The following is a 57,671-nucleotide window of genomic DNA, read 5'->3' as shown; positions in this document are numbered from 1 at the left end:
GACTATATGGCTTATCAAAAACTCAGTTACGTTTAGCCGCTGAAGCAATGAAGCCAACTTATCCAACTCTATCCCATTGATTTGCCGCTAGGCAAAGTAAATATTTGCTGCCCATCGAATATTCTTGTTCCCTCACGTCTGACTATTTTCACCATCAGGCTGACGCCACAAATCTCACCTCCCCACCAAACCACTGCTGCTTCAACCCCCGCTGCTTTTCTAGCAGAAGCGTCAGGTAATCGCGCAGTGGATGGGCAACTGGCAGCGCAGCAAGGTGTTTGCGTAGCCTGCGCTGATAAGGAAACTGTTCCGCAGGCACATGCAATGGCGTGGCATTTTGGGTGAGCCATTCGATGGTGGGCAGGAGTAAGTGGGTGGCGTTGCTGTCAAGCGCTAGTGTGACGCCTTTTATATCGAAATCACCAGCGTAGATATGTGTTCGGCGGGTTTTGTGCCAAGCCTCAGCGAGTAAGGCAAAGCCGCCGCCGTAGTGGCTATCGCCGCGGTAGACGACCAGCGGGTTGGCATAGCCGCTTAGTGCTGGTAGTTCCGGCGAGAACTCATAGAAGCTGTCCAGGTTTTCGACCTGAATCAGGGCGCTGAATGCGCTCAGCTTTAGCGTCTGTAAATCCACATCGCGAATAGCTCGTGGTTCGATGGCAAGCCCTGCTATTGGCTGTGGGGGAAAGCTTACGAGTACCCGCCGTGCGCGGGGGCTTTCTCGGGTGGCTTTATCTTCTTCTACGCCCTCTTTTGCCTGGGCGCTACTGGTCAGGCCGCTGAGTGAGCGGCCTAGCGGCGCTATGCGGGCGCTATCTAATACATCGTTTATCTGTGCGAGCAAGGCGGAGTCAAAGCGCAGCGTTTTACTGTTAATTCGCGTGGCCAGGTCAATATCGTGCTGGTGGCACCAGGCGACCACGTCGTTTACCCATTGACCGCGGGGCTTCTCCACCGTGGGCTGGCGGAGCAGTTCGCGGGCCACACCGTTTAGCCCATTGCGGGCGCGGCTGGGTAGGTTCATACGGCCAGCTGTAGTTCAACGTCGTGGATCAGACGCAGGTGATTGAAGGCACTCGCCTGGGTCTCCTGCTGTTTAAGGCGAAACGCGCGCTGGTCGTTGCGCGGCAGGCCCTGGTACTCGGCAATCACCTGGAACAGCCAGATTTCATCGGGCCATTCGAGCGGGCTTTCGTGTAGGTATTTAAGGGCGCTGACCGGCTCCGCCTGGGGCTGGTCAATCACGCTTAAATAGAAGTGTTCAACATCCTGCTTGAGTGCCTGTTGGCGAGCGGCGGCCAGGCTGCTCTCTTGCGCTTGGGCAGGTGCGGCGGCTTCCACCGTTTGCGTGGTGTGGCGCGGCTGAGGCAGTTGATGCAGCAGGTCGGCGAGTACCTGGCACTCCAGATTGCGGTCTAGCGCTGGGGCGGCCGCGGCGTTTAGCGGGGCGGCTTGGTTGACCAGCGCGGGTACCTCGCTGCGCCGGGCATAGTTGCCGGGCACAAAGCCTGGGTGCTCGCGCATAAACGCGGCCATGCCGCTGATCAGGCGGCTGCGCGCCTGCTGCTTGCGAAAGCGCGCCATTAGCTCAATCAAGCGACGCTGCACCTCGCGCAGGCCGGTGTAGTGGTGGCTTAACTGCTGTTGAAGCTGGCTGATCAATAGCTTGCGCAGGCTGCCGTCGCTACCTACCAGCTCTATCAACTCGTCAAAGTTAATCAGTGCCAGGCCATCCAGAAGCCTGGCGATCTGTTTCTGGGCGCGGTCGTTTTCGCGGATTTTATCGTTGAGCTGGCTGACAAAACCAAAGTCGCTATTCAGCCGCTGCCATAAGCTGTCGATGGCATCGGCAAAGCGCCCGTTCAAGTCGTCAACTTCTTGGCGCAGGCGCATTAGCTGCTGTTCCAGCCGCCAGTGCTCGCCCCGGCTGCGCGCCTCGCGGTAGCTGTGTACCAATGAGCGAATCAACTCCAGGGTTTCTGCCACATCAGCGTTTACATGGCGGCGGGTCTCGTCGGCGAGCATTTCGGCGATCAGTTCGCGCACCTTGGGCGAAAGCTTCACACCGCTCTGCTCGTCCGGGCGCCACAGAATGCGCGCTGCCAGCAGCTTGCGTAGCGCGCTATCGCTGAGTGATTCCAGCGGCACTTCATCACGGGTGTAGGCCTGCATCAGCGCTTCAGAATGCTTACCCAATAGCGCCAAGCGCTCAGCGCCTGTTTTGAGCAGACGACTCTCCAGCTCGTTCACAAGAGGGCCTCCTGTGTGCCCTCTTCTCCTTCGGCATCAATCGGCAGGTTCTCTTCATCGCGGATAAAGCGCACCAGGTCCACCAGGTAGTCGATCTTGCCGGTGACCACGAATACCTGACGCTCTGAATGCGGCTGAAGCAGGTAGCCGTGCTCTTTCAGGCGCTTGAAGACCTGCTTTACCTGGGCATCTAGCTGGTCACTTTGCGAGCCAAAAAAGCTGTCGGTGGCCAGGCGTTCCAGGCGCTCGCGCAGGCTTTGGTTGTCTTCACACTTGGCGCTGAATTCGGCCGGTTTGAGCACATCGCCGGGGGCCGCCAGGGTATCGCGGCCCAGCGCTTCTTGAACCAGCTGCAGCCATTCCAGCAGCGGCAGCAGGCTGTTGAGCGTCTCACCCAGTTGGCGCGAGAGCTGATCCCGAGCGCTGTCATTGAGCTGTCGCCAGGCCAGAAAATACACGCTGCCCTCTTCGTTGCTTGCCAGCCGCCGGTTAAGTGGGCGCAGGTAGGTGTCGATCTCCTCGCGGGTTTCTGCGTTGCTCAAGTGGCGATAGCCGGTCTCATCGCTCACCGGGCAGACAAACTCCCCGGCCAGCAATCGCTCAAGCAGTGGGCCATGTTCGATCATACCGTCACCTCCTGCTGACGTTCCTGGAGCCGCTCGGCCAGGCGGCTTAGGCGCGGTTCAATACGTTTTAACACCCGCTTATTGGCGTTAGCGCTATCGCGGTCAATCAGGTAGCGATTGGCAAACAGCAGCAACACGTCGGACTCGGGGTTAGGGAACGCGCCGACGATGTGAATGCGGTTGCTGTCACAGGCGTCGAACAGTTTTTCGACGTTGTGATAGGCCAGCGTGCCAATCTCATCGATGGGCCAATGGATAGCGATTTCTGCATCGCCGCGCAGCAGGCGGGTAAACGCCAGCAGGAACTTGCACAGAATCAGATAGGCCATGCCGTGGCTGGAGGACTCCAGCAGCTGGCGGTCGTTCTTGATCACCAGGTCCGTGCCGCCTTCGTTTAAGTGCAGCTCCAAACGCAGCAGGCTTTCAAAGCTGTACTGCTGGTCGCTGCGCAGCAAGTCGACCACGTCCGCCAGGGTGTTCAGGTAGTCGTCGCTGGGCAGTGTCTGGCCGGATTCGCGCCACTCTTTATAGCGCTGAGCGAACAGCTTCAGCGGCTCCCAGAAGCCCAGCTCATCGATGGTGGACTGAATACGCACTTCGGCTTTGGTGATGCCTTCCAGGCGCAGGTCGTCGGCGACTTCTTCCGAAAGCCGACGGCTCTGGGCGCTGATGCGGCGGTTCAAATCGCGGAATACGGTAAAGAACTTATCCAGGTCGTCGCTCAGGTTGCGGCCTTCCTGAATCAACTGCTGCTGTTGGTCTTCGAGCAGTTTGAGCATGTCGCGCAGTAGCGGCAGCTGTAGGCGCGGGTTGTCGCTTTGCAGCTTGCTGCGCTCGCTCTCTAGCGCTTCGGCAAAGCCGCTGCTGGCGTCCTTGATCAGTTGGCTTTCAACCTCCAGGCAGCCACGGCGCAGCTGTTCGATCAACTGGTGGCGATTGCCCAGCGCCTGGCGGGCGCGCTCAATGCGCTCGTCTACATCGCCAAGCGGTGCCGCCGGGGCCTGGCCGTCGGGCTCAATGGCGAGGCCTTCCAACTGTGTCAGCAGAGGCTTTAAGGCTTCCAGGCTGGCGTGTTCACTCTCGCGCTGCGTTTTAAGCGTACTTACTGTGCTTTGGTGGGTTTTGCGCGCGGCCTGAAAGTCGTTTTTCAAGCGCTCTTTATCGCGCTGAAGCTGCTGTTCAGTTTGCTCCAGCTCGGCCTCTTGGGTGACCAGCTGCGGCTTATGCTGCCCCCACTCCACGCGCATAAAGCGGGTGTATTCGGTAAGTTCATCCTGACGGGCGGCGGTAACGCGGATGCGCTCCTCCTGGCTTGCCAGCCGCGCCTTGGTATCTTTTAGCTTGGCGGGGTCAACGCCCTGTTCGGCCAGTTCCTGGCTGAAGGCCTCTTCCAGCTCCGCCCGTTGGCGCTGGTGTTCTGCGTTGGCGTCGCTTAACTGCTGCTTATACTGGCGCAGCTGAGCATCCAGGCTGTCCAGCTGGCTTTGGCCATCGGCTTTTAGCTCTAACAACTGGCTTTGATGGGTTTCACCCAGCGCGTTAAGGGCTTGCTGTTTTTCTTCACGCAGCTCGGTTTGTGTTTGTTCCAAGCGAGCTAACGCGGTTTGATGGGTGGCGCGACGCTTCTGTTGATGCTTGGCGTGGCGCTCTTGCTGCTGGCGGCGCGCCTCAAGGGCAAACTCAACTTCCTGCTCGGCACGCTTATGGGCCATACGGCCTTGGTCTTGAGCTTCATCGGCTTTTTGGACGCGCTCGTTGTGTTGTTTAAGCGCTTTCTCGGCCGCTTGGCACTCTGCCTGCACGCGCCGTTTGGCGCTATCCGCTTCTTCAATGGCGGCGAGCAGCGTGGCTTCGTCCTGGGCGTAGTCGGGCAAGGCAATGGCCGAGAGATCCAGCGCCAGCCCAAACAGGTCGTCGCTGCCGCCGTCGGCTAGTTGAGGTGCTAAATCGCGCCGCTCCAACAGCTCCGGGGCAATGACTTTGCCTAACTGCTGCTCCCAACCGGGGCGGTGATAGCGCAGAAAATGGCGCAGGCTGCCTTGCTCGGGGTCACGCTGCTGGTAGAGCGCGTAGCTGCGCTGTTCGGCGCGCTCAAGCTGTTGGCGAAGCTGAACCAGTTGCTGCTCGGCGTCGTCCCGGGCGCGGCGGTTGCTTTCAAACTCGCGGCGCAGGCCATCTAGCGTCGCGGCCGATGCGTTACGCTCCTGCTGGGCTTGATCCAGACGCGCCTGGGCAAGCTCAGCATCAGCAGTTTCTTCGGCGGTTTGTGTTGAAAGTGAGAGCTGGGCTTTTAGCTCGGCCAACTGCTCAACGCCCAATTCAAGCTGCGCCTGATACTCGCCTTCCAGGCGCTGACGCTCCTGCTGGTAGCGTTCATTAAGCCGCTGCTCGGCTTCCCACTGCTGTTCACGGCGCAGGGCTTTCTCTTCCACCAGGGCGTCGATCAGTTCCTGGGCTTCGCCGGTCTGGCGGGCCAGCGCCTCGGAAAGTTCGCGCAGGCGCCCATCAAGCCGCGCCTGGCTCTCTTTTACCGCATCCTGCATGACGTTCAGGTGGGCACGCAGCTGATCGCGCTGCTCACGCCATTGGGGCAGCGCATTGATATCGCGCTCCAGGGCGGGCATGTCCGCCTCGAAATAGTGCTCGTACTGGGTTTGCAGATCATTGAGGCGGCGCTGGGTCTGCTGTAAATCGCTGACCACTTCGCTGTGGCGATCGTTGAGTTCGTCCCGCGCCTGGGCGTAATCGCTTTCCCGCTGCTGAAAATCGCGCTGATGGCGGGCAAGCTCGGCGTCCACATCGGCCATGTGCCGCTCGGCCTGCTGGCGGTCATCTTCAAGCTGGGGCTTAAGCTGCCAGAGGGTGGCATCCAAATGGGCAAGCTCTCGATCAATCCCGGCAAGCCGGGCGAGCGACGCCTGCAATGGTTCCAGGCGCATGGATTGGCGCATCTGGGCAATCCATTCACGCGCCTTGGTGTTACGAATCCGCGTGACCGGCAGCTCAACGCCATCCTCTTCGAAAATCGCTGCCAGCATGGTTTTGAGGGTATCCATCTTGCCCTCTTTGGCATGCACCGCCGAGACCAGCTTTTCAATATGGCGAATGCGCCGCTCGGGTTTGACCAGACTGAACTGCGCGGCGATCTGGCGCAGCTTGAGGCCATCGCGGCTATTGCCGTGCAGCTGGGTAAAGTCGTTCTGGATAACCGAGCGGAATTCAGACGTAGCACCGAGCTTGGGCGATACCGGCGTGCCGCTTCGGCGCAGGCCACTGGCCCACTGGGTGTAGTCGAGTGCGGCCACGCCCGCCTCGCTCTCCACCAGATAATCTTCCGGCCGATAGGGCCCACCCACAAAGCGATACTCCACCCCGCCTTCGGCTTTGCGGGTCAGCACCGCTTGGCAGATGTTGCCAGCCTCGCGGCGGTATTCATACACCAAGTAGCTATTGCGATGCGGCAGGTAAAACGCATCAAACTTCATGCGCGTTTTGGGCACCACCTTATTGGGTAGTTCGCCGTAAAACACCGGCACCAGGCGCTGAAGCGTGGTTTTACCCGAAGCATTGGTGCCGCAAATATTGGTGTGGCCGTCCACACTGAGTTCAACCACGCCTTCCAGGTGGCCGTGAATCATCACGATGCGTAGCAGGTGGGCCATGCCGTGTCCTTGATCGATAGAAATTCGAAAGCGACTATCTTGCCAGACACCTGAATGGCTTGTCCTACTCTTCTCACACGTTTAGCGGCGAGCGTTGCTGTGTGCCCAGCAATCCCTCAAAGAAACTTACCGCATTAGCCTCTAATCCTTCTAGGTAGTAGCCGCCCTCCTGTACTACCAGCGTGGGTAGATTCAACCCCGCCATCCGGCGGCCAAGCTCTGCAAACCCTGGAGTGGAGACGGCTACTTTGGCCTGTGGATCGCGCTCGTAAATATCAAACCCCAGCGCCAATACGATCGCGTCAGGCTCAAACAGCCGAATGGCTTGGCAGGCTTCGTCCAAGCGCTCAAAAAATACCGACTCCTTTGATCCATGGGGCATCGGCAAATTGAGGTTATAGCCCAACCCGGCACCCTCGCCGCGTTCGCTCTCAAAGCCGGTGACTGCCGGGTAGAAGTTGGTGGTATCGCCGTGGATCGAGATATACATCACATCGTCACGCGCATAGAAAATCTCCTGAATGCCCTGGCCGTGGTGCATGTCTGGGTCGAGCACGACGATACGCGCAAAGCGCGAGGTAAGATGCTGGGCCGTAATGGCCGCATTGTTGAGGAAGCAGAAGCCACCCGCCGAGTCGATGCCTGCATGATGGCCGGGCGGGCGCGATAGCGCATAGGCAAACCGCTCGCCCGTTAATAACGCCTCGGCACCGGCGACCGCGCTTTGGGCGGACCAGTAGGCGGATTGCCAGGTATCGCGGCCTATTGGCGCGCTGCCGTCTGCCAAGTAGCGCGCGGCCTCCGCCAAAATACCGCGTAGGGCGTTAGGCGAGCGGACGAAGATGTTAGAGATCACCTCTTCGCCCCAGTCTTCTCCCAGAGCGCGCCATCGGGAATAGGCGCTCTCCAGGAAGCGAAGATAAGCCAGCGAGTGCACGGCTCTCAGCGGCGCCACGCCATAATCCACCGGTGGCTGCACATCAAACCCCAGCCGTTTGGCCGCCGCTAGCAGGTGCATAGTGCGCTCAGGCACCTCCTGGGGCGTACGCATTTTCCCCCGCGAGAAGTAGGTCTGCGGATGATGAAGTGCTTGTTCGACGTGGTAAAACGTCTTCATCGTTGACTCTCCTAGCGCCCTGGCTCTCCTGGCTCCCCGACGCCGCGCACCACGAACTTTCGTGCTACACCGATATGGTAATCAATTGCCTCCCGGCAGGCCGCGGGGCTGCCGCTTGCCAGCGCTTCAAGCAGTTTGAAATGGCTGGTGGCAATAGTGTCCGGCGCGTCATGGGTTTTGGTAATCAAGGCGATACACAGGCGCAGCTCGTGGGTTAACCCATCAAATGCCTTTAGCAAACGCTCATTGCCTGCGTAGTGCAGCATTAAGCGATGAAACTGCAGATCTTCCTCGATTCGGCGCGTCTCATCATTGCCAAGAGCGGCTTCACACAATACCTCTACCTGCTGCTCCAGGGCGCGCTGGGCTTCAACGCTATAGCGCTCGGCGAGGTGTTCAATAGCGTGACGTTCAAGGCACAGGCGTAGATCGAAGACATCTTCAAATTCAACGGCGTTCAACGCCCTGACAAAGAAGCCACGGCGTGGTTTGGAGATCAAAAGCCCTCGGCTTTCAAGCAGCCTGGCTGCTTCACGCACCGGGGCGCGGCTCACCCCTAAATCTTTGGAAAGCTGTACTTCCGAAAGGCGTTCACCAGGTAAAAAGTGTTGCTGAATAATCGCTTGGGTCAAATAGTCAGCAACTTGCTCGACCAGGTTCTGATGTTGAATAAAGGCCTTGGGAGCCACGTGTGATAAGGCCATCGACATTACTCATGAAAATTATTGCGTATTTCAGTATGACGCAAAAAAGCATTCTGTCGATGGACGACTGCCGACTGTCGACAGTTTTATAAACCGGTGCTATGGTCAAAAAAGCCACCAATAACCAACACAATCGGGCTTTAGCTCTTAGCTTAAGCAATACGACGCCTCGCTCGCCTAACGATAACGTAAATTTAATTACGTCCTAATAACCGAGGAGCAGGAACAATGAAACACCCTTTGGCTTTGGCAATTTCCGCTGCAGCACTCGCGTTTACGACCACCGCACTAGCCGACGACCCTAAACAGGGCGGCATCGTTAATACCATCGTTCAGCCAGAGCCGCCTGGTTTGGTATTGGGCATGATTCAAAATGCCCCCACCCGGGTCGTGGCCGGTAATATTTATGAAGGCCTGCTGCGCTACACCACCGACTTGGAACCAATCCCCCAATTGGCCGAATCCTGGGATGTCAGCGACGATGGCCGCACTTATACGTTCCACCTGCGCGACAATGTTACCTGGCATGACGGTGAGCCGTTCACCGCTGACGACGTCGTCTTCTCTGCCGATGTTTTCCACCGCGAACTAAACCCCAGTGCGCGGGCTGTTTTGCAGCACGTGGAAAGCATTGAAGCTACCGATGAGCATACGGTGGTGTTTACCCTGGCCGAGCCTTTTGGCCCGTTCCTGCTCTCTTTTGAAGCGGGCACCTTCACCATGGTGCCGGAACACCTTTACGCAGGCACCGACTTCCGCAACAACGAACATAACGACCACCCTATCGGCACAGGCCCGTTTAAGTTTGCCAACTGGGAGCGCGGTACGGTGATTGAGCTGGTTAAAAACGACGACTATTACGAGGAAGGCCTGCCCTACCTTGATGGCGTCAACTGGCACATCATTCCTGACGGCGGTTCACGTGCGGTGGCGTTTGAAAACGGTACGATTGATGTGCTGCCCAGCGGCACAGTTGAAAACTTCGATATTCCGCGCTTATCCGAAATGGATAACGTTTGTGTCACCGAAGAGGGCCATGAGTACTTCAGCCCCTACTCCATGCTCTGGATGAACAACCGCGAAGGCCCCACGGCCGATAAACGCTTCCGCCAGGCGGTGATGTACGCCATGGACCGGGAGTTTGCCCGGAATGTTTTGTGGAATGGTTTAGGCAAGGTGCCTCTGTCGTCGTTCGGCTCTAATGCTCGTTTCCAGGATGACTCGCTGGAACCTTACGACTATAACCCCGAGCGCGCCCGTGAGCTGCTGGAGGAAATGGGTTACGACGGCGAAGAAGTCACTATCCTGCCGCTGCCTTACGGCGAAACCTGGACCCGCTGGGCCGAAGCCGTGCAACAAAACCTGCGTGAAGTAGGCATTAATGTCAGCACGCAAGCCACTGACGTTGGCGGTTGGAACCAGCGCCTGGGGGACTGGGATTACGATCTCGCCTTTACCTACCTGTACCAGTACGGCGATCCGGCACTCGGCATTTCGCGCACCTACCTTTCCGACAATATCGCCAAAGGTTCACCCTGGAATAACGTGGAAGGGTATGAAAATGAGCGCGTTGATGAGCTATTCAACGAAGCCGCTACCGCCTACCCAGACGAAGAACGCGAAGCGCTCTATAAAGAAGTGCAAGAGATCCTGCATGAGGATGTGCCCGTTGGCTGGCTGATGGAACTGGGCTTTCCGACCCTCTACCGCTGTGATGTGAAAGATCTCGTCAACTCTAGCGTAGGGCTGAACGAAGGCTTCAGGGATGCCTGGCTAGACCGCTAAGCCAAGCCCGCCCAGGTAGCGCAAGCTGCCTGGGCGCTCGATTGCTGTCAGGGAAATGCTCATGCTTTATGCCCGCTTAATTATCATGCGGCTTTTCAAAGCCGTGATAGTGCTGTTCTTGATCGTTATTCTTAATTTTCTGCTCATTCAGCTGGCCCCTGGCGACCCCGCTGCCATTCTGGCCGGTGAAGCGGGCGCCGCCGATCAGGAGTTCCTCAACCAGCTGCGCGAGCGCTTCGGGCTCGACCAGCCCATGTACGTTCAGCTGTGGCGCTATGTCTCGGGTATCGCGATGCTCGATTTCGGCTACTCGTATCGGCTTGGCGTGCCGGTTTTTGATCTGATCATGGCGCGGCTACCTGCCACTTTACTGCTCACCGGCACGGCTTTTCTGATCTCGCTGGTATTGGGCATTATCGCGGGCTCGATGGCCGCGGCGCGGGTTAAAAAACCCTCTGGCTCGATCATTATGGCGCTGGCGCTGGTGTTCTACGCCACACCGCTGTTCTGGGTCGCGTTGATGTCGGTGCTGGTGTTTTCCGTCTATCTAGACTGGCTACCGGCCTACGGCTTTTATACGGTGGGCGCTGGCTACACCGGTTTTGCCTTGATTCTGGATGTCGCTAAACATCTGATACTCCCCGCCACGACCCTTGCGCTGTTCTTTATGGCGATCTATACCCGCATGACTCGTACGTCCATGCTGGACGCCGCTCAGCAGGACTACGTTAAAACCGCCCGGGCGAAGGGCTTGAAAACGGGGATTATCCAGCGTCGCCACGTGCTGCGTAATGCGCTGCTGCCCATTATCACTCTGGCAGGCTTGCAGGCGGGGCAAATGGTGGGCGGTGCGATTCTGACGGAAACCGTGTTTGCCTGGCCAGGCATCGGCCGGCTGATGTTCGAGGCGCTTCAACAGCGTGACTACAACCTGCTATTAGGCATTTTCTTCTTCTCGGCCGCCCTGGTCATCGTCTTCAATATTATTACCGACCTGGTGTACCGCTTGGCTGATCCGCGTATCAAGGGGGCCTCATGAGCTTTTTCGCACGCTTTGCGCAGAACCGTGGCGCCCTGGTGGGGCTGATTATCCTGCTGATGATTATCGCTATGGCGATTCTTGCCCCGCTGCTGTTTCCTGAATCGCCCTGGCGCATGGTGCAACGCCCTTTCCTGCCGCCCTTATCTCAGGATGGTTTCCCGCTAGGCACTGATACCATGGGCCGCAACGTGGCCGCAGGCCTGATGCATGGCGCCTGGGTATCGCTGCTGATTGGCCTGGTATCCACCAGCGTGGCGCTGTTGATTGGCGTACCGCTAGGCGCCATTGCAGGCTATTACGGCGGGTTGATTGATGACATTCTAATGCGCTTCACCGAGTTCTTTCAGACCATTCCCAACTTTGCCCTGGCCATTGTGCTGGTCGCCATTATGCAGCCCAGCGTTACCTCTATAGTGCTTGCCATCGCTCTGGTGAGCTGGCCCCCCGTGGCTCGTCTGGTGCGCGCTGAATTTATGTCGCTGCGCCATCGCGAATATGTAGAAGCGGCCCGCCTGGTAGGGCAAACCAACAGCACCATCATATTGCGCCAAATCCTGCCCAATACGCTTTCCCCGATTATTGTGCTGGCATCGCTGATGGTGGCCACCGCCATTTTGCTGGAATCCTCTCTATCGTTTCTTGGGTTGGGCGATCCTAACGTCATGTCCTGGGGTTATATGATTGGGGCGGCGCGCACCGTGATTCGTCAAGCATGGTGGCTAAGCTTCTTCCCCGGCGTGGCCATTCTGCTGACCGTACTGGCGCTTAACCTAGTGGGCGAAGGCTTGGACGATGCCTTAAACCCCAAACTTTCCCGCGAGCGCTAGGAGCTTTTTATGTCTGATACAGCGACACAGACCGTACTAAGTATCCGTCAGCTTAGCGTGGCACTCCCCAAGGGCGCCGACCGGGCTCTCGCGGTTGAAGACGTCAGTTACGACGTTAAGCGCGGCGAAATCATGTGCGTAGTGGGTGAGTCTGGCTCGGGCAAATCCATGGCTGCCAATACGGTCATGGGGCTGCTGCCCAAGGGCGTTCGGCCCGTTCAGGGCGAGGCTATATTCGAGGGGCAGAATCTAATCACCTTGACCGAAAAGCAGCATCGGGCGCTGCGCGGGCTCAAGATCGGCATGATTTTTCAGGAGCCGATGACCGCGCTCAACCCGCTGATGCGCGTTGGGGCGCAAATTGCCGAGGTGTTCGAGGCCCACGGCAAGCTCACGCCTAAACAGCGCCAAGCCCGTGCTCTGGAGCTTTTAATTGAAGTGGGGATTCCCCAGCCCGAGAAAGCCATCCGCGCCTACCCTTTTGAGCTTTCCGGCGGGCAGCGTCAGCGGGTGGTTATTGCCATGGCGCTGGCGCTAGAGCCAGTGCTGTTGATTGCCGATGAGCCAACCACAGCGCTAGATGTCACCACACAGGCGCAGATTCTTGAGCTGATTCGCGATCTGCAACGCCGCCGGGGCATGGCGGTAATGTTTATCACCCACGATTTTGGCGTAGTGGCCGAGATAGCCAACCGTGTTTGCGTGATGCGCCACGGTCAGATTGTCGAAATCGGTGAAGCCAGCGAGGTGCTGGGTAATCCTCAGAACGAGTATACCCAAGCGCTGATTGCCGCAATTCCCAGCAATGCCGTACCGCCCCACCGAGAGGCGAACACCACTGCTCCGCTGCTCGACATCAAACGGCTTAATAAGGTCTTCCGCTCCCGCGGGGGGTGGTTTAAAGCGTCTCGTGAAGTGCGCGCGCTGGATGACGTTTCACTCACCCTGGCCCGGGGTGAAACGGTGGGCATTGTAGGCGAATCCGGCTCGGGTAAATCAACGCTTGGGCGCTGCGTGGTGCGATTGGAACACCCGGATGACGGCGAGCTACTGCTGGATGGTGTTAACCTATCGCAGCTTAAAGGCGATGCCCTGCGCCGTGAACGTCATCGGGTGCAGATGATTTTCCAGGACCCTTACGCCTCGCTTAACCCGCGTACTCGGGTGGGCATGGCGATTGCCCAGGGGCCGATCGCCAACGGTACGCCTAAAGCACAGGCCCTTAAGCAGGCAGGTGAGCTATTAGATATGGTCGGCCTGGGCGCCAGCGCCGTTGAACGCTACCCTCACGAGTTTTCCGGTGGTCAGCGCCAGCGGATAGGCATTGCACGCGCCTTGGCACTCAACCCCGAACTGATCGTTGCCGATGAGGCCGTCTCGGCGCTGGACGTATCGATCCAGGCACAAGTGCTGGAACTGCTTGAAGAACTCAAACAGAGACTGTCGCTATCGCTTTTGTTTATCACCCACGATTTACGTGTCGCCGCGCAGATTTGTGATCGTATCGTAGTGATGCAGCATGGCCGTATTGTTGAGCAGGGAAGCGCCGAGCAGATATTTTTACACCCTCGCGAGGCCTATACTCGCTCGCTGCTGGAGGCGATTCCCGGCCGAGGCGCACCGGTTGCCGCGACCGCGTAGCAGAAAGACCCATTAATTTTTAAGGATGATCAGTGCTAATAAGCCTAGAAACACTGCGCAACATAGTGGGCGCTGCCCATGTGATCACCGGCGATGATGTGACCAATCGCCAGGAAGACTGGATGACCGGTGCGCTTTGCCACGCAGGCGCCATTGTACGCCCCGCCGATACCGACCAGTTGGCGGCCGTCATGCGCGCCTGCTTTGAACTCAAGCAGCCCGTTGTTACTCACGGCGGGCTCACCGGTTTGGTACACGGCGCTGAAACCACCCCTGATGAGCTGGTGATCTCGCTTGAACGCATGACCGCCATTGAGGAGATAGACCGAGTTGGCGGCACGCTGACGGTACAGGCTGGCGCCCCGCTGCAACGGGTACAGGAAGCGGCAAGCGAGGCAGGACTGCAGTTCCCGCTGGACCTTGGCGCACGGGGCAGCTGTACCATCGGCGGCAATATTGCCACCAACGCTGGCGGTGTTCGGGTTATTCGCTACGGCATGATGCGCCAACAGGTGTTGGGTCTTGAAGCCGTAATGGCTGATGGCCGCGTGGTCAGCTCCATGAATCGCATGCTGAAAAACAACGCTGGATTTGATCTTAAGCAGCTGTTTATCGGCAGCGAAGGTACTCTGGGCATTGTGACCCGCGCCGTGTTGCGTTTGCAGCCGCCCATGCCGATTGAGCAAACGGCACTGGTCGCCTGCCCGTCGTTTGATGCCCTTACCGAACTGCTCGGCCATATGGGTAAAACACTGGGCGGCAGCCTCGGTGCCTTTGAAGTCATGTGGCAGAACCACTATCGCCTGCTCACCGAGACAACAGGACGCCACACTCCCCCGATTTCTACTGACCACCCTTTTTACGTGATCATCGAAGGATTAGGCAGTGACGAAGCCCGCCTTGAAGCACAGTTTAGTGAAGCGTTGGAGCAGGCGCTGGAACGTGAACTGATCGTCGATGCCGTGATCGCCCAGTCAGCCACACAGCGCGCTGGCCTTTGGGCTATCCGTGAGGATATTGAAGGATTGGTCAAAGGATTAGCGCCGGTACTGACCTTTGATGTCAGCCTGCCGATTATCGATATGCAGCGCTACACCGATACGCTGGAAGCACAGTTGTTGCAGCGCTGGCCTGACGGCCGCCTGGTCGTGTTTGGCCATTTGGGCGATGGTAATCTGCATATCTCTATCAGCGTCGGTAGCCATGACCCTGACGTGCGCCGCGCCGTCGAAGCGCTGGTGTATGAACCGCTTCAGGCTTTGGGCGGGTCCGTTTCAGCGGAACACGGTATTGGGATTGAAAAACGCGCCTGGCTTAGCACCTGCCGGACCAGCGCTGAAATTGACCTGATGCAGACGCTCAAACAGGCGCTTGACCCCCACTGCCTGCTGAATCGCGGTAAAGTACTTACATAAAGCACTTAAATAAAGTTCTTAGATAAAGTTCTTAAATAAAGCACTTAAATAAAGTTCTTAGATAAAGTTCTTAAATAAAGCACCTCAAGAAAAGTCTTGGCGTAATCATTAGTACTGTTTTTAGAAACTGTTTTTAGGATATCAACATGCCTCGCTACCCCGAGCACCTTACCGGTGAAGGCCCGGTTAACCCCTTTCCGGGTATTAAAGTACTCGAACGTCGCCTTGGCCGAGAGATCCCGCATCAGTTGGGGTCCAACGAAGGCCTGGATATGCCCCACCGGGCGCTGCGCGAGCATTTTGGTGATGCCCTGGCTAAACACGTTTACGGCTACGGCGATGCCGAAGCCCTGGGCGTACGCCAACGGCTGAGCGCGCAGCAGGGCATTCTCCTTGATCATATGCTGGTGGATGCCGGGGCTGACAGCCTGATTGCACTGGCCGTGCGCACGACCTGTGAACCCGGCGCCACGGTCGTGTGTACGGCGGGCACTTACCCCACCTTTGGCTATTTTGCCAAGGGGCAAGGCTGTCGGCTGGTTGAACCTAGCTACCATGAGGCGCCGGGCGTGTTGGCGCCTGACCTGGAAGCATTGGCCACAGCGGCGCATCAGGAAAACGCGCGCCTGGTGTATCTTGCTAATCCGGATAACCCCAGCGGCCATCTGCATAGCGATAGCGCAATTCTCAAACTGCGCGAGGCGCTGCCGGACACCTGCTGGCTACTGTTGGATGAAGCGTATGGGGATTTTCGTGATGATGCGGGGAGCGAGTTTGCGGCCCAAGCACTGCCCGGCGTAATTCGCCTGCGCACGCTCTCAAAAGCCCACGGCTTAGCGGGGCTGCGCATTGGCTATGCGATCGCCGAACCTGCCGTACTTACCATGATGATGAAGGTACGTATTCACTATGCAGTGTCGACACTGACCCTGGCCGCCGCCGAAGTAGTGCTCGACCACCCTGAAGAAGTGAATCAGCACGTCGCTGATGTAAAAGCGCGCCGCGAGCAGTTGGCCGAGCACTTTCGCGCTTTAGGCGCCGATGTGCTGCCGAGTGCCACCAACTTTATCGGCATCCGCCTACCCAGCGCTGACATCGCCGCGACGGTACATCAGCAACTGCTGGCAGAAGGCATTCTGGTTGCACGCCTGGCACACCCAGAACTTGCCAACGTAATACGCATTACCGCCGTGGCGGATGCTCTGACACCTGGGCGGCTGAAGATTCTTGAACAGGCCATTAAACAGCAGGCCTGACCCGCTTAGACCTGCCTAACACCCCGGCTTAAGCCGGGGTCAACCAATGCCTGAACTCCTCCAGCTCACCGCGCACTGCCTGGCGATATAGACGCTGCAGCTGGGCCGTCACGCTGTCTTGGCTAATCGGTTCACTGGCGGGCGGCGCGCCTGCGCGACTACCTATCCGGCGCCCATCAAGCTCTCTAAGTGGGAGTATTTCCGCAGCGGTGCCGGTTAAAAAAGCCTCATCGGCGGTATACAGCTCATCGCGGGTAATTCTGCGTTCACGCACTTCAATACCCAGCATCTGTTGCGCTAGCTGAATCACGCTATCCCGGGTAATTCCCTGCAGGCACGACGTCACCTCGGGCGTGTGCAGTACGCCGTCGCGCAGCAGGAAGACGTTAGCCGCCGAGGCTTCGGCTACATAGCCCTCGGGGTCAAGCATGATGGTTTCATCAAAACCGGCTTTCACGGCGGTATTGAGCGCCAGCATTGAGTTGACGTAGTGGCCGCTGGTCTTGGCGCGGCACAGGCTGATATTGACATGATGGCGTGCCCAGGAAGACGTTAGCGCACGCAGCCCGTGGGTAGCGGCATGGGGCGAAATATATGGGCCTAAATCCCAGGCGGCCACCATCACATGGGTGGTCAGTCCCTGGGCGCGAAGCCCCAGGCCTTCTGCGCCTAAAAACACGGTGGGTTTCAAGTAGGCATTGCTCAAGCCGTTTTTACTCAGGCACTCGCGCTGGGCGGTGATTATTTCCGCTTCGCTAAACGGCAGTGGGACATCCAGCGCATGGGCGCTTTCCGCCAGGCGGCGCGTGTGTTCTGCCACCCGAAAAAGATGCGTACCGGTAGCGCCAGCGTAGGCGCGCACACCTTCAAAACAGCCCATGCCGTAATGTAGGGTATGGGTAAACAAATGCACCTTGGCGTCGCGCCATTCGCTCCATTCACCGTCCTGCCAAATCCAGCCGTCGCGATCATAAAGCGGTGTCATGCATGTTCTCCCATTGTTGGCGCCAGCCATCGATCAGAACCTGCTGGTGCGGCTGCAAGGCCTGATAGCCCCAGGCAGCGATTTCATCATTCTGCGGGTCGGGTACGCCAAGCGCGCTGCCCGCCAGAGTTTGGATAACGGCATGGCCGCATAGCGGAACGTAGCCTTCTGAATAGCCGCCCTCGTGCACAAACACGAGCTTGCCTGCGCAGCAGCGCTCAGCCAGCGCTTTAAGCTGAGCCGTCATGCGTGCGAAAGCGGCGCTGTTGAGCAGCATTTTGCCCAGCGGGTCCTTGGCGCAGGCGTCATAGCCACAGGCCACTACGATCAAATCCGGCGCGAAGGCTTCAAGCGCTGGCAGAATAAGCCTTTCCATCGCGTATTCATAAGCCCCCAGGCCACAGCCGGGAGGCAGTGGCAGGTTGAGGTTGGTACCCACACCGGCCTCTTCGCCCTGCTCCGCAAAGTGCCCGGTTTCCAGCGGATAATTCGCCGCCTGATGCACCGAGACAGTCAACACGTCCGGCTCGGCGTAAAACGCTGCCTGCTGGCCATTGCCGTGATGAACATCCCAGTCAAGAATTGCCACCCGCTTCGCCTGGCCCAGAGCACGCGCGCGCATGACTGCGACAGGAATATTGCCTAACAGACAAAACCCCCGCCCCTGATCTGCTTCCGCGTGATGCCCCGGCGGGCGGCACAGGGCATAGGCATTGTTGACCTGCCCCAGCGCCACGGCTTCTACCGCCGCGATAGCCAGCCCCGCCGAGTGTCGGGCGGCCGCCCAACTGCCCGGCATAAACGGGGCACAGTCGCCGCCGTTACCGCCCTGCGCCTGGTCGCCTGTCTGTAGCGCCTCTAAATAACGCGGGGTGTGAAAACGCAGCAGGTCATCCAGGCTGGCCGCCACCGGTTTGACCACATGGAGTTCGTCGATCAAACCGCTGACTTCCAGAATGTTTTTAAGCCGCCGCTTGCTTTCGGGGCTTTCCGATGCGGCCTGGGGCTGCAAGAACTCGCCGGGGGCAGAAAACACCCCAATCGCGCCCTGGTCATGCCAAAAGCAGCGCTCATGCCAGTAAAAGCCAGTCGTGCTCATGACGCAAAGCCCTGCATAAAGGCAGCCAGGTTGGCGCTGAGATGCTCGGTCGGATAGCCACCTTCCTGAATAATCACCGTGGGCAGCGCCAGCGCCGCCAAACGCTTGCCGACCTCAATAAACGCGTCGGTCTCCACCTTCAGCCCGGCTAGCGGGTCATCCTTATGGGCATCCAGACCTAGCGCGACGACCACGGCTTCGGGCTCATAGCGCTGCAGGTGATCAATCAAGACGGCGAGTGCATCTAGATACACCTCGCCATCGCTGCCCACCGGCAGGGGCAGGTTAACGTTGGCATCGACACCCTCATCGCTGCCCTCTTCATCGGCACCGCCCCAGAAAAATGGATAGAAGTCGCTGGGGTCGGCGTGTAGCGAGCCGGTCCACACATCGCTTCTTGAGTAAAAAATATCCTGGGTACCGTTACCATGGTGGAGATCCACATCAATGATGGCCACTTTGGCATAGCGTTCGCGCAGTACGGTGGCGGCAAGCCCTGCATTGTTTAGTAGACAAAACCCACCGGCACGTTCAGGCCCTGCATGATGGCCCGGCGGGCGACACAGCGCATAGGCGCTGGGCGCGCCATTCAGGACTTCTTCTGCCGCGGCTTCAGCGGTAGCTGCCGAGGCCAGCGCCCCACGAAAGCTGGTCGCGCTGAGCGGGCAGGCCATATCGTGCAAATGCCACCCGGCTTGGCCGATCGGGTGACGTGGGTAGTGATGGCCGCCGCCGCAAGGATGAATATTGGGGGCGACAAACGCTGCGGCATTGGGGAGTTCCTGCCAGCGTGTGTAGATAGTGTCAAGAAACTGCAGATAGCACGGCGTATGGATCTGCTCCAAACGCTTGCGCAGCGTGGGCGAATCGGCCTCTAAAGGTTCGCTCAGCGTAAGTCCCACGCTTGCCAGGCCCTGGGTAAGCAGCTCGGCGCGCACCGGGCCTTCCGGTGAAGGCGCAGGCTGACCGCGCAGCAGAAAGGTCGGCGGCGCGTGGTAGGCCTGATCGGGGTGGTAAAAGCATTTCATAATGAGTTCGCAATCCTTGGCAGCCCGTTAGAGTAAAGAAGGAATCCAGGTGGATAGCGCTGGAAAAGCGGCAAGCAGCACGATCACCACAATAAACGATACGTAAAACGGCAGTGACGCCACAATAGCCCGCTCATAGGGCACTTCGGCTATGCGCGCAGCAGTCATCAGGGTCATGCCGACCGGCGGCGTCACGTTGGAGATATTGAGTACCACAATCATTAGAATGGCGAAGTGCAGTGGGTCAAAACCTAACTGCAGCATGGCAGGTACCAACACCGGAGCAATCACTACCAGCGCGGGCAGCACATCCATTACCGTACCAATTATTAAGAGTAGCAGGCAGACCAGCATCAGCTGCACAAAGGCGACATCGCTAAAGGTAGTAATCATGCTGGCAGCGTCTCGGGCAATCCCCGAGCGGGTGACGAACCAGCCCAGCACGGCGGAGGTCGCGAGTAGAAAAAACACCACGCCGGAGAAGCGCACCGTGGTCACCAGGGCGTCCCATATCTTGCGCCAGGTAAGATTGCGGTAAAACACCACGCCAATCACGATGGCATACACCGCCGCAAAGCCAGAGGCTTCGGTAATTGTGGTGAGTCCCGAAAGAATGCCGCCCAGAATAATCAGCGGCACCACCATCGCCGGTAGCGCGACCAGCAGCGCCATTATCGCGGCCTTAAAGGGGGTGGGCGCCTGTTTAGGGTAGCCGCGTTTCCAGGCCAGGAAAAAGCTCACCCCCAGTAGCGCCAACGCCATCAATAGGCCGGGGATAATACCGCCCGCAAACAGGTCGATCACCGATATATCGCGCAGCAGCGTGGCGTAAACCACCATGACCACACTAGGTGGAATGATCGGCCCAATAATCGATGAGCAGGCGGTAACCGCGGCGGCATACTCAGCGTCGTAGCCCTGTTTCTTCATCTCGGGGATCATGATTTTGCCGATGGCGACGGTATCGGTCACGGCCGCGCCCGTCAGGCCTGCAAAAAACACCGAAACCGAAATATTGACATGGGAAAGCGACCCACGCACCCGACCAAACAGCGCATTGTTAAACGCGATCAGCTTATGGGTTAGCCCGCCCTGGTTCATCAGCTCAGCGGTAAAGATAAAGTACGGCACGGCAATCAGCAGAAAGCCGGAAACGCCGGAGAACATACGGTCAGCAATAATCCCCAGCATGCGCTCGCCACCCAGCGCAAAGCCACCCGCCAGACCCGACATCGCCATGACCACCGCCACCGGCGCCCCAATAAACAACAGCAGTACGAAGACTAAAATTGCAGGGGTCATGAGCGGCTCTCCCCGTCATTGGTTTCAATGAGCTCATCAATCATGTCGCGCTCATCTATAAAGTGCTCCAACAAGGCAAAGCCGTGCACCAGGTGCAAGAGCATAATCACGCCGCTGATAGGCACCACGACGGCGGTGAACTTACTGGGAATGCGAATCTGATCGGAGACCATGTACACCTGGGTCGCGTTGGTGAAGTAACCCCAGCCATACCAGACCAACATCAGCGCAAACAGGCCGATAACGGCCAGACAAAACCCCGCCGCCGTCTGCACCATGATTTTGGGCAAACTACGTACCAGCAGCGTCATTGCCACGTGTTCGCCATAGCGCAGTGAGATGGTCATGGAGAGAAAACCTATCCACGGCAAAAACAGCCGCGCCAGCGAATATGTCCAGCTCAGCGTGCTGCCGGTGAATAGCTTGTAAACAAACGCGGTAAAAGAGATGCCCAGCATGGCGAGAATACAGCCAATGCACAGCACGATCGCCACCTGATTGACGCTATCACTTAGGCGGCGCAACGGGTGTAAAACGCCCATGATGATTCCTCACGCTGGGGCATACCCGCTCCCCAGCGTTTATCCGTCGCTAACCGTTATTGGCCATAAATGCGCATGTCGTCATTCGCCAACTGCTGGCCGACCTGCTCGACTTCATCGAGCAGCCCCTGCACGCGGGCGCTATCCATGCCGAAATCATCAACGATCCATGCCTGCCAAGCCGGGCGGGCAATCTCGGCCATGCGTTCGCGTTCGGCATCGGGCATCAGGTAGCAGGCTTCAAAGCGCTCACAGGATTCAACCCAGCTAGCCGTTGCCAAGGCACCCGACATTCCATGGCTTAGCTGAATCGCTTCGCGGGCAGAGCTGATCAGCGCCTGTTGATGGCTTTCCGGAAGCGTCTGGTACCAGGACTCACTCACCATCCAGGGCGCGCTGTTATACACATGCCCGGTGAGCGTGGTGTAGTCCGTTACGGCATCGAAGTTGAAGGTGGTATTGAGCACAGGCGCGTTGAACTGGCCGTCAGCAAGGCCGGTTTCCAGCGCAGTAATTAGCTCGCCCCAAGGCAACGGCGTTGCGGACGCGCCTAGTGAACGCATGATGGCTACGTGAGCGGGGTTCTCTTCGGTGCGAATATTCAGCCCTTCCAGATCCTCAAGTGTTTCGATCAAATGGACGTTGTTGGTAAACGCAACGAAACCGCCGCCGTCATCAAAGGTTCCCAGATAGCGCATGTTGGCCGCATCGACGGTGCCGGACATGAAGTCGGCAAACCACTCGCTGTCAAAGAAGGTCCATGCCTGGCGCCAGCTGGTAAACAGGAATGGGGCGGTGACCGCTTGATAGTCACCATAAAAAGAGGACATGGCCCCGGCTGACATGATGGTCGATTGAAGCGTGCGGCCAGCCTGCACTTCAGAGCCGTTTTCCACCTCAGAACCCAGCTGCCCACCGCCGAAAATGGTGACTTCCAAATCTCCGTCGGTACGCGCTTCCACGAGGTTTTTGAAGTGCACCAGCGCCGGGTAGATTTCGTTGTTACTCATATCCTCCGGGATCTGGGTGGCAATCACCATTTCATACGATTGGGCCTGAGCGTTGGCACTGGCAATCGCCAACGGAAGTGCTGCCAGAGCAGCAAAGAGAAAAGATTGCTTATCGTTCATAACACACCTCGTTTTGATTATTGGTTGGTCTTCGTTATGAGTGACGTCTTAAGTTATTTTGTAGTGATGGCATGATTGTATTTATTCTCGCCATCTCTGCTTGCCTGCCTGCTTACGTTGTCTTTTTAGCCTGTCTGGCCAGACAGCGATCCCATACCTCAATAGCGGCGGCCAGGTCTTCAAGCGATGCGCCGACCGATTTAAACAGCGTGATGGAGTCATCAGCGGTTCGGCCAGGCTTAGCGCCAGAGAGCACCTCGGCTAACTCAGCCTGAATATCTTCAAAGCGGAAGGCCCCTTCATCAATAGCCTGAAGAATATCGCCCGCTTCGCCCTGGGCACCGGCGTAGGTATCCACAAACACCGCCGCACGGCGCAGGCATTCGGCATCGGTTTCGCGCATTTGCGGCCGGAAGGCGCCAATCAAATCCAGATGCGTGCCGGGGGTTAGCCATGCGCCTTTAATCAGCGGCTGGGTTGAAAGCGTCACGCAGCTGACGATATCGGCTTGCGCTACGGCTACGGCCAAGTCGTCGACCACTTCGGTGGTAAAGCGCGTGGCGTACGCCTGGGCGATCGCTTCTGCCTTGCTGGCGTTACGCCCCCAGATTATTACCCGCTTAATGGGCCTGACGCTGGCGTGGGCTTCGATCACCATGGGCGCCAGCTTGCCCGTGCCTACGACCAGCAGCGTTTCGGCAGACTCTTTGGCTAACGCCTGAGCCGCTAATGCGGAAGCAGCCGCCGTACGCCGCCGCGTGAGCTCACTGCCATCGATACAGGCAAGCGGCTGGCCGTGTTTGCCTTCACTTAGAAGATAAAGCCCTGAAATCGCCGGTACACCATGGTCTGCGTTTTGCGGAAACACATTGACCATTTTGACGCCAATATAGCCAGCGGCTTCCCAGGCGGGCATCAGCAGCATGGTGGCTTCGCCATCGGGCCGGTGCATGGCGTGGTGATGGCGCGGCGGTGACTCAACGCCATTCACAAACGTTGCATGCAGCCGGCTGATCAGCCCTTCCCAAGAGAGGTGGCAAGCCACCTCTTCAGCAGAAACAACCCGCATATCAAGCCTCCGGCAGTGCGGCGACCACCATGATTTCGACTTTCCATTCAGGCTTGGCAAGCTTTGCTTCAAGCGCGGCACGCACGGGTGGGCGTCCTGGCACGACCCAGGCATCCCAGGCAGCGTTCATCTGGTCAAATTCCGCCATGCTGGTGACCCAGACTTGCGCTGAAATAAGGTGCTGCTTGGAAGTACCCGCCTGCTCCAGCAGCTGATCGATACGCGTTAGCACCTGTTCGGTCTGGCCACGCATATCGGCGCTGGCATCGCCCGGCACCTGGCCCGCGAGATACACGGTACCGTTATGAATAGCCACTTGGCTCATACGCGCATTGCTGTCTTGATAGGTAACGCTCATAGAGTTTCTCCAGAAAATAATAGGGTCCATTTGAGACTACGATGTTGCCAGGCAACTCGCTTGCCCCAAACTCCGACAGTTTTGCCCGTAAATCAGGTAAGTCACAAGAAGTGATAAACAAGAGGTAAAAAAAGAACTAAATAAAGAGGAGAAAAGCCTAGCGGTCTGAAGAAGGGGCAATATCAAAGTGGCGGCGATAAGCGCGTGAAAAACTGCCTTGATCACGAAAGCCTACCAGCATCGCGATATGGCCTAGGCTCAAGACACTGTGCCGCGCCAGGGTGCGCGCATGCTCCAAACGCCGCCGCTGCACATAGGCCAAGGGCGTGATGCCGGTCAGTTCGCGAAAGCAGGCATGAAAATGCCCAGGGCTCAGTGCACACAGGGCGGCCAGCTGTTCGACGCGGATATCATCGGCTAGATGCCGATCCAACCAGGCATCAAGGCGCTCCAAATCAAGTCGTTCACTCACACAGCGCGTGCCTAACTGGGCAACCGTTGAGGCGGGCTCATCCTGCAGATACATGGTCAGCGCGCGCAGTAGCAAAATGGCGATTTCATTTTGCAGCCCCGGGCACTGCTCAAGCTGATTTGCAAGCGCGTGGGTCAGCTGGTTTAACGCCGGAGGGATGGTGAAAAAGCGCGGCTTATCAAATAGACGCTCGATGTCATCGCCCTTTTCAAGGCTGACTAACTGGGCAACCGGAATATCCAGCACCAAGGTGCGATTGCTGCCATCGCCTTCATATTCATGATGTCGTGAAGAGGGAATCAAACAGCCACGGCGGGCGGTAACACGCTCCTCCTGCCCTTCCATGGCAAGCTCTGTCACCCCGCTGGTTGCTAGAATCAGCTGATGAAAGTCATGCGAGTGAGCCACATGCTCAGATGCCAGGTTTCGGCTTTGCAGCTCAAAACGGGTCATGGCAATCGCCTTTCTTATTGGAATCTATCTTTGCACTATAAAACGACCCAGAGCGAAAAAGCGAGCCAGCGAAGATGGCGCTAAATGTTTGCTTGGGGTCATTGAGATCGCCTTTACCTAACCGCTAAACCCTACATACCAGATCACGAAAGGCACCGCTGCCAGAAATACGATAGAGATCATGGCAAGCAACCCATCCCGGGTTAAGAGCCCTGCCGCGAAGCAGGCGATGGCGGCCGAAGCTATCGAACCAGAAGTAGGGATGACTTCCATAAACGGCATAAAAGGAGTAACCGCCAAAATAACGGCGAGCGGCAGATACAACCAAGGCGGCTTGACGAAAAACACCCAGCGCGGCTTGAGAAACCGCTCAACGAAATGCACCGGCTTGCGCAGCCAGTTAATCCCTTTGCAGAGCTTGCTGGTCGACAGATTTCTACGTGACATGAAGCCTGGTAGCCAGAGGCAGTCTCGGCCTAGGATCATCTGTGCGACGAGGATAAACTCGATGGCCGCAACAATCGCAGTGATGCCCGGTATCGAACTTGCCGGAGACGTCGAAATAAGAGCAAACATTAGCATTAGTGATGCAAAGGAGTGTGGGCCGAGTTCGTCCACAAGCGACCCAATCGTTACGTTTTGCCCTTGAACCGAGTGTTCAATATGATTAAGCACCTCGCTGAGTGCCCGCGTGGTGTTTTCGGCCATTATTGAGCTCCCTGCTCGCTATAAAGCCTTTCAGGCATTAAATGGGGCACCTGTATCCATGGCATCGAAAGAGCCGTCTAAAACACCTGTGCGATCACTTTCGAGTGTAGTTCAGATTTGTTTAATCAAATGTTAGATGTCGAGCCAGTGATGGTGTGAACCAATGCGGGTATGAGAAATCTTTATTCAAGCTCCATGGCATTTTTTTCTGGAATGCCAAAACCAAAAAAGGGCCTAGCGATAAACGCTAAGCCCTAAAATTTGGTGCCGGTGGCCAGACTCGAACTGGCACACCCGTAAAGGCGGCGGATTTTGAATCCGCTGCGTCTACCAATTCCGCCACACCGGCAATGGATGCGCATTATACGGAGATAACCCTTGAGGTCAATCACATTGACTGACTTTATCTAGCGAAGGGGGTATCCTATGCCGCCTGTTTGACCACTGTTAAGAGCCAACCCATGCAGCGCGCGGACTTTTATTTCGAGCTACCCGATGAGCTGATTGCTCGCTACCCTTCTGAACAGCGCAGCGACTGCCGTTTGCTGTGCGTGGATGGTCAGAGCGGCGCGCTTGAGCATCGCCAGTTTACGGATCTTCTTGAGCGCCTAAATCCCGGCGATTTGCTGGTATTTAACGATACCCGCGTGATCCCCGCCCGCCTGCACGGCCATAAAGCCAGCGGCGGCAAGGTAGAGATGCTGCTTGAGCGCCCGCTGGATAGCCATCGGGGCCTGGCGCATATCCGCTCGAGCAAATCGCCCAAGCCCGGCACCGAGCTGATTTTTGAAGGTGATATTCACGCCGTGGTGGAAGGCCGCCGCGATGCGCTGTTTGAGCTGCGCTTTTTGGGTGATACGCCGATGATCGCGCTATTAGAGCAGCATGGCCATATGCCGTTGCCGCCCTATATCACCCGGGAAGACGAACTCAGCGACCGCGAGCGTTACCAAACCGTTTACGCCCGCCGCGATGGCGCCGTGGCCGCCCCCACGGCGGGCCTGCATTTTGATCAGCCGATGCTGGATGCCCTGGCTGAAAAAGGCATCAACAGCGCGTTTGTCACTCTGCACGTGGGCGCGGGCACCTTTCAGCCGGTGCGGGTGGACAATATTCTTGAACACCATATGCACAGCGAGTGGATTGAGGTGTCGGAAGCCGCCTGCCAGCAGGTACGCGAGGCGCAAGCGGCGGGCAACCGGGTGATTGCGGTGGGCACCACCAGCGTGCGCTGTCTGGAAAGCGCCTGCCAGAAAAGCGATGACGGGCAGATAGCGCCCTACAGCGGGGATACGGATATCTTCATCTATCCAGGCTATGAGTGGCGCTGTGTGGATGCGTTGATTACCAACTTCCACCTGCCGGAATCGACGCTTTTGATGCTGGTGTCGGCGTTTGCCGGCTATGACACGATGATGAACGCCTACCGTGAAGCAGTTGCCGAACGCTACGCTTTCTTTAGTTATGGTGATGCGATGCTGCTTACCCGCTAGCGGCTACCCTGTAAAAGCCGCAACACCGCTTTATCGATGATTACTAAACGAGTTACGACAATGCGAAACGAATGCTTTATGCGCTTTGAGCGCCTGGCCGACGATGGCCGCGCTCGGCGCGGTCGCCTTCACTTCCCCCGTGGCACGGTTGAAACCCCCGCGTTTATGCCGGTGGGTACTTACGGCACCGTAAAAGGCATGACGCCGGATTCCATCAAGGAAATCGGCGCTGAAATCATCCTGGGCAATACCTTTCACCTATGGCTGCGCCCGGGCACCGAGGTCATTGAAGCCCACGGCGACCTGCACGACTTCGCCCAGTGGGATAAGCCGATCCTCACCGATTCCGGCGGCTTCCAGGTATTTTCGCTTGGCGAGATGCGTAAAATCACCGAGCAGGGCGTGCATTTCCGCTCGCCGGTAGATGGCAGCAAGGTGTTTATGGGTCCCGAAGAGTCCATGGCCGTGCAGCGCTCGCTGGGCTCTGATGTCGTGATGATCTTTGACGAGTGCACGCCCTACCCGGCCACTTATGAGGAAGCCGAGAAATCCATGGAGCTGTCACTGCGCTGGGCAAAGCGCTCCCGCGATGCCCACGGCGACTCGCCTTCAGCACTTTTCGGCATCATCCAAGGCGGCATGCACCCTGAGCTTCGCGAGCGCTCGCTCAAAGGGCTTTTAGAGATCGGCTTTGACGGTCTGGCGATTGGCGGGCTTTCCGTCGGCGAGCCGAAAGAAGAAATGATCAAGGTGCTCGACTATCTGCCCACCTGGATGCCTGACGATAAACCCCGCTATCTCATGGGCGTAGGCAAGCCTGAGGATCTTGTGGAAGGCGTGCGCCGCGGTGTGGATATGTTTGACTGCGTGATGCCGACCCGCAACGCGCGTAACGGCCACCTGTTTACTGCCGATGGCACGGTCAAGATTCGCAACGCCAAGCATCGCCATGACACCAGTCCCCTTGAAGAAGGTTGTGACTGCTATACCTGCAAGAATTTCTCGCGCGGCTATCTTCACCACCTGGACCGCTGCAACGAAATGCTGGGTTCGATGCTCAATACCATCCACAACCTGCGCTACTACCAGCGTGTAATGGCTGATTTGCGCGCGGCAATCGAAGCGGGTACATTGACGACCTTTGTGGAAGGCTTTTATGCCCGGCGCGGCCTACCGGTGCCTCCCCTAGCCGAATAGAGTTCACCCGCTTTGGCGGGTGAGCAAAGGGGCGCTCATCAACCTAAGCGTTAATCAGCGCCTCTTCTAACCCTTTCACCCATTTAGGGTATTAACCCAGGAGTTCTCTGCAATGCTGGATTTCTTCATCTCACCAGCCCACGCCCAAGAAGCGGCCGCTGGCGGTGGTATCGCGCAAATCGTCATGCTGGTCGGTTTTGTGCTGATTTTCTACTTCCTGTTGTGGCGCCCCCAAGCCAAGCGTGCCAAGCAGCACAAGCAGCTGGTGACTAGCTTGGACAAAGGCGATGAAGTCGTCATTGGCGGTGGTCTGGTAGGCCGCGTCACAAAGGTCAGCGATGAGTTCCTGACCCTTGAAGTGTCTGAAGGCACCGAAGTTAACGTGCAGAAGAATGCCGTTGCCGCCGTACTGCCGAAGGGCACCATTAAGTCCATCTAACGCCCGCAACTCCCCCTGCCGATCCAGTGCCAGCCACCCCGGCAGGGGTGCCATGGTAGGTACGATGGTAAATTTTGCTGTGCATGGAATCCCCATGCACAGCAATTCCGTTTGTAATTGAAGGCAGGGCTTGCATGCTCAACCGTTACCCCCTGTGGAAGTATCTACTGATACTGGTCGTCCTGGTGGTTGGCCTTATCTATTCGCTTCCCAACTTATTCCCCGCAGATCCCGCTATTCAGCTCAGCAGCGCCCAGGGTGACACGCTGGAATTGCGTCAAATCCAACGCGTTGAAAGCGCACTTGAAGAAAACGACATCGTCGTCAAAGCCTCTGAGCAAGAAAACGGCCAGTGGCTGATTCGCTTGCGCAACAATGATGACCAGCTAAGCGCTCGCGATATTGCCGCTGATCTCTTAGGCAGCGATGCAACCGTGGCACTTAACCTTGCAGACGCCACGCCTCCATGGCTGCAGGCGTTTTCCGCCTCCCCCATGACGCTGGGTCTTGATCTGCGCGGTGGCGTTCACTTCCTGCTGGAAGTGGATATGGAAGCGGCACTCACCCAGCGCCTGGAAGTCAATGCCAGCGCCATGCGTGAACTGTTGCGCAGCGAACGTATTCGTTATCGCAACACCGAGGTTGAAGACCGTACGCTGTCGATCGACTTTGCAAGCTCTGAAGACCGCGACAGCGCACGCCGCTTGATTAGCCGTGACTTCCCCAATTTCGAATACAGCACGCAAGGCAGTGGTCGGTCTTCTTCGCTGGTGATGACGCTGAGCGATCAGACCGTCAACGAAATTCAGGACTACGCGATCAACCAAAACTTAACCACCCTGCGTAATCGGGTGAATGAGCTGGGTGTTGCCGAGCCAATGGTTCAACGCCAAGGGCCGAACCAGATTGTGGTCGAGCTACCCGGCGTACAGGACACCGTAGCGGCCAAGCGGATCGTGGGCGCGACGGCGAACCTTGAGTTCCGCCTGGAAGCACGCAACGACACGCCTAATGCAGAAACCGAAACCCTCTCATTCCGTAATGATGCAGCACGCTCGGCCGAGCTGATGCGCGACGTAATCATTACCGGCGACAGCGTTTCCAGCGCCAGCAATAGCTTCGATGAAAACGGTCGTCCGCAGGTAAATATCAATTTGGATGGCACCGGCGGCACGCTGATGAACCGCGCCACGCGCACCAATATCGGCCGCAACATGGCGGTGCTGTTCATCGAGCATAAGAGCGAAGACACGGTGGTCACCGACCCGGATACCGGCGAAGAAACCATTGAGCGCGAGCCTTATGTTGAGCGCGGCCTAATCAGCTTAGCGACCATTCAAAGCGCACTGGGTAACAGCTTCCGGATTACCGGCCTGGACTCGCCGACAGAAGCCGCTGAGCTTGCGCTGCTGCTACGTTCCGGTTCGCTGGCCGCGCCGATTTACTTCGTGCAGGAGCGCACCATTGGCCCAAGCCTGGGTGCGGAAAACATCGATCGCGGCCTGCTGTCGGTGCAAATCGGCTTGCTGCTGCTAGTGCTGTTTATGCTGGCGCGCTACAAAGTGTTCGGTATTTTTGCCAACGTTGCTCTCGCCCTCAACCTGACGATTCTGGTCGCGGTAATGTCGATGCTGGGCGCCACACTCACCCTGCCGGGTATCGCCGGTATCGTACTGACGCTGGGTATGGCGGTGGATGCCAACGTGCTGATCTTTGAGCGCATACGTGAAGAACTGCGTAACGGGCTATCGATTCAGCAGGCCATTCATGCAGGCTACGAGCGCGCCTTTACCTCGATTGTCGATGCCAACATCACCACGCTGTTAGTCGCGGTGATCCTGTTCTCGATTGGTACCGGCCCGGTCAAAGGATTTGCGGTCACGCTCTCTATCGGCATTTTGACGTCCATGTTCACCGCGCTAATGGTGACACGCGCCATGGTCAACCTGACCTACGGCAGCAAACCCGTCAAAAAGCTGTGGATCTGAAGAACATGGATCTGAAGAACATGGATCTGAAGAGCATGGACCTGAAGAGCATGAACCTGAACCACGCGCTCAGCCCAGAATTTAAGAGGTGGTAATGAAACCCCTATCAAACCTGCAAATCGACTTTATGGGACGGCGCAACCTGGCGTTCATCGTCTCTGCTGTAATGCTGATTGTGTCGATTGGCGCCCTGGTGTTCCAACAGCTCAATCTGGGGCTCGACTTCACCGGGGGCACGCTGATTGAGGTTCGCTATGGCGCAGCACCCTCTTTGGATGCTATCCGCCAACTGATGGTGGATAGCGGCTTTAGGGATGTCTCGGTACAAACCTTCGGCGCCTCAACCGAGGTTCTGATCCGTTTGCAGCAAGCGTTTGACCCTGATGTGGGCAGCGATGTCGTCAACCTGCTGCGCACCAGCGGTGAAAACGTCAACCTGGTGCGTGCCGAGTTCGTCGGCGCCCAAGTAGGTGACCAACTGCGTGATCAAAGCGGCCTGGGCCTGCTGGTCGCACTCGGCGTGGTAATGCTGTATGTCGCTTTCCGCTTCCAGTACAAGTTTGCCATCGGGGCGCTTTTAGCCCTGCTTCACGATGTAATGATCGTGGTGGGCATCTTCGCGCTGTTCCAGCTGGAGTTCGACCTGACGGTACTGGCGGCTATTCTGGCGGTTATCGGCTACTCACTAAACGATACGATCGTGGTGTATGACCGCATTCGTGAAACAATCCGCACCTCGCGTATCGATGATATGCCGCAGATCTTTAACGAAGCGATCAATGCCACCCTGTCGCGGACGCTGGCCACCTCCGGCACCACAATGCTGGTGTTGATTGCCCTGCTGATCCTCGGCGGCGATATGATCGAGAACTTTGCGATCGCTCTGCTGATCGGCATCGGCGTGGGTACGTTCTCCTCCATCTACATCTCGGGTGCCCTGCTGCTTCCGCTCAAACTTTCGCGTGAGGACCTGATCCCCACCAAGAAAGCCATTGATGAAGAGGAAGAAGAGCTGCCCTGAAAGAAAGCGGTGTTCCAACACTGATAAGCAGCCAACAAAAAGGCCCTGCCGAAATAACCCGGCAGGGCCTTTTTAGTACGTAAATAATAAATAGCTATTCATTACCCACTATTCACAACTCACAACTCACCATTCACCATTCACCAACTCACTATTCACCATTCACAACTCACCAATTACTATTTACCACTTACCATTCACTACTTAAAAATGCGGCGCCAGCTGCTTGATCAGCGCTTTATACAGACGTGGGCCTGCGGCCATCAGCTGCCCTTCTACCTTGACGCTGGGCTGGCCATCGGGCGTGCCCATCAGCGCACCGGCTTCTTTAAGAATCAGGCTGCCTACCTGCATATCCTGCTCTTCCATACCCAGCACAAACGCGCTATCAACACGACCGCTAGCCAGTTCGCACATATCCAGCAGGCCGCTACCGGTTGCCAACAGCGTTTCTACCTGGGGGGCAAGCTGTTGGGTCACGGAAAGATAGGCAGGGAGATTACGAGGGCGCAGCCAGGCTTCGGGAAGGCTCATGGCCAGGCGCGTGCCGGTAATCGCAGTAGGTTTACTAACCCGCATACGTTTACCATTGTGCTGAGCGCCGCGGCCGCGGCTGGCGATATATTCATCATCACCAAACGGCGAAATGACCACCGCGTGTTCCGGACGGCCTTTAACAAGACACACCACTGAGAGAGCAAAGCCTTTACTCGCCACCGCTAAATTAGAGTAGCCATGCATGGGTTCAATCTTCCAGACGGTATCAGCACCCTCGCCTTCACCTGATTTGTGTGAAGTATAACGGCCAACGTAGCCGTGCAGGGGGTAGCCGCGCTCCAATTGATGCACAATAGTCGCTTCAGCCTTGCGCGCCGTATCTTCTAGCAGGCGGTCAAGATTGGACTCTTCATGGGCGTTTTCGATACGTTCACGGACACGTAAAAATTGTTCAACCGCGCTGCGCGCTGCGCGCAACGTAAATTGGACCATCGGATTCATGATCGGGCCTTGTCGCAGTGATGTTAAAGAACAGTAGGCAGGGGGTTGCCTTTGGCGCGCAATTCTAGCAGACCACTCGCAGGCATGCTATCGACTCGTGCTAAACTGGCCGTTTTCCGCTTTTGATCATCAAGCCCGCTTACCGAGCCCTATCCACCGAGCCCCATCACTATGCTTGAACGTATTCGTATTGTTTTAATCGGCACCAGTCATCCCGGCAATATAGGCGGCGTTGCCCGCGCCATGCACAATATGGGCTTGGCCGATTTAGCTCTGGTCGCTCCTCGCTGTGAAATCATTACCCAAGACAGTATTTCCCGCGCCTCCGGTGCTGACCACCTTTTGCATCAGGCAAGCGTACACGCGACGCTTGAAGAGGCCGTGACCGACTGCACGCTAGCGGTGGGCGCCAGCGCCCGTTCGCGCACCCTCCCCTGGCCCATGCTAACCCCTCGTGAAGTGGCGGATCGTCTGCCTGGCGAGTGCCAAACGCCTGATTCACGCGTAGCGCTGGTCTTTGGTCGTGAAGATAGCGGCCTGACCAACGCCGAGCTTCAGCGCTGCCATGCCCATGTGCATATTCCCACCAACGCAGATTTTAGCTCGCTTAACCTGGCCGCCGCGGTGCAGGTGCTGGCCTATGAGTGCCGCATGGCCTGGCTAAGCCAGCAAGGTGCCGCGCCTGTGCCTGATGCGAATGATGAATTAGCCCTAGTAACTCATGAAGAGTTAGAGCGCTATTTTGAACACCTGGAACGCACGCTGATCACGATTGAGTTTCACGACCCAGCACAACCTCGCCAACTGATGGCGCGGCTGCGCCGGCTCTATTTGCGCGCGCGGCCAGAGAAAATGGAAATGAATATTTTACGCGGCATTTTATCTGCCACTGAAAAAGCGGCAGGCAAGTAATAACCGAACCACTTTAATAGGCAGGGCAGGCGTAAACTTGAAGTTACTGTCAGGTGCCCCAACCTCGCTACCCTGCTAACGGTATTTTAATTGCTTAACTGGCCGTTTTATTGACCGTCGTGCCTGAGCTGACCCAAGGATCCTCCATGTTCCAACGCCTACGTGAAGATATTAACAGCGTATTTGACCGCGACCCGGCGGCCCGTAACTTTTTAGAGGTTCTGACCAACTACCCAGGCCTCCACGCGCTGCTGATTCACCGTTGCGGTCACTGGCTATGGAAAAAAAATCTAAAATGGCTGGCCCGAACGCTCTCCACGTTTTCCCGCTGGCTGACCGGTATTGAAATTCACCCTGGCGCCACCATAGGGCGGCGCTTTTTTATCGATCATGGAATGGGCGTGGTGATCGGTGAAACGGCGCTGGTGGGCGATAACGTCACGCTTTACCAAGGCGTGACGCTTGGCGGCACCAGTTGGAATAAAGGCAAACGTCACCCCACCCTTGAAGACGGCGTGATTGTCGGGGCGGGTGCTAAAATACTCGGCCCCTTTACCGTAGGTGCAGGTGCTAAAATCGGCTCTAACGCAGTGGTCACTAAAGAAGTACCCCCCGGTGCCACCGTTGTCGGCATACCCGGCAAAATCGTTAAGCGCGCCGACCCAGATGTAGAAGAGGCGCTGGATGTGGACCCGATCCGCCGCGAAGCGATTTGCCAGAAATTCGGCTTTGATGCCTACGGGGTAAGTCAGGATATGCCCGACCCTGTCGCCCGCTCCATGCAGGCGATGCTCGATCATATGCACGCCGTGGACGAGCGCATTGAGCGTATGTGCTCAACGCTAAGCAAGCTGGACGCCAACTACCACGATGGGCACCTACCGAAACTACGCGATGAAGACTTTGCTGGCGTGCTGGATGAACACAACACTGGCTGTGCCGCCCCGGAAAAGCCCGCCACACAGCCAGGCAAGCCCGAGATAGGCATTAACGATGATAGCCTGCCGCCGCGTAATGGTTGACCAAACTACTCGGGCTTTCCCATAATGGCAGCACATTTGTCGGGAGCACGCTGAAGGTTCAGCGTCGAGGTGCCTGTCATGCGTTTAACTACCAAAGGCCGTTACGCGGTTACCGCCATGCTTGATCTGGCCCTGAATGATCAATACGGCCCGACCAGCCTGGGGGATATTTCGCAGCGTCAGGAGATATCACTCTCCTACCTTGAGCAGCTGTTTGCCCGGCTTCGCCGCTCAGGGCTTGTGCGTAGCGTTCGCGGTCCAGGCGGTGGTTATCTGCTGAGCAAACCGGCAAGCGATATCAGCGTCTCAGCGGTGATTGACGCCGTGGATGAAACGGTAGACGCCACGCGCTGCCAAGGGTTATCCGACTGCCAACAGGGCAACACGTGCTTAACACATCATCTGTGGTGCGAACTATCCGGCCAGATTCGGCACTTTTTAGATGACATCACGCTTGCCCAATTGATGCAGCGCCCCGATGTACTACGTATTGCCTCGCGGCAAAGAAATCGTGTTGAAGCGGGTATTCTCGCCTCATCACCGTAATGGCCAAGCGGCACACTATCGCTATCTGGCGCTTTTGAATTAAGCGGGTTCCCATGACGACGACAACCACACCTTCGCTACCGATTTATCTGGATTACGCCGCCACCGCGCCGGTAGACGCCCGCGTGGCCGAGGTTATGCAGCGCTACCTGACGGTTGATCAGCTGTTTGCCAACCCCGCTTCGCGCAGCCATATGCTGGGCTGGCAGGCCGAACAGGTAGTCGAGCAGGCACGTCGTCAGGTAGCCGACACGATTGGTGCTGATCCGCGCGAAATCGTCTGGACCAGCGGCGCGACAGAGGCCAATAACCTGGCGCTGATTGGCTACATGCGGGCCAACCGCGAACGCGGCATGCATTTGGTGACCTCGACCATTGAGCATAAAGCAGTCGTGGACACTGCCCTTGCGCTGGAAAGTGAAGGTTTTGAAATCACCTGGCTAACGCCTGGGCAGGATGGCACCGTCACAACCGAGCAGCTACGCGCCGCCATGCGCGATGATACCGCGCTGGTTTCGTTAATGGCGGTGAACAACGAACTGGGCAGCATTAACGACATTGCCGCGCTCGCCGCCATCGCCCACGAATTCGGCGCCGTTTTTCATACCGACGCCGCCCAGGCCGTGGGCCGAATTCCGCTGAATGTAGTTGCTCAGGAAATCGATCTGATGTCGCTTTCCGGGCATAAATCCTACGGACCCAAAGGGGTTGGCGCGCTGTATGTTAAGCGCCACCCCGACATCCGCCTTGAAGCGCTGATCCATGGCGGTGGGCACGAGCGCGGTATGCGCTCAGGCACCCTGCCCACCCATCAAATTGCCGGGATGGGTGAAGCCTTTGCACTCATCCATAAAGAATACGCCGAGGATCAGGCGCATATTGCCAACCTGCAACAGCGCTTTTTGGCTGGGCTTGCCGATCTTGACGGGGTGGTAGCCAATACACCGCTTGACCGGGCGGTACCCAACATCCTGAACCTTGCGTTTGAAGGTATCGATGGTGAGTCGCTGCTGATGGCCCTGCGCGATGTCGCCGTGTCCACCGGCTCGGCCTGCAACTCGGCAAGCATTGACCCGTCTTATGTATTATTGGGGGTAGGCATTCCGCGCGGCCTGGCGCTCTCCTCGCTACGTTTTAGCTTTGGGCGCTTCACCACCCAAAACGATATTGACCATGCGTTAACCCTCATTCGCCATGCGGTGAGCGGTTTACGAACACTGCCACGCTAAGCGGCTGGCGCATTTTTTAGGAGGACGCCCCATGGCAACACTCAACATTACCTCAGCTGCCGCACAACAGATCCGCCATGTGCTTGATGAGCGCGGTCAGGGTTTAGGCCTGCGCGTATCGGTCAAACCCAGCGGCTGCTCGGGCTATAGCTATGTGCTGGATTTTGCAGATGAAGTCGGCGATGACGAAATTCACTTTGAAGATCATGGTGCCAGCGTGTATGTAGCGCCCGATGCGCTTGAGATGCTCGACGGCAGCGAAGTGGACTATGTCAGCGAAGGATTGAACCGCTTTTTCAAGTTCAATAACCCGAATGTAAAAGACGAATGCGGCTGCGGCGAAAGCTTTACGGTGTAATACGCAGGCGCCCATGTCATCATCGGTATTCAATGTTGGCTTGAGGCGCTATAATCGCGCCCACTCGGTAAACGGTGAACACGACCGTACGCTTGCCGAAACGATTTTCCTTCGCCGCCCCGGCTTGCCGAGGCGGCAATTTCTGCTTTATCACTTTTTTTAAAGGCCTCAAGGAGATATTTACATGGCTACTGAACGCACTCTGTCTATCATCAAGCCCGATGCCGTTGCTAAAAATGCGATCGGCGACATCATCGCGCGCTTTGAAAAAGCCGGCCTGCAGGTCGTTGCCGCTAAAATGACCCACCTTTCTGAAGAGAAAGCGGGCGGCTTCTACGCTGAGCACAAAGAGCGTCCGTTCTTTAAAGACCTGGTTGGCTTCATGACGTCAGGCCCGGTGGTTGTTCAAGTACTGGAAGGCGAAGGCGCCATTGCCAAAAACCGTGATCTGATGGGTGCAACCAACCCGAAAGAAGCGGCACCGGGTACTATCCGTGCTGACTTTGCGGAAACAATCGACGCCAACGCTGTCCATGGTTCCGATTCTCCTGAAAGTGCTGAGCGTGAAATTAGTTACTTCTTCGGTAACGATGAAATCTGCCCGCGCTAATTAATTAGCGGCGCCGTTTCAACGTTCGTTGCCGGCCATTTTCGCGGGGGCTTTGCCCCCGCCCCTTTCCAGAACGCTGACCGCCATGACCACCACCGTAGCCCAACATACGCCCGCTCCCCAATCCACGTCTGACAGTGTAACGCCAGCGGAAAAAGCGCCTGAGCGCCAGAACCTGCTGGGGCTGTCGTGCGAACAGATGGAAGCGTTCTTTTTGTCGATTGGCGAGAAGAAGTTTCGCGCCGCCCAACTGATGAAATGGATCCACCAGGAAGGTAGCGACGACTTTACCGCCATGACTAACCTGTCTAAGCCACTGCGGGAAAAGCTGGCGAAGGTGGCAGAGATTCGTGGCCCCAGCGTTATTTATGAAGGCACTTCAAGCGACGGTACGCGCAAGTGGGTGCTTGAAGTCGAAGACGGAAGCTACGTTGAGACAGTCCTAATTCCGGCCGAGAACGGTAAACGCCGCACGCTGTGCGTGTCTTCCCAGGTTGGCTGTTCACTGGACTGTAGCTTTTGCTCTACCGGCAAACAGGGTTTTCAGCGCAATTTAACCGCTGCCGAAATCATTGGCCAGGTATGGGTTGCCCAGCGCAGCGTAGGTCCGCGCCGTGACACCGCCAACCGCCCGGTCACCAACGTGGTCATGATGGGCATGGGTGAACCCCTGCTCAACTTCGACAACGTGCTGCCCGCTATGAAGCTGATGCTGGACGATAACGGCTATGGCTTGTCCAAACGCCGCGTCACGCTGTCTACTTCTGGCGTTGTCCCCATGATCGACAAACTGGGCGACGAAATTGACGTCAGCCTGGCCATTTCTCTACACGCCTCGACCGACGAGCTGCGTAACGAGCTGGTGCCGATCAACCGCAAGTACAACATCCGCATGCTGCTGGATGCTTGTCATCGCTATTTATCCAAATGCCCGGATAATCGCCAAGTCACGATCGAGTACACCTTGATCAAAGACGTGAATGACCAGCAGGAGCACGCCGAACAGCTAGCCGCTCTGCTTAAAGAGCTGCCTTGTAAGATTAATCTGATACCGTTTAACCCGTTCCCCAATTCAGGGTATGAGAAGCCTTCACGCAATCAGGTGATGCGTTTTCAACAGTGGCTTTACGATCTGGAGTACAACGCCACGGTACGTGTCACCCGCGGTGATGATATTGATGCCGCCTGTGGTCAGTTGGTGGGCCGCGTAAAAGACCGCACCAAACGCAGCGCACGCTACATCCAATCCGTGCAGCTTGACGCTGACTAAACGGTGCTTATCTTGACTTCCGACGAGCACGGCGCTTTGATGGACACGTTTTTATGCGTCGTGTCGGCGGTCAGTTGGCGATTTACACCACGAGAGCAGCTATGATTTCTCAAAGGCAATTATGATTGGTCACTGCAGGCATTTTAACCCGTTGCGGGTGCCCATACTTGCTGCTTTGCTCAGCAGTGTGTGGCTAGCTGGCTGTGCCACGTCAAACGATTTGCCTGCCAAGGCCAACACCGACGCCAAGGATGCCTACACCCAACTGGGCGTCGCGTACCTGGAACGTGATAACCTGCCCAGGGCACGTGCCGCTTTAGGGCGGGCTTTGGAAATCGCCCCCAACCACGGCGAAGCGTTGCAGGCTCTGGCGCTGGTTTATCAACAGCAGGGCGACGTTGAACTGGCTAATACGTATTTTCAACAGGCCATTGATGTCGCACCCATGTTTACCCGTGCCCGTAATAACTACGCGGCATTTTTGTATCAGCAGGGGCATATTGCCGCCGCCTGCGAACAGCTGGAACACGCATCCCAAGATGCCCAGTATGCCAATCGCGCCCAGCTTTTCACTAACCTGGGCCAATGTTATCTGGCGCTGGAAGAATTTGATAAAGCGCGCGGACGTTTAGCCCGCGCGCAGCGTATCGACCCGCAAAGTCCGCGGGGATATTTTTTATTAGCCGAATTGGAAGTTTCCCAGGGCAATTACCGTAATGCCTGGTCGCCGCTGCAAACCTACCTGCAGTTGGCCGGACCAGACCAAGCAGCGCTGGAAATGGCGATAGATATCGCCCGCGCCCAAGGCGACCACGCGACGGCAGCTGACTACCAGCGCAGGCTTGGCACTTATTAATTGACGCCCTGATCACCTAATTATTTAAGGATGCTCAGCCATGAGCGACACACAGTTACAAGATAGCGTCACTACTTCCCGCACAGCCGCCTCACCCGGCGAGATTTTGTTACGCCAGCGTGAACAGCTAGGCGTACCGCTGGGCGAAGCTGCCCGAGCGCTCAATTTGCGCCCAGCCGTTGTCGAAGGCCTTGAGCAGGACCGCTATGACGAAATTCCGGTTACCGCCTATCGCCGAGGCTACCTGCGCTCCTACGCTAAATACCTGGGTCTTAACGAGCACCTGGTTTTAGATGCTTATCAGGAGCGCTATGGCGTTGCGGATACCGAACGTAAAGTAGCCCCCGTATCGGTTAGCCGCCCGCCCTCAAAGCTTGGTGCCTGGCTTTTTAGGCTGGTCACGGTACTGGTGATTGCAGGTCTGATCGGCGTGACCGTCATGTGGTGGCAAAGCCGCGGTGGCAGCGAGCCGCCCAGCTTTGGTGATAACCCTCCCGTAGAGGAAGGCGGCGAACCTATGTCCGCAGCCGATGAAGGTGCCGAACCCACACCGCCCACGACGCCTGCTCTATCTTCAGAGCAGGTCAGCCAGCCTGACAGCGCTGGCGATGCGGCGGATGCGACTGAAAGCAATGCTGCAGCGCAGGAAGCTTCAAACGACGAACAAGCCCCCACAGTGAGCGATGTCGCGGCCTTGGATATTGCCGCCTCCACCGAAGCGGATGCCGCTGACGAAGAGGAAACGGCACCTCCGGCGGGCAATGCCAACCGGATGGAGCTTACGTTTAACGAGCAGTCCTGGACCGAAATTTTCGATGCCAATAACCAACGCGTGTTTGTTGGCCTGCAAACGCCCGGCACCACCGCAACCGTTGAAGGTGAGCCGCCGTTTCGCTTAACCGTAGGAAACGCCACTGGCGTCGTGCTGCGCTATCAAGGTGAGCAGGTCGATCTTGCACAGCGCGCCGGCGCCAACAATGTAGCCCGATTTACCCTGGGAGAGTGACCCGTCTTATGCACGCCCCTTCTCCGATAAAACGCCGCCTGTCCCGTCAAATTCACGTCGGCAATGTGGCGGTAGGCGGAAACGCGCCTATTTCAGTACAAAGCATGACCAACACCAACACGCTGGACGTGGCGGCTACCGTTGGTCAAATTCAGCAGCTGGAAAAGGCTGGCGCTGATATCGTGCGCGTCTCGGTACCGGATATGGATGCCGCCGAAGCCTTTGGCAAGATCAAAAAGCTGGTTGACGTACCGCTGGTCGCGGACATTCACTTTGATTACAAGATCGCTCTGCGCGTCGCCGAACTGGGCGTTGACTGTCTGCGCATCAACCCCGGCAATATTGGCCGTGAAGACCGTGTACGCGCCGTGGTGAGTGCGGCGCGCGATAACGGTATTCCTATCCGCATTGGCGTTAACGCCGGTTCGCTGGAAAAAGATCTTCAGAAGAAGTACGGCGAGCCCACGCCTGCCGCGCTGGTGGAATCCGCCATGCGTCATATCGACCACCTGGATCGGCTCGATTTTCAAGAGTTCAAGGTCAGCGTCAAAGCCTCGGATGTATTTATGGCCGTCGCGGCTTACCGTGATCTTGCCAACCGCATCGAGCAGCCGCTTCATTTGGGAATCACCGAAGCTGGCGGGCTACGCTCGGGCACCGTTAAATCATCTATTGGTCTCGGTATGCTGCTGATGGACGGCATCGGCGACACGATTCGTGTGTCACTTGCCGCCGACCCTGTGGAAGAGATCAAGGTCGGCTTTGATATGCTCAAAAGCCTGCGCCTGCGCGCCAAGGGGATCAACTTTATCGCCTGCCCCAGCTGCTCGCGGCAGAACTTTGACGTTATCAGCACTATGAACCAGCTTGAAGAGCGCCTGGAAGACGTAATGACACCGCTTGATGTCTCAGTCATCGGCTGCGTGGTTAACGGCCCGGGTGAAGCAAAAGAGACCGATATCGGCCTGACCGGCGGCAGCCCCGCGAACCTGGTGTATATCGACGGTAAACCGGCCAGCAAGCTGCGTAACGACCACTTAGTGGATGACTTGGAGCGGCTGATCCGCGAAAAAGTGCGCCAAAAACAGCAGCAAGAAGATGACATGATTGCCCGCAGCGTTTAGCGCCGGGCCCATGCATCAGCCAGGATGCAGAATAAGGAGTTTTCATTGAGCAAGTCCGCCGCTAAAAAGATTCAAGCCATCCGTGGTATGAACGACCTGTTGCCCAGCGATAGCCCTCGCTGGCAATTTTTTGAGTCTAAAGTGCGTCATTTGATGCACCGCTATGGCTTCGATGAAATTCGCACGCCCATTGTTGAACAAACCGCCCTGTTCGCTCGCTCTATCGGCGAAGTAACCGATATCGTCGAAAAAGAGATGTACACCTTTGACGATCGCAATGGCGATAGCCTGACGCTGCGTCCAGAAGGTACGGCCAGCTGCGTACGTGCGGCGATGGAGCACGGCCTGTTACACAACCAGACCCAACGGCTCTGGTACCAGGGTCCGATGTTCCGTCATGAACGTCCTCAAAAAGGCCGCTACCGTCAGTTTCACCAGGTGGGTGTTGAAACGTACGGCTTTGAAGGGCCGGATATCGATGCCGAAGTGATTCTGCTCTCGGCGCGCCTATGGAAAGAGCTGGGCCTGTTTGAGCATGTCACGCTTGAGCTTAACTCACTGGGTTCTGCCGAGGCGCGTGTGGCCTACCGTGAAAAGCTGGTGGCCTATTTTGAGCAGCACCGCGAGATTCTTGACGAGGACTCTCAGCGTCGCCTGATCAGCAACCCGCTGCGCATTCTGGATTCCAAAAATCCGGCCATGGCCGACATGCTCAACGGCGCGCCGCAGCTGATGGATCACCTTGATGATGCATCGCGTGAGCATTTCGAGCAGCTCAAAACTATGCTCGATGCGGCAGGCATTCCCTTTGTGATCAACCCTCGCCTAGTGCGTGGTCTCGACTACTACTGCCGCACGGTGTTCGAATGGACCACGAGCGCGCTGGGTAGCCAGGGCACGGTATGTGCTGGCGGACGTTACGATGGCATGGTCGAACAGCTGGGCGGCAAGCCGACCCCGGCGGTGGGTTTCGCAATGGGTATCGAGCGGCTGATTCTGCTGCTTGAGACGCTAAATCTGGTTCCCGATGAAGCGCTGGGTGGCTGTGATGTCTATCTTGTGCCCATGGACGATAGCGCAACGATTGCCGCGCTAACGCTTGCCGAGCAGCTTCGCAGCGACCTCCCCGATTTACGTCTGCAGCTTCATTGCGGCGGCGGCAGCTTCAAAAGTCGTATGAAAAAAGCCGATAAAAGCGCGGCGCCCGTGGCCATTTTGCTCGGCGAGACAGAACTTGCCGAACAGGCGGTCACGCTCAAGTTCTTGCGTGATGATCGCGAGCAGCAGCGCGTGAGTCAGGCAACGCTTTCTTCTGCGCTAGACGAGCTGCTGGTCCGCTAAGCTAAACAGGCACGCGCTGCGTGCTGATAAATAACTAATCGTCGCTATGCTGCGGCGGTTTTAGGTAATAGGAGACCGCCCGTGGCGGATCGAAGCGAAGAAGAACAGCTGGAAGTCGTTAAGCGTTGGTGGAAAGAGAATGGTACTTCGCTGATTGCAGGTGCCGCTCTTGCCGCTGCGGGCGTGTTTGGCTGGCATACCTGGCAAGACTATCAGGAAGGTCAGTCGGAAGCCGCCTCGGTTCGCTACCAGCAGCTGGTCAATATTGCCATGGCAAGCGAACTCGACGAACAGCAAACCGCCAGCGCGCGTGAGCTGATCAGCGAACTCACCGACGATTACGGCAAAACGCTTTATGCCGAACTTGCCCTCCTGATGGATGCCCGTTTAGCCGTTCAGCAGGACAACCTGGACGAGGCCAAAGCGTCGCTTGAGCAGGTAGCCAACGACTCTTCGCGTCGCTATGTGCAAAGTCTGGCCTGGCTGCGCTTGGCGCGTATCGAAGTCGCCAATGGCAACCCTGAAGCAGCACTGAGCCTGCTTGATGAGCCTATCAGCGAAGCGCTGGCTGCTCAGCAAGCCGATGTGCGCGGCGATGCCTACGCAGCCCTTGGCCAAGCCGAACAAGCCCGTAGCGCCTGGCAAAATGCGTTAGAGCTTGCTGAAAATCAGAACCAGACGCTTTACGGCGTGCAATTCAAGCTTGACGATCTTGGCGCCGAGGAGGCGACTCAATGATGAATCTGCGTCTATCCAAACAGCTCATGCGCGTAACGTTCGGAGCAGTTGCCCTTGCCTTGTTGGCCGGTTGCGCCAGCAAGGGTGAGCCCGCCTATACGCCAAAAGAGCTGCAAAGCTTTAATGAATCCGCCACGCTTGAAACCCAGTGGCGCCACAATGTGGGCGACGGCCTGGGCCGGGCACGCAACCCCATTGCACCAGCACGTGAAGGCGACACGGTGTTTGCCGCTGACGCTCAAGGCCTGGTGATGGCGTTTAACGCCGCAAGCGGTGAGCGTGAGTGGCGGGTAGAGCTTAACGCACCGGTTTCCAGCGCACTGAATGCGATTGCCGGTCACGTGTATCTGGGTACGAGCAACGGTGAAGTCATTGCGCTTGACCAGCGTGACGGCAGCGTAAGCTGGCGCTCCAGCGTTTCCAGCGAAGTACTCGCGGCTCCTCAGGCCAACCAGCAGCTGCTGATCGTGCAGAGTGTGGATGGCCAGGTAACGGCGCTTGACCGCCTCAGCGGTGAAGAGCGTTGGGTTTACACCAGCTCCCAGCCAGCCCTTACCCTGCGCGGTACGGGTACGCCCATGGTGATCGAGCCGGTTACGTTTGTCGGCATGGCCAACGGTCGCTTAGCAACGCTTGATAACCGTAACGGTCAACCGCTTTGGGATATGCAGATCGCAACCCCCAGTGGACGTAGCGAAGTAGAGCGCCTGGTCGATCTTTCTGGTCAGCCGCTGATCACCCCTGACGGCCGCCTGTTTGTGACCAGTTATAACGGCCGGGTCGTGGGGCTGGAAGCCACTCGCGGCAATGTACTCTGGGAAAGCAACATCTCTAGCCGCCACACGCCGATCCTGGTGGGCGATTACCTGATCGTGGTTACCGACGACAGCCAAGTGGTTGCCCTTGATGCCAGTAATGGTCAGGAAGTCTGGCGTAATGATAAGTTTGAAGATCGCTGGTTAACCGCCCCGGCCTTTGCCAGTGGCAACATCGTGGTGGGCGATTTTGAAGGTTATCTCCACCTGATCGACGTGCGTGAAGGTAGCGTCGTGGGACGCACCCGGGTTCATAGCTCTGGCATTAGCGTCGTCCCGGTTACCGAAGGCAGCACCATTCATGTCCAGGCCAACAATGGTCGCCTGGAAACCCTGGAAGTTACTCCATGACACCCGTCATTGCTTTGGTCGGCCGCCCCAATGTGGGCAAATCGACTCTGTTTAACCGACTAACGCGCTCGCGTGATGCGTTAGTCGCTGATTTTCCCGGCCTGACCCGCGACCGTAAGTACGGTAACGGCATGCTGGGGGGCAAGACCTACACCGTGATTGATACCGGCGGTATCAGCGGTGATGAAGAAGGCATCGATGCAGCCATGGCCGAACAGTCATTGGCGGCGATTGATGAAGCCGATATTGTCCTGTTCCTGGTCGATGCCCGCGCTGGATTGAACGTGGCCGATGAAGCCATTGCCAACCACCTGCGCGTCAACCAGAAGAAAACCTGGCTGGTGGTCAACAAGATCGACGGCCTGGAAGAGCATTCGGCCATGGCTGACTTCTGGAAGCTGGGGCTGGGCGACCCTTGGCCGATTGCAGCGGCACACGGGCGCAACGTTTCCACGCTGATCGATGTTGTGCTTGAACCGTTTCCCGAGCGGGATGCCAGCATTCCTGCCGACACCGGCAGCAAAGGCATTCGCATTGGCGTCATTGGCCGCCCGAACGTGGGTAAATCCACGCTGGTCAATCGGATGCTCGGCGAAGAACGGGTCGTGGTGTTTGATGAAGCGGGCACCACGCGCGATGCTATCGAAATCCCCTTCGAGCGGCGCGGCAAGCCTTACGTTTTGATCGACACCGCGGGTATTCGGCGGCGTAAGAACGTCAGCGAGATTGCTGAAAAGTTTTCCATTATCAAAACCCTGGATGCGATCAAAGAGTCTCACGTCGCGGTGATGGTACTGGATGCCCGCAGCGGCCTGGTGGAACAGGATTTACACCTACTGGACTACGTATTGACGACCGGGCGCGCGCTGGTGCTTGCCATCAATAAATGGGACGGTGTGGAAAGCGAAGCGAAAGAAAAAATGCGCTCGGATATCAAGCGCCGCCTGGGCTTTGCCGACTACGCCGAAATGCACTTTATTTCGGCCCTGCACGGCACGGCGGTGGGTGATTTGTACCCATCGATTGAGCGGGCGTTTAACGCCGCTAACGCGCACTGGTCCACCAACCGCTTGACCACCTTGCTGCAAGACGCAGTCAGCCAGCATCCACCGCCGATGGTCAATGGGCGGCGTATCAAGCTGCGTATGGCCCACCAGGGCGGCAGCAATCCGCCGATCATCGTGGTGCACGGTAACCAGACCGCGTCGGTGCCCGAAGCGTATCGCCGCTACCTGATCAATACGTTCCGTAAGGTTCTTAAAGTACGCGGCACGCCGATGCGCTTTGAGTTCCGTTCGGGCGATAACCCGTTTGATCATATGGCGGGAGCCAGCGATAAAGAGAAGGCCAAGAAACGCGAGCTTAACCGCACCAAAGAGGCGCGCCAGAAGCGCCGCTAGACGCCTATAGCACTAATCATCAAACGCCTGCTGAATAACTCAGCAGGCGTTTTTTATTACACTCTCTATCCGTTGACTCAACCTATCCGTAGACTCAACGTGGGAGCCGAATTCATTCGGCGATGGCGGCGACAGCCGCCCTTACTCGACGAATGGCAATATCGCGCCACCGCCACGAACCCCAGCAGCGCTTCGCGCTGCATCGCTGGCTAAAGCCTGCTCCCACCAAAGCTTCTTCCAAGGGTTAAAGCAGGGGCCAAATCCCTACTTCTTCCAAAAATCTATTGACAAAAAGCGCCGCCCTACCTCAAATAGCCTCGCTTTGGGCACTTCCGCTCACCTTTCGCCCTTCTTAGGAGGGAACTTATGCGTTATGCGGTTCGTCACTGGCGCTGGCTTGTGACACTTAGTTTGGCCAGCTTACTCACCGGCTGTCTGGCGCTTCCTCAAACGAGCCTGTTTGCGTTTCGTTTGGCAGTCACATCGCTTGGCGTTGAAGACGTGCGCATTGGCCCCTACAGCATCAATGCGGGCCTGGACACCAGCGACCTAACCAGTCTCTTAGCCTCAAGCCTGGGCGCTGGTAGCCTGCCGGTACAGGCAACGCTTGCGTTGGGGCTGGGCCTGCCTGCAGGCATGCCGGCGGTGGCCATGTCAGGTTTTGATTGGACGCTGAACATGCCGGGCGTAGAGCCTGTGCAAGGCGAGTACAACCAGGATGTGTCATTGACCCCGGGCGACGGCGCTAACCTGCGTCTGCCGGTGGCTTTTGATGTTTTAGGCACAGACACCCAGAAGATGGCGCCGATGCTGAACTTAGCCCGGCAGCTCGCCGCTCAGGGTGAGCTCCCGGCGGGCAGTCAACTGGCCATCACGCCAGGCGACCTGCGCGGGCTGGGCATGACGCTGCCTGCCGGGCTGTTAACGCCGACTATCCGCCTGAATGTGGGCGAAGATGGTCAGCTAACGCCTCAGCGTTAACGTTTTTCCTCCAGACGTTTGCGGCCTACCCAGTGGGCCGCAAACTGCCGCATAGCCACCCATGGATATTTCAATGGTTCTTCCGGTGGCAATCATTGACCGACATGATCAAGTAGCTTGGTTAAAGGTTGGCTCAATTCCGCGTCCATACCTATCCTCACAGACCGACCCTCACAGAGCTATCCTCCCATACCTATCCTCAAGTAAAGTCAGTTATGATGGCGGTATTGCTTGACCGCTCTCAATGGTTATCTTGTGAGTAGAGAACCTATTCGTCCAGAAGGAAACTATCTTATGCGTTGGCTTCGTCCATTGGCTGTTACCGCGCTATGCGCTTCGCTCGCGGCTTGTTCTACCTCACCCACCGGGCGCTCGCAATTATTGCTGCTTTCCGACGACCAGCTTAACGAGATGGGCCAGCAGGCATTTGCTCAGTACCAGAAGGATATTCCCACCGCTGACCAGGCCAGCCTGCGCTATGTGCAATGCATCACCGATGCGATTGTTGACGTGCTACCTGGCGATCAGCGCAGCCTGGATTGGCAGGTGCGTGTGTTCAAGGCCGAGCAGCCTAACGCCTTCGCTCTCCCTGGCGGCTACATGGGCGTAAACACCGGCATGTTGAATGTTGCTACCACTCAAGACCAGCTGGCAGCCGTCGTCGGCCATGAGATTGGCCACGTACTCGCCCGCCACGCCAATGAGCGCGCCTCGACCCAAAGCGCTACTTCGCTGGGGCTGTCGGTGATTTCCAGCGCCTCGGGTATGCAGAGCCCCGGTGGACAACAGTTGATGGGCGTACTGGGTATGGGCGCGCAGTACGGCATTGCGCTACCCTTCTCACGCCGCCACGAAAGCGAAGCGGACGTTATTGGCCTGGATCTGATGGCCCAAGCAGGTTTTGATCCACGTCAAAGTGTAACGCTTTGGGAAAATATGCAGGCAGCCTCAGGCGGCAGCGCTCCCCCAGCGTGGATGTCAACCCACCCCAATCAAGGCCAGCGTATTGAAGGCCTGCAGGCCAATATGGATAGAGCGCTTGCGACCTATGAACAGGCACGCAGCAATGGGCAGACGCCTAGCTGCAAGCGCCCTTGAGCAGTTAGGGCGTACGGATGTATTCGCCAAGATGAGACACCGCCCTCATCTTGGCGTAATGATTTAGACGTTAGGCGGCGTTCAGCATCTGGCGTATCATCTGGCGTACCTGGGTCGTATCAGGGCGTACATTGCGCCATAAAAAGAACGCTTCTGCCGCCTGTTCAACCAGCATTCCCAGGCCATCCAATCGCTTAGCACCATGAGTACCCGCCCATTTCAAGAACACCGTTTGTACTGCGCCATACATCATGTCGTAGGCCCAGGCACCTTCTGTAAATAAGTTACCCGGCAGCGGTGGCAACTCACCGTTTAAGCTTGCGCTACTGCCATTGATCACGACATCAAACGGGCCTTTAATCTCCTTGAACCCTCCACTGTGCAGCTCGCCAAGGTCAGCAAAATCATCTGCCAGCTGCTGGGCTTTTTCAGCGGTACGGTTAACCAGGACGACCTCGCCGGGCTGCTCGGCAAGCAGTGGCTCCAGAGCGCCCCGCACGGCGCCACCCGCACCAATCACCAGCACACGTTTATCGGTGAGGGGCACCCGGTGATAGTTCAGATCACGTATCAAGCCCACGCCATCCGTGTTATCACCATACGTCAGCCCATTGCCACCTACCGTTAGTGTATTAACCGCTTTGGCTCGCTGGGCACGTTTACTTAAAGTGTCGCATAGCGCAAAGGCGTCGCCTTTAAAAGGCACGGTTACGTTGGCACCACGCCCGCCTTTCTCAACAAACGATCGCCAAGTTTCGGCAAAGCCATCCAGAGGCGCCCGTTCCTTCGTATATTCAATGTCCTGCTTGGTTTGCTGGGCAAACTCGGTGTGAATCAGTGGCGATTTTGAGTGCTCTATGGGATTACCAAACACGCAGTAACGGTCACTCATTGGCTCGCTCCTATGCATTCTTTCATATTCCAAAGATCCCCTTACGTAGTTATGTGTGCATTGTCAGTAAGCGTTCGTTGGATTGCTTATTTATTACCTGCTAATCCCCAGCCAGTCACGAGGCACCAGATAACTATTAAGCTTGGCTTCGGCGCTGTCGGCGTCGGGTGTGTAAGCATATTCCCAGCGCGCAAGTGGCGGCATGGACATTAAAATCGACTCGGTACGCCCGCCGCTTTGCAGGCCAAATAGCGTGCCCCGGTCCCACACCAGATTAAACTCTACATAGCGGCCACGCCGATAAAGCTGGAATTCACGCTCACGCTCGCCCCAGGCATCGGTTTTACGTCGCTCCACAATAGGCAGATAAGCATCCAAAAAGCTATCGCCTACGGCGCGCTGAAAGGCAAAGCACTCATCAAAGCTGCCCGCATTGAGATCATCAAAAAACAGCCCCCCCACGCCACGAGTTTCGTCGCGATGCTTTAGGTAGAAGTAGTCGTCACACCAGGCCTTATAGCGGGCGTATACGTCATCGCCAAAGGGGTCGCAGGCGGCTTTGGCAACCCGATGCCAATGCACAACATCATCGAGCACCGGGTAGTAGGGGGTTAAATCAAACCCACCGCCAAACCACCACACCGGTGGCTCACCCTCTTTCTCGGCGATAAAGAAGCGCACGTTGCCATGGCTAGTGGGGATATGCGGATTTTCAGGATGCAGCACCCAGGAAACCCCGACCGCATGAAAACTGCGTCCGGCAAGCTCCGGGCGGGCAGCGGTGGCAGAAGGCGGTAGCTTAGCACCGTAGACATGGGAAAAATTGACGCCGCCTTTTTCGAACACGCCGCCCTGCTCAATGACCCGAGAACGACCGCCGCCGCCCTCTTCACGCTGCCAGCTGTCCTCGCGGAATGTACCACGGCCATCGGCGGCGGCCAGGCCCTCGCAGAGCCGCTCCTGCAGGTCCAGCAGGTACGTTTTAACATTATTCAGGTGCTCTTGGGCCACGGTGTCTCCAAGATGGTGTCAAAAGGGTTAATAGTAATGGTAAGGGGTGAAGGGCGAATCGGCAAAAATAGACGAGTTCTAAAGCGTTACGATCGTGATTGGAAACGCGTGAGCGCTCGGCGATAGGCACCGCTTCGCACCGCCCGGCTGATCATAGGCATGGCGCTTTTGATCCCGGCCCGTACCAGGCGGCGCTGAATCCGTGGCATGTTCAGTTCAAGCTGATTTGCGGCCCATTCGGGAAGTAGATCGATTCCTGCACGCATGAAAAGCGCACCGGCCGGGCCAAAGATCACATGGCGCGGCGGGGCATCTAGCAATACCTGCACGACTTCCCGGGTGCGCTCGTCACAAATGAGTTCACGCCGTTTAGCGTCCAGGTATGCATCAATCGCAGCGCGACTATCGGGTACGTTGCTTGCGCCCAACGCCTCGGCAATACAGGCGGTCTCGAAAAAGTAACGATCCTGGCTTTCGCGCTCAAGCTGAGGATTACGATAACGCAGATGCGCAGCCATGAAGCGGCTCATCTCAGCGACATGCACCCAGGTAAGAAGATCCGGATCGTCGGCAGAATAAGGACGGCCATCGGCGGCGTGGCCGCGTACCTTGGCATGCACCCGGCGCACCCGGGCAATCGCCTCTTCGGCCTGCTCGAAAGTACCGAAGCTGGTGGTGGCGATAAAGTCGCTGGTGCGTCTTAGCCGCCCGACCATATCATGACGAAAGCTTGAGTGATCCCATACGCCAGCCAGCGCCAGCGGATGCAGCATCTGCAAGAGCAGCGCGCTGATGCCGCCGCACATCATGGGCGTAAAGTCGCCATGAATATTGCGCACCAGGCCATCCAGAGGAAAGGGGCCGGGATTTTGCGCAGCGCGTGCCTCACCCAGGCGCGCCGCCATGGCGTCATACAGAAAAGTGGCCACGGCTAGGCGCGCATCACCTGACCCGTGGCAAGGTCGCGGATAGTGCTGGGCCGCGAGTTACCGCCAAGCTCACCAGCAACCATTGCGGCGATCTCCTGACCAAAAATGCTGACAATTTCGTCACTGCTCATGGCCGGCGGCTCTCCGGCGCGATTGGCCGAGGTAGACACCAGCGGCCCGCCAAACGCTTCGCATAATGCTTTCATCAACGGGTGATCGGTCACCCGCAAGGCTACGCGCTGGTGAGCACCGCGCACCAAGGGATGGCTGCGGCCATTATCCGGCACTAACCAGGTATTGGGGCCGGGCCAGCTGGCAGCCAGCGGTGCGTGTAGTGCGAGCGGCAGTTGGCTTAGCCAGGGTTGGAACTGCTTGATGCTGGCAGCGACCAAAATAACGCCCTTGGCGGGGTCACGTGCCTTCATGCGCATCAGGTGCGTCAGTGCTTCGCCGTTATCCGGGTCGCAGCTAAGCCCCCACACCGCTTCGGTGGGGCAGGCAATCACGCCACCTGCATGTAACGCATTAACGGCAGTTTCGAGGTTGGTGGCCGGTTTCATGGCAACTCCTGCTCTACTAGAGGCGACGGGCGATAATGAGAATACGCATATTTTATCATGGCCTGGGCAAACGCACCCAGCCACCCGCCTGCTGGGCCACCCATCCATCAAGTTCCAGCATCAGTAGCCGCTGCTGACAACCGCTGACGGTTTCGCCGGTATTGTGTACCAGCACATCAAGGGGCACGGGTGTTGCGGATAAAGCGTTAAGCAGCGTATCCGGCAGCGGCTCGCTTTCGCGCGGGGGTAGTGAAGATGGTAGTGAAGATGAAGATGCAGCCGCTAGCTGATCACGCCCTGCTTGTTGATGGCCTGTCTGATCATAGTCTGCCTGGCCATGACTTGCTTGGGGTAGAAAGTGGCCTGCCCACTGCTGCAATTCCTCAACAATATCGTCAACGTGGCGCACCAGCGTTGCCCCGTTACGTAAGAGATGCAGGCAGCCTTGTGCCTGTACGTTATGCAGCGAACCCGGCACCGCAAATAGCTCTTTGCCCTGCTCCAGTGCCAGGCGCGCACTAACCAACGAGCCGCTTTTCTCCGTGGCCTCCACTACTAACGTGCCCAGGGAAAGCCCGGTCACAATCCGGTTGCGGCGCGGGAAGAACGCTGGGCGCGCCGTTGTGCCCGGCGGGTGTTCCGATAACAGCAGCCCTCCGGGGGCGTTACTTAGCTGCTCGTGAAGGTCGCGGTGTCTGGCAGGATAAATAACGTCCACGCCACAGCCCAGTACTGCGATACTGCTACCTCCGGCATTGAGCGCCGCGCGCTGGGCAATGCCGTCGATCCCCAATGCCATACCACTAACGATGCACCACCCCCGACAAGCCAGCTCCCGTGCAAACCCCTGCGCATTGGCGCTGCCTTCGGAAGTAGGTTTGCGCGTCCCCACCATGGCAAGCGTCGGCCCGTTAAGCGCCGCAAGATCCCCCTGCGCCCATAAGATGGCGGGTGGGTCCGGCAACTCGTTTAACAGCTCAGGCCAGGCAGGATGATGACGATGCAAAATATGCCGATGATGTCCACCCTGCTGCCATGCCAAGGCATCGTCTACACACTGCTGAAGCGGGCTGCGCTCTGGATGTTCAAGCCATAGCCTTAACGCGCTGGCGGCATTACTGGGCAGCGCGGCAAGCCAGCCTTCCGGCCAGCGTGGCTTGCGGGCCACCAGTTGGCTAATCCGCAAGGCGCCCATTCCCGGCAAGGCGTTAACGACTAACCACTCGCTGGCATCCATTGGCTCTCCTTAAAGTGCATGTCCGATTTAAAAGTATCCTATTGATTCGGGAACACTACCTGATCCCCGACTTCCAGCACGTTGGATGTCTGCATCACCAGCGCGAAGCTCACCTGCTGATAAGGCTTAATGACCATTAATTTGCCCGAGGGCGTCGGCGGCAGCTGGGTCACTGGCGGGTCATCAAACGTTTCGCCTGGCTGGTTAACCTGAAGGACATGCCCGGCTTGCAAGCCATCCTGAGTACCCAGATCGATGCTCACGATCTGCAGGCGGCCTATAAAACGCAGCCCGTCTGGCACATCAAGAATACGTCCACTCACGTTGCGGGGAGGCAGTTGCGGCTGTAGCGCAGAGGGCGGCGGGTGCTGTTCCCGAACAAGGATAAGATCATTACGCCGCACCTCCTGATGGGCGCGGAGTATTTCCAGTGCCAGCATATCGCCAGCGGTGCGCAAGTGGCGCGCCTCGCCAATGTTAGTGAGCGCTTGGCCCAGCGGCGTGCCGTCGTCAGCGGTATAGGTTTGCGTCGGGCGGTAAATACCTAGCGTGGCACTCTTCTGCGCAATATCCTGTGCATTCTTTTGTACATTCTCCTGTACGTTGCCTCGCGCAAAAATCGTATCGCCCGGCGCATGGAGCAGGCGCTGATTCTCGCCGCCAATGACGTAAGCTGGCGCTTGCACAGCTTCGCCCGGCTCCACTACGCGGTATTCACGCCAGAAGGCATCCAGGCTTTCAGGCGATAGCGGGTTTAATTCGTTAAGCCGCGCATCATTCTGATCACTACCTGCCGCGGACATGCTTACCCACAGCGATAGGCTGATTAGCGCGGCGCTTTTCAGGCCCAATGCTAAGTAGAGTGACCGTTTACGCAGTACGCGTGGGGCGCGCTGCATGGCCGTGACATCGCTAAAGGCTAGTATCGTCATCCCACGCTCCTTGAGGATGTTGCGATCGACTTTCACCGCGCTGCTGGCCCTGCGCCCATGCCCAGGAGTGCTGTCAGCGTGATATAATAGTTATTAGAACAGTGTGAGGCCGCAACGACCCGGCCTGATTATCAAAGATTCAGCATAACGGTGATTGTAAACTCATGGCCAAACTTCCTATTCTCGAATTCCCCGATGAGCGCCTGCGCACCAAGGCGGTACCGGTGGAAACCGTTGACGATGAGATCCGCCAACTTGTCGACGATATGTTAGAGACCATGTACGACGCTCGCGGCATTGGTCTTGCGGCCACCCAGATCGATGTCCATCGGCGCGTCGTCGTCATGGATGTCAGCGAAGACAATTCGCAGCCGCTTGTCTTGATCAACCCCCGCTACACGCCTATCGGCGAAGAGCAGGAACCGCTTTCAGAAGGCTGCCTATCGATTCCTGAGCACTACGCCGAAGTGCCGCGTTACCTGAAGGTCCAACTCAACGCCCTTGACCGCAACGGCGATGCTTACGAAATTGAGGCTGACGGCCTGCTGGCACACTGTATTCAGCACGAGTACGACCACCTGGAAGGCGTACTGTTTGTTGATTACCTGTCGCCGCTTAAACGTGATCGCATTATGAAAAAAATGCAGAAACGCCATAAGCTGATGCAGGACAACGGCTAGCTCTGTTTTATTACAGCTACGTTTTGCATAGCCTCGTTTTATCATAGTTTACTTCGGTTTTCGCAAGAAAGTTTTGCTGAAACGTTTGCGACAAGCGTGATGACAACGCTTAAGGCCGAGAAGCCCGGTGATCACAACAGTTGTTGTATGCCTTCGCTTCTCGGCCTTTATTGTTGGTCTGGGCTTTCTCTTTTTCCCTGTTATTAGGTAGCTATTGTCATGTCACAGTTGCGCGTTGTTTTTGCTGGCACGCCTGATTTCGCAGCCTCAAGCCTTGCGGCTCTACTGGATGGCAACCATGAAGTGGTGGCGGTGTATACCCAGCCTGACCGCCCAGCGGGGCGCGGACGCAAACTCACGCCCAGCCCTGTGAAAAAGCTTGCCCTTGAACACGATCTGCCGGTTTACCAGCCCCAGACGTTTAAAGATACCGACGCCCAGGCCGAATTGGCGGCACTTAACGCGGATATCATGGTGGTCGTTGCTTACGGATTATTGCTCCCCCAAGTAGTGCTCGATACGCCGCGCCTGGGCTGCATTAACGTGCATGCATCGCTACTGCCCCGCTGGCGCGGCGCGGCACCCATTCAGCGCGCAATTGAGGCGGGCGACTCCGCCTCGGGCGTAACCATCATGCAAATGGATGCGGGGCTGGATACTGGGGCGATGCTGCACGAAGTACGCACGCCGATTACTGAGCGCACCACCGGCGGTGACCTTCACGACCGCCTGGCTATTCAAGGCGCCGGTGCGTTAATGAGCGTGTTGGACGATATCGCCCAAGGCAAGGCGAGCGCCACACCTCAGCCTGCCGAAGGCGTCACCTACGCCACCAAACTCAGCAAGGCCGAAGCCGAGCTGGACTTTACCCGGCCCGCTGAGGAGCTTGCGCGTAAAATTCGCGCCTTCAACCCCTGGCCGGTTGCCTGGTGCCAATTGGGCGATGACCGCCTGCGCCTGCTGATGGCAAGCATTGAGAGCGGCGAGCACGCCCCGCAGCTTCCCGGCATGCTTTTGGAGCATGGCGAAGATCATCTGCGCATCGCCTGCGGCGCTGAAGGCCGCGAGGTCCTCTGCATCAGCAGCGCCCAACTGCCGGGCGGCAAAGCCATGGCGGTGCGCGACTTACTCAATGCCCGCCACGCACGCCTTACCACCGGCACCCGCCTTGGTCAGCAACCCCAGCAAGGAGACTCTTTATGAGCCAACAACGTTCAGCGCAACGCGGGCGCCCGTCAGCCAATAGCGGCCAAGACGTTCGCGCCGCCGCCGCTCGCGCTCTGGCACCGGTGATTAGCCAGCAAGGCTCACTTTCAAGTCTGGATGAACACAGCGTAGTTGCCCGCGATCGAGGGCTTTTAAAAGAGCTCTGCTTTGGCACCTGCCGCCGTCTTCCACGCCTGGAAGCTCTTGCCGCCACGTTGCTGAAACAGCCTTTTAAAAAGCGTGACAGCGATATCCATGCCCTGCTGTTGGTGGGTATTTATCAGCTGCTGTATATGCGCATTCCTGCCCACGCGGCGGTAGGTGAAACGGCGGGCGCCGCGCGTTTGCTGGGCAAGGAGTGGGCAACCCGCGTGTTAAATGGCTGCCTGCGCCGCCTGCAGCGAGAATCCGATGCGCTCCAGGAAGCGGTCGACCGCGATGAAAGCGTTGCGCTGTCACATCCTCGCTGGTTGCTGGATACGCTGCGCAACGCCTGGCCCGAGCAGTGGCGTGCCATCGTCGAGGCCAATAATGAGCCCGGCCCCATGACTCTGCGGGTTAACCAGCGCTATAACGACCGTGAAGCGTACCTGGAAAAGCTCGTTGAGGCCGGCTTAAACGGCGAGCTATGCACCCACTCGCCGGATGGCATTACGCTGCATACCCCGTGTGACGTGACGGCCCTGCCTGGGTTTGCCGAAGGCCACGTCAGCGTGCAGGATGAGGCGGCTCAGCTTAGCGCCGCACTGCTGGGCCCAGCGCTTGCTCCCCGAGCAGGCGCCCATGTGCTGGATGCGTGTAGCGCGCCCGGCGGTAAAACCGCTCACTTGCTTGAGCAGTTCGATATTGCCCTGACCGCTCTGGATAGCGACAACCACCGTCTATCGCGCGTTGAAGACACCCTCAACCGGTTAGGCTTATCCGCTGAATTGCAGCATGCCGATGCCGCCGAGCGTGACTGGTGGAACGGCACGCCGTTTGAAGCTATTCTGCTGGATGCCCCTTGCTCCGGTACCGGGGTTATCCGGCGCCATCCAGATATCAAGGCGCTGCGCCGTAAAGAGGACATCCGCCAGTTAGCCAAGCTGCAACAGCAGCTACTGGATAACTTGTGGCCTCTGCTACGCGAAGGCGGCACGCTGCTCTACGCCACCTGTTCAGTACTGCCTGAAGAGAACGCCAAGCAGATCGATGCGTTTTTAGCCCGGACACCGGATGCCAAGGTGACCACGCCCAATGACGTTGCCTGGGGAGTGCCGAGCGGCCAAGGTCGTCAGCTGTTTCCCGAACAGGGACGTCACGATGGCTTTTTTTATGCCAGACTAGAGAAGCATACTGCTTAAACGTAAGTAGTGAATTCATGACTAAGGATGGAGATAACATGACGCAACATACCTACAAGCACGTAGAAATCACCGGCTCTTCCGAAAAAGGTATCGAGGACGCCGTGCAGAACGCACTTGCTAAAGCCTCAGAATCCATTCAGCACATGCGCTGGTTGGAAGTGACCGATACCCGTGGTCATATTGAAGATGGTCGCGTTGCTCACTGGCAGGTCACTGTCAAAGTTGGCTTCACGCTGGAATAAATCCTACCTGCTTTTCGACGGCGGCTGGTTTACACTGGCCGCCGTCTTTGTTGCAGCGCATTACGTTAGAACTGTATATAAGAACTGTATATAAGAATTGTGTATAAGAACTGTGTATAAGCACTTTATATCAGGACTTTATATCAGAACTTTATATCAGAACTTTATATTAGGACTTCACGTTAGACATTGCGCTGGCGCTTTTAATGGAACCGATGCTCAGTAATGAAAATCATCATTCTCGGCGCCGGCCAGGTCGGCGGTACCCTGGCGGAGCACCTCGCCCGCGAGGAAAACGACATCACCGTGGTCGATACCGACACCAATAAACTGCGCGAGCTGCACACCAAGCTCGATATTCGCACTGTGAT

Annotated in this window: 55 protein-coding genes and 1 tRNA gene; 32 read left to right on the top strand and 24 right to left on the bottom strand. The window is 57.3% G+C overall.

Translation table 11 applies throughout. The features are described 5' to 3' along the window. Positions 1–154: 154 nt before the first annotated feature. The 6 genes from ACT3R7_RS17480 to ACT3R7_RS17455 form a co-directional block, all read right to left on the bottom strand. Positions 155–1,024 carry a DUF7281 domain-containing protein gene (locus ACT3R7_RS17480; protein WP_193090898.1) on the bottom strand — a complete coding sequence of 290 codons (870 nt, stop codon included), beginning with the start codon at positions 1,022–1,024 and terminating at the stop codon, positions 155–157. Continuing rightward, positions 1,021–2,250: a hypothetical protein gene (locus ACT3R7_RS17475; protein ID WP_193090897.1), complete on the bottom strand. Its 1,230-nt coding sequence runs from the start codon at positions 2,248–2,250 to the stop codon at positions 1,021–1,023. The genes ACT3R7_RS17480 and ACT3R7_RS17475 overlap by 4 nt, the downstream gene beginning before the upstream one ends. Continuing rightward, complete coding sequence (locus ACT3R7_RS17470; RefSeq protein WP_193090896.1) at positions 2,247–2,876, bottom strand: hypothetical protein; 630 nt, start codon at positions 2,874–2,876, stop codon at positions 2,247–2,249. The genes ACT3R7_RS17475 and ACT3R7_RS17470 overlap by 4 nt, the downstream gene beginning before the upstream one ends. After that, the gene (locus tag ACT3R7_RS17465; protein WP_193090895.1) at positions 2,873–6,538 is read right to left on the bottom strand and encodes an ATP-binding protein; all 3,666 of its coding nucleotides are present in this window, start codon (positions 6,536–6,538) and stop codon (positions 2,873–2,875) included. Before ACT3R7_RS17465 ends, ACT3R7_RS17470 begins: the two co-directional genes overlap by 4 nt. A 73-nt stretch (positions 6,539–6,611) precedes the next feature. Then, on the bottom strand, positions 6,612–7,655 hold the full coding sequence (locus ACT3R7_RS17460; RefSeq protein WP_193090894.1) for a histone deacetylase family protein: 1,044 nt from the start codon (positions 7,653–7,655) through the stop codon (positions 6,612–6,614). An 11-nt stretch (positions 7,656–7,666) separates the two neighbouring features. Further along, positions 7,667–8,359, bottom strand: a complete 693-nt coding sequence (locus ACT3R7_RS17455) for a GntR family transcriptional regulator (RefSeq protein ID WP_496199309.1) — start codon at positions 8,357–8,359, stop codon at positions 7,667–7,669. A gap of 228 nt (positions 8,360–8,587) precedes the next feature. On the opposite strand from ACT3R7_RS17455, the gene ACT3R7_RS17450 reads away from it, so the two are divergent. The 6 genes from ACT3R7_RS17450 to ACT3R7_RS17425 all read left to right on the top strand — a co-directional run bounded on the left by ACT3R7_RS17450 (position 8,588) and on the right by ACT3R7_RS17425 (position 16,325). Beyond that, positions 8,588–10,144 (top strand): ABC transporter substrate-binding protein, encoded by a 1,557-nt coding sequence (locus tag ACT3R7_RS17450; protein WP_193090892.1) that lies wholly within the window; start codon positions 8,588–8,590, stop codon positions 10,142–10,144. A gap of 61 nt (positions 10,145–10,205) precedes the next feature. Beyond that, positions 10,206–11,183 carry an ABC transporter permease gene (locus ACT3R7_RS17445; RefSeq protein ID WP_193090891.1) on the top strand — a complete coding sequence of 326 codons (978 nt, stop codon included), beginning with the start codon at positions 10,206–10,208 and terminating at the stop codon, positions 11,181–11,183. After that, positions 11,180–12,013: an ABC transporter permease gene (locus ACT3R7_RS17440; RefSeq protein ID WP_193090890.1), complete on the top strand. Its 834-nt coding sequence runs from the start codon at positions 11,180–11,182 to the stop codon at positions 12,011–12,013. The genes ACT3R7_RS17445 and ACT3R7_RS17440 overlap by 4 nt, the downstream gene beginning before the upstream one ends. A gap of 9 nt (positions 12,014–12,022) precedes the next feature. Beyond that, the gene (locus tag ACT3R7_RS17435; protein WP_193090889.1) at positions 12,023–13,654 is read left to right on the top strand and encodes an ABC transporter ATP-binding protein; all 1,632 of its coding nucleotides are present in this window, start codon (positions 12,023–12,025) and stop codon (positions 13,652–13,654) included. 32 nt (positions 13,655–13,686) lie between these two features. Beyond that, a complete protein-coding gene (locus tag ACT3R7_RS17430) occupies positions 13,687–15,069 on the top strand; it encodes an FAD-binding oxidoreductase (protein WP_193090888.1) in 1,383 nt (460 codons plus the stop codon). Between the two features lie 146 nt (positions 15,070–15,215). Beyond that, on the top strand, positions 15,216–16,325 hold the full coding sequence (locus ACT3R7_RS17425) for a pyridoxal phosphate-dependent aminotransferase (protein WP_193090887.1): 1,110 nt from the start codon (positions 15,216–15,218) through the stop codon (positions 16,323–16,325). A 28-nt stretch (positions 16,326–16,353) separates the two neighbouring features. Here ACT3R7_RS17425 and ACT3R7_RS17420 read toward each other — a convergent pair whose 3' ends face one another. The 11 genes from ACT3R7_RS17420 to ACT3R7_RS17370 all read right to left on the bottom strand — a co-directional run bounded on the left by ACT3R7_RS17420 (position 16,354) and on the right by ACT3R7_RS17370 (position 25,820). Further along, on the bottom strand, positions 16,354–17,310 hold the full coding sequence (locus ACT3R7_RS17420; protein WP_193090886.1) for a branched-chain amino acid transaminase: 957 nt from the start codon (positions 17,308–17,310) through the stop codon (positions 16,354–16,356). After that, on the bottom strand, positions 17,294–18,409 hold the full coding sequence (locus ACT3R7_RS17415; RefSeq protein WP_193090885.1) for a class II histone deacetylase: 1,116 nt from the start codon (positions 18,407–18,409) through the stop codon (positions 17,294–17,296). The genes ACT3R7_RS17420 and ACT3R7_RS17415 overlap by 17 nt, the downstream gene beginning before the upstream one ends. Beyond that, positions 18,406–19,437 (bottom strand): histone deacetylase family protein, encoded by a 1,032-nt coding sequence (locus ACT3R7_RS17410; protein WP_193090884.1) that lies wholly within the window; start codon positions 19,435–19,437, stop codon positions 18,406–18,408. The genes ACT3R7_RS17415 and ACT3R7_RS17410 overlap by 4 nt, the downstream gene beginning before the upstream one ends. Before the next feature lie 27 nt (positions 19,438–19,464). After that, positions 19,465–20,739, bottom strand: a complete 1,275-nt coding sequence (locus tag ACT3R7_RS17405) for a TRAP transporter large permease (protein ID WP_018918112.1) — start codon at positions 20,737–20,739, stop codon at positions 19,465–19,467. After that, positions 20,736–21,281 (bottom strand): TRAP transporter small permease, encoded by a 546-nt coding sequence (locus ACT3R7_RS17400; protein WP_193090883.1) that lies wholly within the window; start codon positions 21,279–21,281, stop codon positions 20,736–20,738. The genes ACT3R7_RS17405 and ACT3R7_RS17400 overlap by 4 nt, the downstream gene beginning before the upstream one ends. A gap of 56 nt (positions 21,282–21,337) precedes the next feature. Further along, a complete protein-coding gene (dctP, locus tag ACT3R7_RS17395) occupies positions 21,338–22,411 on the bottom strand; it encodes a TRAP transporter substrate-binding protein DctP (protein WP_193090882.1) in 1,074 nt (357 codons plus the stop codon). Positions 22,412–22,523: 112 nt separating this feature from the next. After that, the gene (locus tag ACT3R7_RS17390) at positions 22,524–23,480 is read right to left on the bottom strand and encodes a bifunctional Delta(1)-pyrroline-2-carboxylate/Delta(1)-piperideine-2-carboxylate reductase (RefSeq protein ID WP_193090881.1); all 957 of its coding nucleotides are present in this window, start codon (positions 23,478–23,480) and stop codon (positions 22,524–22,526) included. A 1-nt stretch (position 23,481) separates the two neighbouring features. After that, positions 23,482–23,838 carry a RidA family protein gene (locus ACT3R7_RS17385; RefSeq protein WP_018918116.1) on the bottom strand — a complete coding sequence of 119 codons (357 nt, stop codon included), beginning with the start codon at positions 23,836–23,838 and terminating at the stop codon, positions 23,482–23,484. A gap of 157 nt (positions 23,839–23,995) precedes the next feature. Then, complete coding sequence (locus ACT3R7_RS17380) at positions 23,996–24,763, bottom strand: helix-turn-helix transcriptional regulator (RefSeq protein WP_193090880.1); 768 nt, start codon at positions 24,761–24,763, stop codon at positions 23,996–23,998. Positions 24,764–24,880: 117 nt separating this feature from the next. After that, positions 24,881–25,471 (bottom strand): exopolysaccharide biosynthesis protein, encoded by a 591-nt coding sequence (locus ACT3R7_RS17375; protein ID WP_193090879.1) that lies wholly within the window; start codon positions 25,469–25,471, stop codon positions 24,881–24,883. 262 nt (positions 25,472–25,733) lie between these two features. After that, positions 25,734–25,820, bottom strand: a tRNA-Leu gene (locus tag ACT3R7_RS17370). 112 nt (positions 25,821–25,932) lie between these two features. Between ACT3R7_RS17370 and queA the strand changes: the two genes are divergently transcribed. The 5 genes from queA to secF all read left to right on the top strand — a co-directional run bounded on the left by queA (position 25,933) and on the right by secF (position 31,609). Then, positions 25,933–26,964 (top strand): tRNA preQ1(34) S-adenosylmethionine ribosyltransferase-isomerase QueA, encoded by a 1,032-nt coding sequence (queA, locus tag ACT3R7_RS17365; protein WP_193090821.1) that lies wholly within the window; start codon positions 25,933–25,935, stop codon positions 26,962–26,964. A 78-nt stretch (positions 26,965–27,042) separates the two neighbouring features. Continuing rightward, complete coding sequence (gene tgt / locus ACT3R7_RS17360; RefSeq protein WP_456064846.1) at positions 27,043–28,161, top strand: tRNA guanosine(34) transglycosylase Tgt; 1,119 nt, start codon at positions 27,043–27,045, stop codon at positions 28,159–28,161. Positions 28,162–28,273: 112 nt separating this feature from the next. Beyond that, positions 28,274–28,600, top strand: coding sequence for a preprotein translocase subunit YajC (gene yajC, locus ACT3R7_RS17355; protein ID WP_018918121.1), 327 nt, complete (start codon positions 28,274–28,276; stop codon positions 28,598–28,600). A 134-nt stretch (positions 28,601–28,734) separates the two neighbouring features. Then, positions 28,735–30,588, top strand: a complete 1,854-nt coding sequence (secD, locus tag ACT3R7_RS17350; protein WP_193090819.1) for a protein translocase subunit SecD — start codon at positions 28,735–28,737, stop codon at positions 30,586–30,588. Between the two features lie 94 nt (positions 30,589–30,682). Then, positions 30,683–31,609, top strand: coding sequence for a protein translocase subunit SecF (gene secF, locus ACT3R7_RS17345; protein WP_192538612.1), 927 nt, complete (start codon positions 30,683–30,685; stop codon positions 31,607–31,609). A gap of 204 nt (positions 31,610–31,813) precedes the next feature. Here the strand turns inward: secF and ACT3R7_RS17340 are convergent, their stop codons facing one another. Continuing rightward, positions 31,814–32,608, bottom strand: a complete 795-nt coding sequence (locus ACT3R7_RS17340) for an inositol monophosphatase family protein (protein ID WP_193090818.1) — start codon at positions 32,606–32,608, stop codon at positions 31,814–31,816. A 171-nt stretch (positions 32,609–32,779) separates the two neighbouring features. Between ACT3R7_RS17340 and ACT3R7_RS17335 the strand changes: the two genes are divergently transcribed. From ACT3R7_RS17335 to ACT3R7_RS17260, 16 genes are all read left to right on the top strand, one after another. Beyond that, positions 32,780–33,520, top strand: coding sequence for an RNA methyltransferase (locus tag ACT3R7_RS17335; protein ID WP_193090817.1), 741 nt, complete (start codon positions 32,780–32,782; stop codon positions 33,518–33,520). Positions 33,521–33,666: 146 nt separating this feature from the next. Further along, a complete protein-coding gene (gene cysE / locus ACT3R7_RS17330) occupies positions 33,667–34,542 on the top strand; it encodes a serine O-acetyltransferase (protein WP_193090816.1) in 876 nt (291 codons plus the stop codon). Between the two features lie 78 nt (positions 34,543–34,620). Beyond that, entirely contained in the window at positions 34,621–35,088 is a 468-nt protein-coding gene (gene iscR, locus ACT3R7_RS17325; RefSeq protein WP_192538608.1) for a Fe-S cluster assembly transcriptional regulator IscR, read from the top strand. Between the two features lie 53 nt (positions 35,089–35,141). Then, on the top strand, positions 35,142–36,317 hold the full coding sequence (locus tag ACT3R7_RS17320; RefSeq protein ID WP_193090815.1) for an aminotransferase class V-fold PLP-dependent enzyme: 1,176 nt from the start codon (positions 35,142–35,144) through the stop codon (positions 36,315–36,317). Between the two features lie 31 nt (positions 36,318–36,348). Further along, positions 36,349–36,675, top strand: a complete 327-nt coding sequence (locus ACT3R7_RS17315; RefSeq protein ID WP_192538606.1) for a HesB/IscA family protein — start codon at positions 36,349–36,351, stop codon at positions 36,673–36,675. Between the two features lie 184 nt (positions 36,676–36,859). Beyond that, a complete protein-coding gene (ndk, locus tag ACT3R7_RS17310) occupies positions 36,860–37,285 on the top strand; it encodes a nucleoside-diphosphate kinase (protein ID WP_018918130.1) in 426 nt (141 codons plus the stop codon). 85 nt (positions 37,286–37,370) lie between these two features. Beyond that, positions 37,371–38,555 carry a dual-specificity RNA methyltransferase RlmN gene (gene rlmN, locus ACT3R7_RS17305; protein ID WP_192538604.1) on the top strand — a complete coding sequence of 395 codons (1,185 nt, stop codon included), beginning with the start codon at positions 37,371–37,373 and terminating at the stop codon, positions 38,553–38,555. A 121-nt stretch (positions 38,556–38,676) separates the two neighbouring features. Further along, a complete protein-coding gene (pilW, locus tag ACT3R7_RS17300) occupies positions 38,677–39,411 on the top strand; it encodes a type IV pilus biogenesis/stability protein PilW (protein ID WP_193090814.1) in 735 nt (244 codons plus the stop codon). A gap of 40 nt (positions 39,412–39,451) precedes the next feature. Continuing rightward, the gene (locus tag ACT3R7_RS17295) at positions 39,452–40,417 is read left to right on the top strand and encodes a RodZ domain-containing protein (RefSeq protein WP_193090813.1); all 966 of its coding nucleotides are present in this window, start codon (positions 39,452–39,454) and stop codon (positions 40,415–40,417) included. 8 nt (positions 40,418–40,425) lie between these two features. After that, positions 40,426–41,541, top strand: coding sequence for a flavodoxin-dependent (E)-4-hydroxy-3-methylbut-2-enyl-diphosphate synthase (gene ispG / locus ACT3R7_RS17290; RefSeq protein WP_193090812.1), 1,116 nt, complete (start codon positions 40,426–40,428; stop codon positions 41,539–41,541). A gap of 45 nt (positions 41,542–41,586) precedes the next feature. Then, positions 41,587–42,882, top strand: coding sequence for a histidine--tRNA ligase (gene hisS, locus ACT3R7_RS17285; protein WP_192538600.1), 1,296 nt, complete (start codon positions 41,587–41,589; stop codon positions 42,880–42,882). Between the two features lie 81 nt (positions 42,883–42,963). Beyond that, positions 42,964–43,620: a YfgM family protein gene (locus ACT3R7_RS17280; protein ID WP_192538599.1), complete on the top strand. Its 657-nt coding sequence runs from the start codon at positions 42,964–42,966 to the stop codon at positions 43,618–43,620. Beyond that, positions 43,617–44,786, top strand: coding sequence for an outer membrane protein assembly factor BamB (gene bamB, locus ACT3R7_RS17275; protein WP_192538598.1), 1,170 nt, complete (start codon positions 43,617–43,619; stop codon positions 44,784–44,786). Before ACT3R7_RS17280 ends, bamB begins: the two co-directional genes overlap by 4 nt. Next, entirely contained in the window at positions 44,783–46,186 is a 1,404-nt protein-coding gene (gene der, locus ACT3R7_RS17270; protein WP_018918138.1) for a ribosome biogenesis GTPase Der, read from the top strand. Before bamB ends, der begins: the two co-directional genes overlap by 4 nt. Positions 46,187–46,552: 366 nt before the next feature. Further along, positions 46,553–47,167 (top strand): hypothetical protein, encoded by a 615-nt coding sequence (locus ACT3R7_RS17265; RefSeq protein WP_193090811.1) that lies wholly within the window; start codon positions 46,553–46,555, stop codon positions 47,165–47,167. Between the two features lie 294 nt (positions 47,168–47,461). Then, positions 47,462–48,265 (top strand): M48 family metallopeptidase, encoded by an 804-nt coding sequence (locus ACT3R7_RS17260; RefSeq protein ID WP_192538596.1) that lies wholly within the window; start codon positions 47,462–47,464, stop codon positions 48,263–48,265. A gap of 70 nt (positions 48,266–48,335) precedes the next feature. Here the strand turns inward: ACT3R7_RS17260 and aroE are convergent, their stop codons facing one another. The 6 genes from aroE to ACT3R7_RS17230 form a co-directional block, all read right to left on the bottom strand. Beyond that, on the bottom strand, positions 48,336–49,157 hold the full coding sequence (gene aroE / locus ACT3R7_RS17255) for a shikimate dehydrogenase (RefSeq protein ID WP_192538595.1): 822 nt from the start codon (positions 49,155–49,157) through the stop codon (positions 48,336–48,338). A 93-nt stretch (positions 49,158–49,250) separates the two neighbouring features. Further along, positions 49,251–50,168, bottom strand: coding sequence for an oxygen-dependent coproporphyrinogen oxidase (gene hemF / locus ACT3R7_RS17250; protein WP_192538594.1), 918 nt, complete (start codon positions 50,166–50,168; stop codon positions 49,251–49,253). A gap of 86 nt (positions 50,169–50,254) precedes the next feature. Next, on the bottom strand, positions 50,255–51,097 hold the full coding sequence (locus ACT3R7_RS17245) for an oxygenase MpaB family protein (RefSeq protein WP_192538593.1): 843 nt from the start codon (positions 51,095–51,097) through the stop codon (positions 50,255–50,257). 2 nt (positions 51,098–51,099) lie between these two features. Further along, the gene (locus tag ACT3R7_RS17240; protein ID WP_192538592.1) at positions 51,100–51,657 is read right to left on the bottom strand and encodes an L-threonylcarbamoyladenylate synthase type 1 TsaC; all 558 of its coding nucleotides are present in this window, start codon (positions 51,655–51,657) and stop codon (positions 51,100–51,102) included. A gap of 55 nt (positions 51,658–51,712) precedes the next feature. Continuing rightward, the gene (gene dprA, locus ACT3R7_RS17235) at positions 51,713–52,894 is read right to left on the bottom strand and encodes a DNA-processing protein DprA (RefSeq protein WP_192538591.1); all 1,182 of its coding nucleotides are present in this window, start codon (positions 52,892–52,894) and stop codon (positions 51,713–51,715) included. Between the two features lie 38 nt (positions 52,895–52,932). Beyond that, complete coding sequence (locus ACT3R7_RS17230; RefSeq protein WP_192538590.1) at positions 52,933–53,826, bottom strand: peptidoglycan-binding protein; 894 nt, start codon at positions 53,824–53,826, stop codon at positions 52,933–52,935. 164 nt (positions 53,827–53,990) lie between these two features. Between ACT3R7_RS17230 and def the strand changes: the two genes are divergently transcribed. From def to ACT3R7_RS17205, 5 genes are all read left to right on the top strand, one after another. After that, on the top strand, positions 53,991–54,506 hold the full coding sequence (gene def / locus ACT3R7_RS17225; RefSeq protein ID WP_018918148.1) for a peptide deformylase: 516 nt from the start codon (positions 53,991–53,993) through the stop codon (positions 54,504–54,506). Positions 54,507–54,725: 219 nt separating this feature from the next. After that, a complete protein-coding gene (gene fmt, locus ACT3R7_RS17220; protein ID WP_193090810.1) occupies positions 54,726–55,709 on the top strand; it encodes a methionyl-tRNA formyltransferase in 984 nt (327 codons plus the stop codon). Continuing rightward, positions 55,706–57,055, top strand: coding sequence for a 16S rRNA (cytosine(967)-C(5))-methyltransferase RsmB (gene rsmB / locus ACT3R7_RS17215; protein ID WP_193090809.1), 1,350 nt, complete (start codon positions 55,706–55,708; stop codon positions 57,053–57,055). Before fmt ends, rsmB begins: the two co-directional genes overlap by 4 nt. A gap of 38 nt (positions 57,056–57,093) precedes the next feature. Further along, entirely contained in the window at positions 57,094–57,300 is a 207-nt protein-coding gene (locus ACT3R7_RS17210) for a dodecin (RefSeq protein ID WP_192538587.1), read from the top strand. A gap of 225 nt (positions 57,301–57,525) precedes the next feature. Further along, a partial coding sequence (locus ACT3R7_RS17205) for an NAD-binding protein (protein WP_496199311.1) occupies positions 57,526–57,671 on the top strand: 146 nt, incomplete at its 3' end.

It is taken from the genome of Halomonas sp. AOP43-A1-21, assembly GCF_052376775.1.
In the GTDB taxonomy this organism is placed as follows: Bacteria; Pseudomonadota; Gammaproteobacteria; order Pseudomonadales; family Halomonadaceae; genus Vreelandella; species Vreelandella colorata.
This window is presented reverse-complemented; position numbering and strand designations above follow the sequence as displayed.

Coding starts and splice junctions, on each gene's coding strand:
- queA (WP_193090821.1), top strand. CDS start 25,933: ATGCAGCGCGCGGACTTTTATTTCGAGCTACCCGATGAGCTGATTGCT.
- ACT3R7_RS17315 (WP_192538606.1), top strand. CDS start 36,349: ATGGCAACACTCAACATTACCTCAGCTGCCGCACAACAGATCCGCCAT.
- ACT3R7_RS17470 (WP_193090896.1), bottom strand. CDS start 2,876: ATGATCGAACATGGCCCACTGCTTGAGCGATTGCTGGCCGGGGAGTTT.
- yajC (WP_018918121.1), top strand. CDS start 28,274: ATGCTGGATTTCTTCATCTCACCAGCCCACGCCCAAGAAGCGGCCGCT.
- rlmN (WP_192538604.1), top strand. CDS start 37,371: ATGACCACCACCGTAGCCCAACATACGCCCGCTCCCCAATCCACGTCT.
- dprA (WP_192538591.1), bottom strand. CDS start 52,894: ATGGATGCCAGCGAGTGGTTAGTCGTTAACGCCTTGCCGGGAATGGGC.
- rsmB (WP_193090809.1), top strand. CDS start 55,706: ATGAGCCAACAACGTTCAGCGCAACGCGGGCGCCCGTCAGCCAATAGC.
- der (WP_018918138.1), top strand. CDS start 44,783: ATGACACCCGTCATTGCTTTGGTCGGCCGCCCCAATGTGGGCAAATCG.
- ACT3R7_RS17380 (WP_193090880.1), bottom strand. CDS start 24,763: ATGACCCGTTTTGAGCTGCAAAGCCGAAACCTGGCATCTGAGCATGTG.
- fmt (WP_193090810.1), top strand. CDS start 54,726: ATGTCACAGTTGCGCGTTGTTTTTGCTGGCACGCCTGATTTCGCAGCC.
- ACT3R7_RS17465 (WP_193090895.1), bottom strand. CDS start 6,538: ATGGCCCACCTGCTACGCATCGTGATGATTCACGGCCACCTGGAAGGC.
- ispG (WP_193090812.1), top strand. CDS start 40,426: ATGCACGCCCCTTCTCCGATAAAACGCCGCCTGTCCCGTCAAATTCAC.
- ACT3R7_RS17405 (WP_018918112.1), bottom strand. CDS start 20,739: ATGACCCCTGCAATTTTAGTCTTCGTACTGCTGTTGTTTATTGGGGCG.
- ACT3R7_RS17445 (WP_193090891.1), top strand. CDS start 10,206: ATGCTTTATGCCCGCTTAATTATCATGCGGCTTTTCAAAGCCGTGATA.
- aroE (WP_192538595.1), bottom strand. CDS start 49,157: ATGAGTGACCGTTACTGCGTGTTTGGTAATCCCATAGAGCACTCAAAA.
- ACT3R7_RS17390 (WP_193090881.1), bottom strand. CDS start 23,480: ATGCGGGTTGTTTCTGCTGAAGAGGTGGCTTGCCACCTCTCTTGGGAA.
- ACT3R7_RS17400 (WP_193090883.1), bottom strand. CDS start 21,281: ATGGGCGTTTTACACCCGTTGCGCCGCCTAAGTGATAGCGTCAATCAG.
- ACT3R7_RS17335 (WP_193090817.1), top strand. CDS start 32,780: ATGCTTGAACGTATTCGTATTGTTTTAATCGGCACCAGTCATCCCGGC.
- ACT3R7_RS17480 (WP_193090898.1), bottom strand. CDS start 1,024: ATGAACCTACCCAGCCGCGCCCGCAATGGGCTAAACGGTGTGGCCCGC.
- ACT3R7_RS17340 (WP_193090818.1), bottom strand. CDS start 32,608: ATGAATCCGATGGTCCAATTTACGTTGCGCGCAGCGCGCAGCGCGGTT.
- ACT3R7_RS17455 (WP_496199309.1), bottom strand. CDS start 8,359: ATGGCCTTATCACACGTGGCTCCCAAGGCCTTTATTCAACATCAGAAC.
- ACT3R7_RS17375 (WP_193090879.1), bottom strand. CDS start 25,471: ATGGCCGAAAACACCACGCGGGCACTCAGCGAGGTGCTTAATCATATT.
- ACT3R7_RS17415 (WP_193090885.1), bottom strand. CDS start 18,409: ATGAGCACGACTGGCTTTTACTGGCATGAGCGCTGCTTTTGGCATGAC.
- ACT3R7_RS17435 (WP_193090889.1), top strand. CDS start 12,023: ATGTCTGATACAGCGACACAGACCGTACTAAGTATCCGTCAGCTTAGC.
- ACT3R7_RS17210 (WP_192538587.1), top strand. CDS start 57,094: ATGACGCAACATACCTACAAGCACGTAGAAATCACCGGCTCTTCCGAA.
- tgt (WP_456064846.1), top strand. CDS start 27,043: ATGCGCTTTGAGCGCCTGGCCGACGATGGCCGCGCTCGGCGCGGTCGC.
- ACT3R7_RS17260 (WP_192538596.1), top strand. CDS start 47,462: ATGCGTTGGCTTCGTCCATTGGCTGTTACCGCGCTATGCGCTTCGCTC.
- ACT3R7_RS17440 (WP_193090890.1), top strand. CDS start 11,180: ATGAGCTTTTTCGCACGCTTTGCGCAGAACCGTGGCGCCCTGGTGGGG.
- pilW (WP_193090814.1), top strand. CDS start 38,677: ATGATTGGTCACTGCAGGCATTTTAACCCGTTGCGGGTGCCCATACTT.
- ACT3R7_RS17240 (WP_192538592.1), bottom strand. CDS start 51,657: ATGAAACCGGCCACCAACCTCGAAACTGCCGTTAATGCGTTACATGCA.
- ACT3R7_RS17385 (WP_018918116.1), bottom strand. CDS start 23,838: ATGAGCGTTACCTATCAAGACAGCAATGCGCGTATGAGCCAAGTGGCT.
- ACT3R7_RS17265 (WP_193090811.1), top strand. CDS start 46,553: ATGCGTTATGCGGTTCGTCACTGGCGCTGGCTTGTGACACTTAGTTTG.
- iscR (WP_192538608.1), top strand. CDS start 34,621: ATGCGTTTAACTACCAAAGGCCGTTACGCGGTTACCGCCATGCTTGAT.
- ACT3R7_RS17460 (WP_193090894.1), bottom strand. CDS start 7,655: ATGAAGACGTTTTACCACGTCGAACAAGCACTTCATCATCCGCAGACC.
- secF (WP_192538612.1), top strand. CDS start 30,683: ATGAAACCCCTATCAAACCTGCAAATCGACTTTATGGGACGGCGCAAC.
- ACT3R7_RS17450 (WP_193090892.1), top strand. CDS start 8,588: ATGAAACACCCTTTGGCTTTGGCAATTTCCGCTGCAGCACTCGCGTTT.
- ACT3R7_RS17230 (WP_192538590.1), bottom strand. CDS start 53,826: ATGACGATACTAGCCTTTAGCGATGTCACGGCCATGCAGCGCGCCCCA.
- dctP (WP_193090882.1), bottom strand. CDS start 22,411: ATGAACGATAAGCAATCTTTTCTCTTTGCTGCTCTGGCAGCACTTCCG.
- ACT3R7_RS17320 (WP_193090815.1), top strand. CDS start 35,142: ATGACGACGACAACCACACCTTCGCTACCGATTTATCTGGATTACGCC.
- ACT3R7_RS17410 (WP_193090884.1), bottom strand. CDS start 19,437: ATGAAATGCTTTTACCACCCCGATCAGGCCTACCACGCGCCGCCGACC.
- ACT3R7_RS17425 (WP_193090887.1), top strand. CDS start 15,216: ATGCCTCGCTACCCCGAGCACCTTACCGGTGAAGGCCCGGTTAACCCC.
- ACT3R7_RS17295 (WP_193090813.1), top strand. CDS start 39,452: ATGAGCGACACACAGTTACAAGATAGCGTCACTACTTCCCGCACAGCC.
- bamB (WP_192538598.1), top strand. CDS start 43,617: ATGATGAATCTGCGTCTATCCAAACAGCTCATGCGCGTAACGTTCGGA.
- ACT3R7_RS17420 (WP_193090886.1), bottom strand. CDS start 17,310: ATGACACCGCTTTATGATCGCGACGGCTGGATTTGGCAGGACGGTGAA.
- cysE (WP_193090816.1), top strand. CDS start 33,667: ATGTTCCAACGCCTACGTGAAGATATTAACAGCGTATTTGACCGCGAC.
- ndk (WP_018918130.1), top strand. CDS start 36,860: ATGGCTACTGAACGCACTCTGTCTATCATCAAGCCCGATGCCGTTGCT.
- secD (WP_193090819.1), top strand. CDS start 28,735: ATGCTCAACCGTTACCCCCTGTGGAAGTATCTACTGATACTGGTCGTC.
- def (WP_018918148.1), top strand. CDS start 53,991: ATGGCCAAACTTCCTATTCTCGAATTCCCCGATGAGCGCCTGCGCACC.